The organism is Kordiimonas marina, from assembly GCF_023006325.1.
In the GTDB taxonomy this organism is placed as follows: Bacteria; Pseudomonadota; Alphaproteobacteria; order Sphingomonadales; family Kordiimonadaceae; genus Kordiimonas; species Kordiimonas marina.
Genome location: NZ_JAINDF010000007.1, coordinates 114,528 through 172,198, shown reverse-complemented (window position 1 = coordinate 172,198; position 57,671 = coordinate 114,528). Strand labels below are relative to the sequence as shown.

Here is a 57,671-nt window from a genome sequence, read left to right as displayed (position 1 = left end):
ATGTTGGCGTTCGGTGTCCTCATCGACATCCTGATAATTGATCCAGCGGTAGCCGTGGGAGCAGATTTCATGCCCCGCTTCCATGATCGCCTTGGCCACCTTGGGGTTGCGCTCCAGCGCCATGGCGACCGCGAATACGGTGACCGGCACCTGCTGCTTTTCAAACAGCTTCAGAAGCCGCCACACGCCCGCGCGGGAGCCATATTCGTAAATCTGCTCCATGCTCATGTGGCGCGCGCCCGGAACCGGGGCAGCATTTATGATTTCTGACAGGAAAGTCTCCGCGCCATCATCGCCATGGAGGATGCAGTTTTCACCGCCTTCCTCATAATTCATCACCACCTGGACGGCGATGCGCGCGCCGCCGGGCCATGCTGGTTGCGGTGGGTTGCCGCCATAGCCGACAAGATCGCGGGGATAACTGAAAATCATGATCGTCCTCTCTGGTACGGGGTCAGCCGGCTGAGGCTGCGAAAATCTGGTGCAGGTCCTGGGTGTCGTCGCGCGGGACGAAATCGAGCCCGGCTTCGATGCTGTTGAGGTGGTCGGTCAAAAGCCGGATGGCGTCCTCGGGGCGGCCCTGTTCAAGCGCGGTTACCAGCCGTTCATGGTCATCGCCGCGGCAATTGCTGGGCGCGCCCGCCTTGCCGTAAAGCGCGATGATCAGCGAGGTCTGGAACACCAGCTGTTCGAGGAAGGCCAGCATCGGCGCGTTGCCGCCCAGCCGGGCGAGGAGGATATGGAACTCCCCGGTCAGCCTGATCCAGCGGGCGATGTCGGCCTCAGCCAGCGCGGCCTTCTCGGTCTTGAGGTGGGTGCGTAAGCCTTCGAAATCCGCCGGTGTCGCGCGGGTTGCCGCCTGGGTGATCAGCGCACTTTCGACCACGCGTCGGGCCTCGAACACTTCGTCGGCCTCTTCGGGGGTCGGGGTTGCGACCACGGCGCCCTTGTTCTTTTCCAGATGGACGATCTTGTCCCGGCTGAGGAGCAGGAAGGCGCGGCGCACCACCGTGCGGTTGACGCCGAAGACGGTGCAGAGCTTGTCTTCCGTCAGCCGCGTGCCGGGCGCCAGGCGCTGTTCGAGCACGCTGTCGCGCACGCGGCGGCAGACATCTTCCTCCGTGAGAACGGCAGGCTGGAACACGGGTTTGGCGGCCTCTCGGCTCATGCTGATACTCTTCCGAAGGGTGGACCTTATGGCCTGAATTCTCGCGGGGCGCACAAGATTGTCAACAATTTAATATCAAAAATGTTTACGATCGACTTTACAGAAGCTGACGGATCGGTCAGTGTTCACCCTGACGGCCTGCATGTCGGGCAGACTTTATGAGGAAATCTATGGGACGGCTGACCACCCATGTCCTGGATACGGCGTCCGGCCGGCCGGGGCAGATGATCGCGATCAAGCTTTACCGGCTGACGGAGACGGGCATGGACCTTGTCAGGACCGCGACCACCAATGCCGACGGCCGGGTGGACGGGGCGCTCCTTGAAGGTACCGATATGGTGCCGGGCCAGTATCAGCTGGAGTTCGCGGCCGGGGATTATTTCCGCGCCCGGGGTATCGCGCTCACCGAGCCCGCGTTCCTCGATGTGGTGCCGGTCCGGTTCGGCATTGCGGACGCGGGCGCGCACTATCATGTGCCGCTTCTGATCTCGCCCTACGGCTATAGCACCTACCGGGGTAGCTGACGTGACGGGAACGGTTAAATTCATCCTCGACGGCCGGGTTCATGAAGTCCAGAACCCGGACCCGACCGAGACGCTCCTTAATTACCTGCGCTACGGCCTTGGCCGCACCGGCACCAAGGAAGGCTGCGCCGAGGGCGACTGCGGCGCCTGCACCGTGGTGGTGGGCGAGCTTCAGGGGGACGGTGGCGTGCGCTACCGCGCGGTCAACGCCTGCATCCTGTTCCTGCCGACCTTGGACGGCAAGGAGCTGCTGACGGTCGAAAGCCTGAAGGGCCGGGACGGTGGCTTGCATCCGGTCCAGCAGGCGCTGGTTGAAACCCACGGTTCCCAGTGTGGTTTCTGCACGCCGGGCTTTGTTATGTCGCTTTACGCGCTTTATCTCGAAGGCCCGAACCCCAGTCGGGCACGGATTAAGGACGCGCTCGCCGGTAACCTGTGCCGCTGCACCGGCTATGGCCCGATCATCGAGGCGGCGGAGCGGATGCACACGATCGCGCCGGATGACCTGCCGGACGTTGCGGCCGCCGCGAAAGCGCTGAAGGCGATCCGGCGCATGGACACGCTGAGCCTCAGCGCCGTCAGCAAGCTCACCGGCGGGGAAAAGAAATATTTCGCACCCGTAACAATTGGGGCGCTGGCCGACCTCGCCGTCGCCTATCCGGACGCCACGTTCCTCGCGGGCGGCACCGATGTCGGCCTGTGGGTGACCAAACAGCACCGTGAGCTGGAGACGCTGATTTCTCTCGGCGATGTGCCGGAATTGAAGATGACTCGCGAGTCGTCCGAGTCGTTAGAGATTGGAGCCGGTGTTTCAGTGGCTGACGCCATGGAGCTTCTGGGCAACCACTATGGCGATATGGGTGAATTGTTCCGCCGTTTCGCCTCGGTGCAGATCCGCAACAGCGGTACGCTCGGCGGCAATATCGCCAACGGCTCACCGATCGGGGACAGCATGCCCGCGCTCATTGCCGCGGGGGCCAAGCTGGTGTTGCGCTGGGGCGCGGAGGAACGCACGATCCCGCTGGAGGATTATTTCATTACCTACGGCCAGCAGGACCGCGCGCTCGGCGAATTTGTCGTCCGCATCATCGTGCCTAAACCGGCTGAGGGGCTGAAATACCGCGCCTACAAGCTTTCCAAGCGCTTCGACCAGGATATCTCCGCCGTCTGCGGCGCCTTCGCGCTGACCCTTGAGGACGGTATGGTGACCAAGGCGCGCATTGCCTTCGGCGGCATGGCGGCGACACCCAAACGCGCGGAAAAGACCGAAGCGGCCATCACCGGCAAACCCTGGACGCGCGAGACGGTGGCCAGGGGCATGGTCGCGATGGCGGAGGATTATACACCACTGTCCGACATGCGCGCGTCAGCCGAATATCGGCTCCGCGCGGCCCGGAACCTCCTGATGAAAGCCTTCGTCGAGACGACCGGGACGGCGGATACCCGCCTTGTTGGCGACAAGGAGCTGGCCCATGCTTGAGAATACCAAAGGGCCACGTGTTTCCGACATCAAGGGCGCGGTGCACACCGAGCTGAGGCACGATAGCGCCCATAAGCATGTCGCGGGCACGGCGCACTATATCGACGACCTGCCGGAACCCAAAAACCTCCTCCATATCTATGTGGCGATGAGTGAGCGGCCGCACGCGCGCTTAGTCGAGATGGATCTTGCGCCGGTGCGCGCAGCCGACGGTGTCGCCTGTGTGCTGAGCGCCAAGGACATCCCCGGCCATAATGATGTCAGCCCGTTCGCGGGCGATGACCCGCTGTTCGCCACCGATTTCGTCGAGTATGTCGGCCAGCCGATCTTCGCGGTCGCGGCGGACAGCCGGGAGCAGGCGTTCGCGGCAGCGATGAAGGCGGTGGTGGCTTATGAAGAACTGCCCGCGCTCCTGAGCATTGATGCCGCGCTGGAGGCTGGTTCGATGATCGAACCGGCGCAGGTGATGGCGCAGGGCGATGCCGACGCGGGGCTCAAAGCCGCCAAGCATACGCTCAAGGGCAGCTTCCGCATCGGCGGACAGGATCACTTCTATCTTGAGGGCCAGATCGCGCTGGCGAGCCCCCTCGAAGACGGCGACGTCCATGTTTTCTCCTCGACCCAGCACCCGTCGGAAGTGCAGCATCTGGTCGCCCACGTGCTCGGGCGGCCGACCAACGCGGTGACGGTGGAGGTGCGGCGCATGGGCGGCGGCTTCGGCGGCAAGGAAACCCACCCGGCGATGTTCGCGGCCATGGCGGCGCTCGCAGCGGTGAAAACCGGACGCCCGGCCAAGCTGCGGCTCGACCGGGACGACGATATGGTCATCACCGGCAAGCGCCACGATTTCAAATATGATTATGAGGTCGGCTTCGACGATGACGGCCGTATCAGTGGCATGAAGGTGGGGCTTGCCTCGCGCTGTGGCCGCTCGACCGACCTGTCGCCCGCGATCAACGACCGCGCCATGTTCCATGTCGATAACTGCTATTACCTCGGCGACGTGCGCATCGAAAGCAAGCGCATGAAAACCCACACGGTGTCCAACACAGCCTTCCGCGGCTTCGGCGGCCCGCAGGGCATGCTGGGGATCGAGGCGGTGATGGGACGCATCGCCCATACGCTCGGGAAAGACCCGGTCGCGGTCCGCGAGGCCAACCTTTATGGCGGCAAAGGCCGGGACACCACGCCCTACGGCATGACGGTCGAGGACAATATCGCGCCCGAGCTGATCGCCGAGCTGAAGGCAAGCACGGGCTATGACATGCGCAAGGCGGCTGTGCGCGCCTTCAATGAAGGCAGCCCCTACCTCAAGAAGGGCCTCGCGCTCACGCCGGTCAAATTCGGCATCAGCTTCACCACCCAGCACCTCAACCAGGCGGGAGCGCTCGTCCATGTCTACGCCGACGGCAGCGTGCACCTCAACCACGGCGGCACCGAGATGGGGCAGGGCCTGTTCGTCAAGGTGGCACAGGTGGTGGCCGAGGAATTCCAGATCGATATCGACCATATCAAAATCACCGCCACCACCACCGCCAAGGTGCCGAACACCTCAGCGACCGCGGCGTCTTCAGGCTCGGACCTCAACGGCATGGCGGCGCTGGATGCCGCGCGCCGCATCAAGGCGCGGCTGATCGATTTCCTCGCGGAAAAATACGCGTGCCCGAAAGACCGGGTCACCTTCCGCGCGGGCCATGTCTATGTGGAAAACCGGGAACTGGCGTTCGCGGACATCGCGAAGGACGCCTACCTGAACCGGGTCTCTCTGTCCTCCACCGGCTTCTACAAGACGCCGAAAATCCATTATGACCGCAGCGTCCACAAGGGGCGGCCGTTCCTCTATTTCTGCTACGGTGCCGCGCTCAGCGAAGTCACCATCGACACGCTCACCGGCGAATATAAGGTCGACCGGGTGGACATCCTGCATGACACCGGGCGGTCCCTCAATCCGGCCATCGACCGCGGGCAGATCGAGGGCGGCTTCATCCAGGGCATGGGCTGGCTGACGACCGAGGAGCTGGTGTTCGATACCCGTGGCCGTCTGACGACCCACGCGCCATCAACCTACAAAATCCCCGCCTGCAGCGACCGGCCGGATGAGATGAATATCGCACTCTACAGTAAGGGGCGTAATGTCGAGGCGACGATCCACCGGTCGAAGGCCGTGGGCGAGCCGCCCTTCATGCTGGCCAACTCGGTTTTCCTCGCACTTGCGGATGCAATCTCCGCCGTAAGCGGCTATAAAAGCTGGCCGACCCTCAACGCCCCTGCCACGCCGGAGGAAGTGTTGAAGGCGGTCACGGCAATGCGCGAGGGATAATATGGCCAACCCCGGTGTGTGGGTGACAGTCGCTGAAACCAAGGGCTCGGCACCGCGTGAGGCGGGCGCCGCCATGTGGGTGGGAGCCGACCATATCCTCGGCACCATCGGTGGTGGCGCGTTGGAGTATCAGGCTATTCTGGAAGCCCGCACCCTGCTGGCGGATGGGGCCCAGGAAGGCTTCAGCGAAAGCTATGCGCTCGGCCCAGCGCTCGACCAATGCTGCGGCGGCCGGGTGGAGCTGAATTTCGAAAAGCTGGATGAAGCGGCGGCTGAGGCGCGGCTGGCGAGCCGGGGCCGTCACCGGCTTTATATGTTCGGCGCCGGCCATGTCGGCCGCGCGGTGGCGCGCGCGCTGGCGCCGCTCGACTATAACGTCGTCTGGGTCGATGCGCGGGCGGACGAATTCCCGGCTGAGACCGCGCCGCATATCCGTGCTGAAGTGACGGACGATCCTGTCGCGATCGTGCAGGGCGCGGAACCGGGCAGCCATTTCCTGATCTTCACCCACAGCCATCCGCTCGATTATGACCTCACCGCGGCCGTGCTCGCCCGGGGGGATGCTGCTTACTGCGGGCTTATCGGCTCCCGCACCAAACGCGCCCGGTTTGAAAACCGGATGCTCCGCGAACGGGTGATCACTGAAGACGACCTGCCGAACCTTACCTGCCCGATCGGCCTTCCGGACATCAAGGGCAAGGAACCGTCGGTTATCGCGGCCTCCGTCGTGGCCCAGCTTCTGATGCTTAGACCCTAAATATTGTAGCTGCCCTTTTCTTTTCGTCACCCGCCGACTTGATCGGCGGGTCCAGGAACACGGTATTTACCGGCTTATGTCGGTGTTCCTGGGTTCGCCGGTCAAGCCGGCGAATGACGAGGGTTGTGAAGATTTAAGCGAAGGCGTTTGCGGGGGGCGCGGTGTCGCCGAAGCGCGGGTCGGCCTTCACTTCCGCGGCGAGGAAATCGATGAAGGCGCGCACGCGCGGCGGGGTGTAGCGGTCATAGGGGTATAGCGCGCTCAGGTATGAATCCGTCGGCATATGACCCGCGAGCACGATCTTGAGCTTGCCTCTCGCCACTTCATCGGCGACCTCGAAATAATCCTTCATGATGAGCCCGGCGCCCATCAGCGCCCAGTCCTTGAGGACCGCGCCGCTGGTGCTGTCGAGCGTACCGCTGAGCGCCAGCTCATACCCGCCGTCGGGCCCTTCAAATCGCCAGCGGAACTGGCGTGAACCCGGAAAGCGCAGCAGCAGGCACTTGTGGTTTACAAGGTCATGCGGTGTCTGCGGCACGCCGTGGCGGGCGAGATAATCGGGCGCGGCGAAAATATAACGCGGGCTAGGCGCCAGCACGCGGGCCTTCAGGCTGGTGTCGACCAGGGGGCCGGTGCGCAGGCCGACATCCATGCCGTCTTCGAGGAGGTCGATAAGCCGGTCGGTCATCTGATACTGCAGTTGAATATCCGGGTACTTTTCGCTGAAGGCGGGCAGCGTGCGGGTCATGAATGTGTTCGCGAAGCCGGTGCCACAGGTCAGCCTGAGCACCCCCTTGGGCGCGCCGTCGTCTTCCATCAACCGGGCTTCGGCTTCCGCGACCCGGCGGCGGATATCCAGGCAGTCCTCATAATAGCGGCGCCCGGCATCGGTCACGCCTACCTTGCGCGTGGTACGGTTAAACAGACGCACGCCCAGATGCCGCTCCAGCCGGGCGATGCGGCTGGAAACCAGCGCGGGCGACATGCGCAGCTCCCGCCCCGCCGCGGAAAAGCTGCCCTTTTCCACCACCCGAATGAAGACCGCCATGTCGTCCAAAACGTCCATGAGGTTTTATTATCAAAAATATTTTGAAAAACCTAAGAGATTATCATGATTATCGTCCCTGTATTGTAGATGTAGGGTGGCCGCTGCTTCGAAGGAAATTGGCGTTTCCTTCCCTAAGGGCCTTTGAGGCTTCAGAAGCAAACCAGAGGCAACGAAGGGGCGGGGCGAAACCCATGATTACCAAACCGGTTGAGGCTGACGGCCTCGTCGTTACCGGCCATGACGTTCCCCGCATGGCTGAAATTCTGACCGACGAGGCTTTGGCGTTTGTCGCCGAGGTTGAACACCGGTTCGGGTCGCGCCGACGTAAGCTAGTCGCGGCCCGCACACAGGTTCAGGCACGGTTCGACGGCGGAGACTTCCCTCAATTTCTCCCCGAAACCGCTGAGATCCGTGCTGCAGACTGGAAAGTCCGCCCAGCCCCTTCCGCGCTTCTGGACCGCCGGGTTGAAATCACCGGCCCCGTCGACCGCAAGATGGTGATCAACGCGCTTAACAGTGGCGCCAACTGTTTCATGGCCGACTTTGAGGATAGCTCCACCCCGACATGGGCCAACATGATTGCGGGGCAGGTGAACCTGCGGGATGCCGTCATGGGGACGATCGCTTACGAAAACCCGGAAAGCGGCAAGCAGTATAAGCTCGCTGACAAGACCGCCGTTCTTCTGGTACGGCCGCGCGGGCTGCATATGGAAGAAAAGCATGTCTATCTGGACGGCGTTCCCGTCTCCGCTGGTTTCTTCGATTTCGCGCTGTTCCTGTTCCATAACGCCAAGGCACAACTTGAAAAGGGTGTTGGGCCCTACTTCTACCTGCCGAAGATGGAGCATTATCTCGAAGCCCGCCTCTGGGAAGAGGTGATCGCTTTCGCCGAAGACAGGCTCGCCCTCCCGCGCGGCAGCGTGCGCGTGACGGTGCTGATTGAGACCATCACCGCCGCGTTCCAGATGGATGAAATCCTCTATGAGCTCCGGGATCATATCGTCGGGCTCAATTGCGGGCGCTGGGACTATATTTTCAATGTCATCAAACGCTTTGCCCGCCGCGCCGATTTCGTGCTGCCGGACCGGGCCCAGGTCACCATGGACCAGCCGTTCCTGAAGGCCTATTCCGAGCTCCTCATCAAAACCTGCCACCGCCGGGGCGCGCACGCCATGGGCGGCATGGCGGCGCAGATCCCGATCAAGGGCGACGCGGCGGCGAATGCGGCAGCGACCGGTAAGGTCCGCGCCGACAAGGAGCGTGAGGCGGCGGCAGGCCATGACGGCACCTGGGTCGCGCATCCGGGGCTGATCCCGACCGCGCGCGATGTGTTCGACCGTGTGATGCCGGGGCCGAACCAGCTTGAGGTTTCGCGCGAAGATGTTGCGGTCAGCGCCGCCGACCTGCTGGCGGTCCCTGAGGGGGAGATCACCGAAGCCGGGCTCCGCGCCAACATCAATGTCGGGCTCCTGTACCTCGCGGCCTGGCTTGACGGCATGGGCTGTGTGCCGATCCATAATCTGATGGAGGATGCCGCCACCGCCGAGATCAGCCGCACCCAGGTATGGCAGTGGCGCACGCACGGCGCCTGGCTGTCGGATGGCCGGGTGATTGATGCCGCGCTCATTGAAGCCATTCAGGCGGAGGAAGTCGTGGCACTTGAAGGGGCGCGCTTCACCGGCAAGGCCAAGCTTACCGATGCGGCGGCGCTGTTCCGCTGCCTCGTCATGGATGACGTGCTCGAGGAGTTTTTGACGCGCCCCGCTTACGAACTGATACTGGATTACGAGCAGGCTGAGATCTGCTGAGACCGTCAGGAAGGAAGACCCCGTGGACCTAGACATCATGCCCTGGCTCAACCTGGCGATCCGCTGGCTGCATATCATCACCGGTATCGCCTGGATCGGCTCCTCCTTCTATTTCATCTGGCTCGACAATAACCTCGAAAAGCCGAAGGACCCGAAGCCCGGCATGTCGGGGGAGCTATGGTCGGTCCATGGCGGCGGCTTCTATCACCAGCAGAAATATGCCGTGGCGCCGGAAGCGATGCCCGAGAAGCTGCACTGGTTCAAATGGGAAGCTTATTTCACCTGGATGAGCGGCTTCGCGCTTCTGGCCGTAATCTATTATTACGGCGCCAACCTCTTTCTGATCGACAAGGCCAAGATGGCGCTGACGCAAAGTGAGGCCATCGGCATCAGCCTCGCCTTCATCATCGGCGGCTGGTTCGTCTATGACGGCCTGTGCCGGTCACCGCTCGGGCGCAACAACAAGGCCTTCGGTATCGTCTGGTTTGGCGTGATGCTGGCGGCGGCTTATGCGCTCACCCATATCTTCAGTGACCGTGCAGCCTTCATCCAGGTCGGTGCCATGGTCGGCACGGCGATGGCCGCCAACGTCTTCATGGTGATCATTCCCAACCAGAAGAAGGTGGTGGCGGCGCTCACGGCCGGTGAGGCGCCGGACCCACGCCTCGGCCAGATGGGTAAGCAGCGCTCGCTCCACAATAATTACATGACCCTGCCGGTCTTGCTGATCATGGTCAGCAACCATTATCCGATGGTCTTCTCGAACCCGAACAACTGGCTGGTGTTGGCGGGGCTGTCGCTCGCGGGTATTACCATCCGGCACTATTTCAACCTCAAGCACAAGGGTAAGGCGCACCCGGGCGTGGTGGTGCTGGCCGCTGTCTTCTTCATCGGCACGATGATCTTCGCCGCGGTTTCGGCCGGGAAAAGCAAGGTGGCGACGGGTGACGTGCAGTTTTCCCAGGTTCAGGCGATTATCACCAAACACTGCGTCATGTGCCATTCGGCGCACCCGACCCATGAGGGGTTCGAGGAAGCGCCCATGGGCGTGCGCTTTGACGACCCGGCGCTGATCCAGCAATATGCGCCCAGGATCAAGATGCAGGCGGTCGATGCCGACATCATGCCGCTCGGCAATGAAACCGGGATGACCGATGAAGAACGCGCGCTTCTCGGTAAATGGATCGCCGACGGCGCGAAACGATGAGGAGACGGTGGTGCGGACGGTAAAAGCAGAGCCCCTGACGGCGGAAGCCTTCCGCCCCTTCGGGGATGTGATCGAGGTGAATGATGCTGCGCGCCATTTCCCGATCAATTACGGCCAGACCGAACGCTACCATGATCTTGCCGCCATCGACTGCGGGGCGGATGGCGGGCGTGTTGGCGTCAGCCTGTTCCGTTCGACACCGGTTGACGGCCCCATCACCATCCGCGTGATGGAATATCACCCGCTATCGAGCCAGGCCTTCATGCCGCTTGGGGCGTACCCCTACCTTGTGGTGGTCGCACCCAAGGGGGCGTTCGATGCGGCGAAGATGCGGGTGTTCAAGGCAATGCCGGGGCAGGGGGTGAATTATCACCCCGGTACGTGGCATCATTTCAGCCTTGCCTTGGAGGCGGTCAGTGACTTTCTGGTCATCGACCGTATCGGTGAGGGCGATAACTGTGTGGAGCATGAGTTGACGGCGGACGAACAGGTCACCGTCAGCCTTTAAGGCTTCCGCGGGAGCTTATTCCGCCGGGTGGCACTCATAATCCCAGGTGATCTCGGCAAGTGCGCCGAGCTGGGCGGAGGCCGAGCAGTATTTTTCCATCGAAAGCTTCACCGCGCGCTCCACATGGGCGGGATCGAGGTCATGCCCGGTGAGCACGAAATGCGCGTGGATTTTCTTGAACACCTTCGGGTGCTCGTCCGCGCGTTCGCTGTCGATATCCACGTAGCAGTCGACCAGTTTCTGGCGCGCCTTCTTCAGGATCATCACCACGTCGATCGAGGAGCAGCCGCCCATGCCGAGGATCAGCATTTCCATCGGACGGATGGCATGGTCCCGGCCGCCGTTGGCTGCACCACCATCCATGACCACCGCGTGGCCGGACGGAGATTCGCCGACAAAGGTCAGGTCACCCGCCCATTTTACCCGTGCTGCCTTGCTCATCCTCAAATACTCCTTCAAATCGTATGGGTTTTAGCATTTCTAGCCGTTTCCGTGGGTCTCATCAACGCCCAAAGCCTGATAAACCAAGGTTTAGGGGCGCGGTCCGGCGAAATAGGGTTAATCTTCGGTTAATCGCAAGGGGGACACCTTTGGTCGCACCGGTTGTCGGAGGAGCGCGCAAGCGCTGGTACAGTCGGTGTTAGAAAAGATGGCGAAACATGCCCGGTCACGACATGGTTTCAAGCGTATAGGAGATGTGGCGCGCTCTGCTTCGGCAAAGTGCAGCCCCTCCTAGGCCGGTCAGGTCCCACCCAGCAACCAGACTTTCCCTTATTCCTGCCCTTCGATCCGCACGTCATCCCGTGCGTCATCAGTGTCGGCATTGCGCGTGGCGCCGATATGGGCCTCGCCGCGGGCTTGGGCGAGATCGACCTGATGCTGGCGTTCGCGGTAGCGGGCCTTCTGTTCATCCGTGGTTTCGTGCACGCAGTGCGGGCAGCTGACGCCGCGTTCGAAGTCAGGCGAGGCTTTGTCCGTCTCGTCAATCGGACGGCGGCAGGCGCGGCACATGTCATACGGCCCCGGCACCAGGCCATGACCGACGGACACGCGCTCGTCGAACACGAAACATTCGCCCTGCCACAGGCTTTCGTCTGCCGGGACTTCCTCAAGATATTTCAGGATGCCGCCTTCGAGGTGATAGACATCCTCGAAGCCCTGCTCCTTCATATAGGCGGTCGATTTTTCACAGCGGATGCCGCCGGTGCAGAACATGGCCACCTTGGGCTTGTTGTGCAGGGTCTTCTGCGCTTCGACCCAGGCGGGGAACTCGCGGAAGCTTTTGGTCTTCGGGTCCACCGCGCCCTTGAAGGTGCCGATCGCGACTTCATAGTCGTTGCGGGTGTCGATAAGCACGACCTCGGGGTCGGAAATCAGGTCGTTCCAATCCTTCGGCTTCACATAGGTGCCGACGATCTTGTTGGGGTCGATGCCGCCCACGCCCATGGTGACGATTTCTTTCTTCAGCCGCACCTTCATGCGGTAGAAGGGCTCGTCTTCGGACCAGCTTTCCTTATGGACGAGGTCCGCGAAGTCCGGCATGGCGCGCAGGGACGCCAGCACATGACGGAGGCCAGCCTCAGGCCCGGCGATGGTGCCGTTGATGCCTTCTTTGGCCAGGAGGAGCGTACCCTTGACACCAGCGTCCGTGCACAGCTTGAGGATCGGCTCCCGGAGCGTTTCAAAATGCGGCAGGCTGACGAACTTATAAAGCGCAGCAATCAGATATTGGGCCATGGGTCTTCCTGATAATCGGCAGAAGGTCACAAATTCTGGCGCGGCTTATAACGCTAAAGTGACCACAAGTAAAATAAGGAGGTGAAGGCTGCTCTGCGGCACATGGTCGCCGGTTTGCCTGCATTCGTGTCAAAAGACCGACATGATTCAGAGATTGTTGACTTCTGATATGGCATGATAGCAGGGAAAAACAGAGCTGCTGGCCCATGAGCCGGCCCATCAGGTGCCTATGACAGATACGACCTCAAACGCCATTCCAGCGCCCCATGCCCGGCATGACCTTAAGGCGGAATCCCTCTCGCTTCTGCGGGAGAGGGAGGTGCTGAAAGGGTTGTGGGGTGCCTGGGAGGCGCAGTTCCAGGCGGCAAGCGGGCAGGTTCCGCCCAAGGCCAGCCTGAGGATGCAGGCCCTCAAGACTGTTCTGCCATGCCTGATTATTTCGGAACTGATTGACGCGGATACAGTCCATATCCGCCTTGCCGGCAGCCGGGTGGACGAAATGTTCGGCGGTGGGCTGACGGGCGCCAACACCGTTTCGCTGTCTCCGCCGGCCCAGCAGGAGGCGATTGCCCGTGTGTACCGCAATATTGCGGCGACACCGGCGGGATTTTACATCAGCGAAAGCCTTCTCATGCGGGACGGCAAGGTCAACCGGAATGACGCCTTGATCTTGCCGCTTGCGGACAACAAGGACGGAAGTATCCGTTATTTTGTCGGGGCTTATCATCTCGGCCGCGACAGCTTTGCCCATGCCGCTTCATCCGAGGCGGCCATTATTCACCGGAATATTGACGCCTTTGGCTATCTTGACCTAGGTTTTGGCTTGCCGGACTAAGGGTTTAAGGGATATGGTGCGCCGCATTTCTGCCACCAAGTTGCGGCAGGGTGCCAAAACTGCTGGCCATCAGAATGGGTTTTCACTTTATGTGAATCTTGAAATCCTGTAGCCAGAGGCGGACATAAGGCATGTCCATGTATGTTTATGTATGGCTTGAAGTGTGCGGGGGGCTGATCGTGAAGGAAGACGGTCAGGGCTGTATAGCTTGGGGTCAACAGGGCGCTTGGCGCCCCTAAACTATGGGATAGACAATGCCCTTTGACAGTCATTCGTCTCGGCCGCGTCGTGTCGCGCTTTTTTCGGGCAACTATAATTATGTGATGGACGGCCCTGTCCGTGCCCTCAACAAGCTTGTGGCTTTCCTGGAAAGCCAGGGCATTGAAGTGCTCGTGTTCGCGCCGACCGCCAAGGAAGCTGCCTTCCCCCATAATGGTACGCTGATTTCCGTTCCCTCCGTGGCCCTGCCGGGCCGCAGCGAATACCGGATTGCGCTTGGGATGCCGGCGAGCGTCCGCCGCCGCCTCACCGCTTTCCGCCCGGACCTCATTCATGTGTCGGCGCCGGATCTTCTCGGCCATGCCGCGCTTCGTTGGGCGCGCCGCAATTTCGTGCCGTCCGTGGCCTCGTTCCACACGCGCTTCGATACTTACCCGCGCTATTATCACATGGGCTGGGCGGAGAAATATATCACCGCCCTGATGCGCCGCTTCTACAAAAGCTGTGAGCATGTCTATGTGCCTAGTGAAAGCATGGTCGAAATCCTGAAGGAACAGGCCATGGCCAAGGACCTCCGGATCTGGAGCCGCGGTGTCGAAGGTGGGCTCTTTAACAAGAACCAGCGCGATATGGACTGGCGCCGGTCGCTCGGCATCCAGGATGACGAGAAGGTCATCACCTTCGTCGGCCGCCTGGTGCTTGAAAAGGGTCTTGGCGTTTTCGCCGATACGCTTGATGCGCTCAAGGCGAAGGGCGTGCCCTTCCGCGCGCTGATCGTCGGCGAAGGGCCGGAGCGCGAGCGGTTCGAGAAGCGTCTGCCCGAAGCGGTGTTCACCGGCTATTTGCAGGGCGATGCGCTTGCCCGCGCCTATGCCTCGTCGGACGTTTTCTTCAACGCCAGCATTACCGAAACTTTCGGCAATGTGACCCTGGAAGCGATGGCCTCCGGTATTCCGGCGGTTTGCGCCGATGCCACCGGCAGCCGGACGCTTGTGGATGACAATGTTTCAGGTTTCCTGGTTGAGCCGGGCAACATCGAAGCCTTCGCCGAAAAGCTGACCGCGCTCATTGAAGACGAAGCGCTTTATGCCCGCATGTCGGATGCGAGCCTTGAAGGCAGTGCTCCCTATACCTGGGAAGCCGTGCTCGGCGCGCTTCTGGATCAGTATCAGGAAGCGGTCGCGACCTACCGGCTCAGGAATGCCGGGCTGCAGACCCCGTCCGAACCAGAATTTGCCGCCGCCGAATAACGGCGGCAACAGCCCTTTTGCCGGGGCTTATAAACCATAAGAACAAGGCAGACACGTGCAGCGTATTAAATCACTTTTTACCGCTGAAGGGCTCAAGGCGCTTCAGGAAAGCCGCTCTTTTATGCGGGCGCTCAAGCTGTTGCAGGGCGTCTTCATGCTGGCGGTCATCGGTTTCCTTGGCTACCGGCTTAGCGAAATCGGCTGGCATGAAGTGTGGGCGGCCTTGCCCACCACGCCGTGGTTCTATGTCATTCTCCTGGTGATGTATTTCATCTTTCCGGCGTTCGAAATCCTGGTTTATCAATCCATGTGGGATGCGCCGCTCTGGCGGCATTTCAGCATTTTCGTGCGCAAGCGCGTCTATAATTTTGCGGTGCTCAGTTATACCGGAGAGGCCTATCTCGCCTTCTGGGCGCGGAAACGCTTGCCCCTCTCCACCAAACGGATTTTCGCCACCGTCAAGGACAGCAACATCCTGTCGGCGCTGGCGTCGAACAGTTTCACGGTCATTCTGCTTGCGGTCTTTTTCCTGACAGGTGAGCTGAGCGTCATCACCAAGGCTTCGCCGGACTATAAAATGTATCTGGTTCTGGCCGTGCTTGTGGGCGCGATCCTGGTGCCGGTGGTGGTGAAGTTCCGCGAGCATATCATTTCGCTGGAGCCTCAGGTGGCGCGGCGGGTGTTCCTCATTCACCTTGTCCGGCTCGTTGTTATGCTGCTGTTGCAGACGGCGCAGTGGGCGGTAGTGCTGCCGTCGGTGCCTTTCAGCGCCTGGCTGATGTTCCTGACGGCGCAGCTTGTGCTGACGCGTGTACCGTTCCTGCCGAATACCGACCTGCTGCTTGCCGGGCTTGGCCTCACGCTTATGGGCTATCTGGATGCCCCTGAGGCGGTGGTGGCGGGGATGTTCCTGGCCGGTGGGGCTTTGTCGCAACTGCTCAATGCTATCGCTTTTGTCGGCACGTCCATGCATGATCTGAAGCGTGTGCCATTGGACACGGCTGAGGACCAGCCGGACGATGACATGGCGACCGAAACAGCGTAAATTGCGCCGCACGAACCGTCACGGAAAGGGGGCATGAGAGGCCGGATGGGAAGCCTGGACCGCTATATCCTGAAAACAGCCTTTGTGCCGATGGCGATGAGCCTTCTGGTCGCGGCGCTGTTGCTGCTTCTTGAACAAATGCTCCGGCTTCTCGATTTCGTCCTCAATGAAAACGGCCCGGTCGACGTGGTGTGGCGGATGCTGGCGTTCCTGCTGCCGCAGTATCTGAGCCTCGCGCTGCCGCTCAGCCTGTTCCTCGGTGCTGTTCTCGCCTACCGCAAGCTGTCGCTCTCCAGCGAGATGGACACGATGCAGGCCACCGGCATGTCGCACTGGCGGCTTCTCCGGCCAGTTTACGGCCTCGGCGTCGTCATGATGTTGATCAATTTCGCCATCCTCGCCTATATCCAGCCCTATGCCCAATATGGCTATCAGGAACTGCGGTACGAACTTCAGGCTGGTCTTCTGGGCGCGCGGGTGCCAGCAGGAAAATTCGTCAGTGTCTCGAAGAATGTGAAGCTCAGGATCGGCACCACCGCCGACGGCGGGGCCGAGCTCGGGGATTTGTTCGTCGCCTACCGGGACAAGCAGGGAAACCGCTCTACCTTCACTGCCGAGAAGGGCAAGTTCATGCGCGGGCCTGACCCGGACAGCATGGTCCTGAGGCTCGAACACGGCCGCCAGATGGTGGTGCGCGCAGGCGTCGACCATCCCGGCGTCTTGAACTTCGAGTTGCAGGACATCGTCATTCCGCTGCCGAAGGCGACGGCCTTCCGGGCCCGCGGTGCTGAGAAACATGAAGCGACCTTTGGGGAGCTGATCTCCATCCTCAAAAATGCCCAGGACAAGACCAGCCACAGCTACCGGGAATACCGGGCCAACTTCCATTACCGGCTTATCCATACGCTGACGTTTCTGGCGCTGCCGTTCCTCGCGGTTGCCTTTGGGGTGACCAACCGGCGCCAGCCTTCGGGCGCGGGCCCGGCGCTCGGCATTTTCGTGATTGTGCTCTATCACAAGCTGCTGGAGATTTGGGCCGTAGGGGCCGTGAGTTCGGGGGAGCTGTCGCCCTGGGCCAGCATGTATCCGCTGTTCGGTGTTTTCTCAGTCTTCGCGCTCGCGCTCTTTTATGGCGTGGCCGAGAAACCGGGCTTCAACGCCGTGGCCTATGCCGAAATCGTTTGGGCTGGCACTATCGGCCGGGTGACCAAACTTTTCCGGCGCAAGCCTGAAGGGCAGTCGGCATGATGCGGCTCCGGCACATGCGGCGGGTGATGCTGCCGTCGAAAGAGCTCGCGGCCTATGTGGTGCGGCTGTTCCTCACCCGCTATCTCGCCATGCTGTTTCTGCTGGTGGTGCTGTTGCAGGCGATCGACCTGATGAACAAGACGGATGAGCTTTTGGCTGCCAAGGGCGCGACCGCAGCCTCGCTTATCCAGTATGTCCAGTGGCGGGCGCCTGAGCTGATCAGCCAGTTCATGCCGTTTGCGGCCTTGATGGCGACGCTGTTCACGCTGGCCGGGCTCAACCAGCATAGCGAGGTGATTGTCATGCGCGCCGCGGGTCTTGCCCCGGGCCAGATCATGGCACCGATGTACCTGGCCGCTGGCTTTATCGTCATCGTCCATATCCTGTTTCATGATTTTGTCGTCGTGGACGTTTCGGCCAAGCTCGCCTACTGGCAATCCAACGATTATAGCGTCTCGGCGATGACGCCGCCTGAAGGCCGCCAGGATGTCTGGATCGAAGACAAGGGGCTTGTGCTGGAGGCACGCTCGGCCACGCGCGCGGGCAACCATGCGCTTCTCGATACCGTCTCACTCTACCGGCGCGATGCCCGGGGGCTGTTGACCCAAAGCATTTCCGCCGACTTCGCGGTCAATGAAACCGGCGGGCCGGACTGGACCTTTTATGGCGTCCGCCATTTCGACCTGACCGACGGCCAGATGACTGCGGCGGCGCAGGAAGTGCACCGGCTCAATGTGCCGCTCGAACGCATCTATTCCCATATCGACAAGCCGGACCAGGAACGCATCGGCCCGCTCTACCGGGCGATCCGGGCGCTCAAGGCCGTGGGGGTGAAAACCTTCGAGCTCGACACCGCGCTCCTCCACCGCTTCACCCGCGCGCTTGCAACCCTGATCATGCCGCTCCTCGGCGCGTTCGTGGCGTTCGGGCCGCCCAGGATGGGCTCGGGCATCGCCCGTGTCGTGCTCGGCATGGCCATTGGTTTCAGCTATTTCGTCGTGGAAAACTATATGGTTGCGATGGGCAGCATGGGCATCGTGCCGCCGCTTCTGGCCACGCTTTCCACCCCGCTTCTCTATTTCATGGCCGGGCTCAGTATCATTTTGCGGTTTGAATAGGGAACAGAATTTCCACTAGTGGTAGCGCATCCGTATGCTATAACAGAGGGGAAGCGCCAGGCGGGGATGGACCTGCGCGTGGGGTAATGAGGGGTGTACGTGTTCAGTCTTGACGACAAGGTCCTGGACCATGACGAAACGGTTTTCGGCGACTTCGCTGTCTATACCGGGGACGATATAGCCGGTAAAAATGCCGTCGCCGATTTTTTCCATGATTATTGGCATGCCCTGCAGAAGGACGGCCGCCTGCCGGCCCGCGCGGACATCAACCCGCCGGACCTGGCGCGCTTCATCGACCATACGGTGCTGATGGATGTGGTGCCGACGGAGGACGCTTTCCAGCTGATCGTCCGGCTGATCGGCACTTTCGTGGTCGAGCATTATGGCGAGATTTCCGGCAAGGATATCGCTGATATGCGGAACCCGAAGGCCATTCAGCGCATCTATCATATGGCCGGGCTGGTGCTGGAAACCAACGAACCGCAGCTGACCCTGACGCCTGCGTTCGCGCCCAACCGCAAGCATATGGAAGGCGTCGCGCTTTACCTGCCGCTTTATGATGATGCGGGGACGATCAACAAGATCATGGTCGCGGTCGATGTCCGCTCGCTGAGCAACAGAACCCAGGGTTGACCCGACCTGTTGCACGGCCTGCCTGAAACTGTTGCATCCCCCCTCAAAAACTGTTGCAGCCGCAACAGTTGGTCCACATGCTGACCAAATGGTCAGGATTAAAGTCTTCGCGAGAATTTCCCTGCCCTTCCGCCCCGAAAATCTGATACGGTTTCATGCAATCGCGTGACCGGTTTCGGTGCGGCTTTTGCGAATGTTCCGAGGGGGACCGGAAGGCCCCCGGAGAGTCAAACCGAAGGATTGAATGTGTCGGTCAAAGCTTACCGCGGTGCGCTGTTTCATCTTACCGAGGACCCGGCCCTTGTGGGCGCGGAGGCGAGCCATCAGTATGAGGTCGACGGTCTCCTGATCGTCGAGGACGGTCATGTGCAAAAGGCGGGCGCCTATGCCGACCTCGCGCCCACGCTGCCTGCGGATGCCGAGGTGACGGACCACACCGGCGGGCTGATCGTGCCGGGGTTTGTCGATACCCACATCCATTACCCGCAGCTCGATATGATCGCGTCCTACGGCGAGAAGCTTCTGGACTGGCTCAACCGCTATACCTTCCCCGAGGAAGCCAAGTTCGCGGACCCGGCGCACGCGGCCGAGTGCGCGGAATTTTTCCTTGATGAGCTGATGCGGAACGGCACCACCACCGCGCTCGTCTACGGCACGGTGCACAAGGGCGCGACCGACGCTTTGTTCGCCGCCGCCCACAAGCGCGACATGCGCATCGCCGCCGGGAAAGCGCTGATGGATAGGAACGTGCCGGACGCCGTGCGCGACACCGCCGAAAGTGGCGACGCCGACAGCCGCGCGCTCATTGAAGCGTGGCACGGTAAGGGGCGGCTGACCTATGCCGTCACCCCGCGTTTCGCCCCGGCGTGTTCGGATGACCAACTGACCCGCGCCGGGAAAATCCTTGAGGAGTATCCGGACGTCTTGATGCACACGCATCTTTCCGAAAATGCCGATGAGATCGCCTGGGTGAAGGAGCTGTACCCGGACGCGGACGGCTATCTGGACGTTTACGCCCGCTTTGGCCTCCTGACCGACCGTTCGGTGTTCGCCCACTGCATCCATCTGGATGGCCCCGAATATCAACGCATGGCGGAGGCCGACGCGGCCATCGCCTTCTGCCCGACCTCCAACCTGTTCCTCGGCAGCGGCCTGTTCAGCCTGAAGGAGGCCGAGAAATACGGCGTGAAGGTCGGCCTCGGCACCGATGTCGGCGCGGGCACCAGCTTCTCGATCTTGGAGACCATGGACGAAGCCTATAAGGTCTGCCACCTCAAGGGCCACAAGCTGGATGCCTTCAAGGCCTTCTATCTCGCCACCCTCGGCGGCGCCCGCGCGCTCAACATGGGCGAGCATGTAGGCAATTTCGAGCCCGGCAAGGAAGCCGATTTCCTGGTGCTGGACCTCGCGCCGACGCCCCTGCTCGCCCGGCGACTGAAGACCTGCAAGAACATCGAGGAAACCCTGTTCGTCCTCGCCATGCTCGGCGACGACCGCACCATCGCCCACACCTACATCATGGGCGAGCAGGCCTACAGCAAGGGGTGAGGGCAGGAGCTCACATGAAAATGGCAGATGAATTTCAGTTGGAGGATGTTGAGCGCAAGTTGGCGAAGGCCTTGGTTGCGCGTGCCCTGAGCATGATGTTGGGCATGTCTGGGTTGGTGATCGCTCTGAACTATGAAAAGGGCATGCCTTATGCCGCGTTGGTGATTGGTGCTCTTACGGTGGTCGTTATGTATCGGACCATATATAACCATAACATTGCCGCTCACTATCGACTTAGCAGGTACGTACCGGAACTGTATTTGGGCCTGTTGCGGAAAGAGCTGGAAATGCGCACGCTTCAAAAACTTGCGTTCGATAATTGGTTCGTCAAACAAGAAGAACAACTACGGCACAAGTTCAAGGAATTCAGGTGACGAACCTTTTCCGTCCTCGCCGTCACCCTGAACTTGTTTGGCCAAGGCCAGCTTCGCAAACAGGGTCTAGGGAACATGGCGACAGGCGAAGCGGGTGCAAGCATTGCATGGATGCTGAAACAAGTTCAGCATGACAGGGAGGCGGGGTGTTCCTGGACCCGCCGGTCAGGTGGTGTAAACGCCTGCTTCGCAAACGTCGGGTGACGAAAAAAAGGGCGCAGGGATCATCCCCCCGCGCCCTCTTTTCATGTCTGGAAAAGCTCCGCTTGCGCCGCCCATGACGGGCTGTAAACCATCGATGCGCTTGACCGGGTGCCCCAGCCCGATACGCTTTCAATATTTTCATGAGTAGCCATTTGACGCCCGGCCCGGCTTGCCGCGACCCTTTTTCAGGGAAGGCAAGCCTCAGGCGGCGCGTTGACAATTATACAAAGCCCCCCGGCAGGGCCGGGCGGCACAAAAATAAAAGGGTCCGACATGACATATCTGTCAGCGGCGCCATTGGCGCTTGAAGGCACAGACCAGAACGACACGCTCGAGGGTACCAGCAACAACGATACGATTTCAGGCGGTGCGGGCGATGACACGCTCACCGGCCTGGGCGGCAATGATCTTCTCTATGGTGACGCCGGGAATGACAGCCTTGAAGGCGGCAACGGCGACGATGTGCTCGCCGGGAATGACGGCAATGCCGGCAGCGCCGACGGCAATGACGTCCTCCTCGGTGAAAATGGCAATGACCATCTATCGGGCGGCAAAGGCGATGACACGCTCGATGGCGGCAATGGCGACGACGTGCTGATCGGGGCAGAGGGTAAAGATAGCCTTCTGGGCGGCGACGGCAACGATGAGCTGACGGATTATTATGGCAACAATGACCTTGACGGCGGCGCGGGCGACGACACCCTTCAGGGCGGCACGGGCGATGATCATCTGATTGGCGGCGACGGCAGCGACACCTTCGTTTTCGACACCTTCTGGGGCAGCGATACCATCGGCGATTTCGAGGTCGGCAGCGACAAGATCGACATGAGCCTGCTGGCCATCAGCTTCGGTGATCTCGTGCTAACCCAGGTCGGCACCGACACGGTGATCACGCTGGCGGAAGGCGCTGGCCAGCAGTCCGCGGACGCGAGCGATACCACGCTGGTCCTGAGCGGGGCCACCGCCGCGGACCTGAGCGCGGGTGACTTTGTCTTCAACCCGACCCAAGCCCTTTATATCGATGACCGGGACGCCGCCTACAAAATGCTGAGCGGGGGTGCCGCCGCCGATTCCCTCAGCGGCATGGGGGACCTGCTCTATGGGCGCAGCGGCAATGACACGCTGATGAGCGGCGGCAATAGCACGCTCCATGGCGGGGATGGCGACGATACGGTTTTAGGGGCCACCGACTATGACAGCCACTATGGGAACTACAGCGGCGGAGAGGGCGGCAATATCCTCGATGGTGGCGCCGGAAATGACTATATCGCGGAAGCAGGGATCGGCGCGTCGCACCTGATGGGGGGCACCGGGAACGACACCGTTATGGGCGGCGCTTCCACAGACACGCTCGATGGCGGCGCGGGCCGCGATATCCTGCGGGGCGGCATGGGGCGTGACATGATCATCGGCGGCGCGGAGACGGGGGCAACCCCCGGCGCCGATACATTGGGTGGCGGTGACGGTAACGATACGCTGGTGGGCGGAAGCTGGAACGATGACAATGAGGACGGGCTGATCTCGCTTTCGGAAACCGGCAACCAGGCGGAGGACGGTGCCAATGCCGCTTGGGCGGGCAATGGCGCCGATGTCGTCTATGGCGGCGGCGGCGCGGATACGCTCGGCGGCGGTTTGGGCAACGATCTGGTGATGGGCCAGGGCGGCAACGACACGCTTTATGGCGGTGGAGGTGACGCAAGCCAATCCAACGATACGCTGGACGGCGGCGCGGGCGATGACAGCCTCTATGGCGGGCTCGGCGATGACAGCCTTTCAGGCGGTGACGGCGCGGACCGGTTGTTCGGCGGCGCCGGGGCCGATACGCTCGATGGCGGCCTGGGCGATGATAGCTTACGGGGCGGCAGCGGTGCTGACAGCTTCGTCTTCAGCACCGACTGGGGCCATGACCGGGTCGCCGACTTTGAAGACGGCACCGATATGCTCGACCTTTCGGCCACCGGCCTTACGTTTGCCGACCTCACCATCAGCCAGTCCGGCAGTGACGTGCTGATCGCGGTGGCGGGCGGCGACACTATCCTTCTGGAAGGCGTCGCCCTCGCCGACATCGGGGCCAGCGATTTCGTTTTCTGACGATTTTGAATTTCGGGTGATTAGAAGAAAAGGGCGCAGGGATCATTTCCCCGCGCCCTTTTTTCATATCTGAGAAGTTTGGCTTAGGCCGCGCGGGTGAGCGGGGCGGTGGCGGCTTCGAGCCACGGCTTGGTGATATCGTCGACCAGCGGGCCGACCTTGGCGAGCACCTCGGCATGGTAGGCGTTCAGCCAGTCAAGCTCGGCGTCGGTCATCAGATCGACATCGATCAGGTTGCGGTCGATCGGCGCCCAGGTGAGGTTTTCGAACTCGAACATCTCGCGCTCATGTTCGCCCGGCACTTTCTTGACCAGCACCAGGTTCTCGATACGGATGCCGTACGCGCCTGCCTTATAGTAGCCCGGCTCGTTCGACAGGATCATGCCTTCCTGAAGCGGCACGTCGGACGCGCCCTTGGCGATGCGCTGCGGGCCTTCGTGGACGGCGAGGTAGGCGCCGACGCCGTGGCCGGTGCCGTGGTCGTAATCGAGCCCGGCCTGCCAGAGCGGCGCACGCGCGATGGTGTCGAGCGCCATGCCCGGCGTGCCCTTGGGGAAGCGCGTGGTTGAAAGGCCGATATGGCCCTTGAGGACGCGGGTGAAGCGGTCCTTCATTTCAGCCGACGGCGTGCCGACGATGATGGTGCGGGTGATGTCCGTGGTGCCGTCCAGATACTGGCCGCCGCTGTCGACGAGATAGATTTCATCCATCTTCAGCGGCCGGTTGCTTTCTTCCGTAACGCGGTAGTGCGGCAGCGCGGCGTGCGGCCCGGCGCCCGAGATGGTGTCGAAGCTGGTGTCCTTCAGCATGGCGCGCTTCTGGCGGAACTGCCACAGTGTGTCGACGGCCTTGAGCTCATCGACCGTGCCCTTGGGCGCTTCCGAAGAAAGCCAGCACAGGAATTCGCTGATGGCGGCGCCGTCGCGGATGTGGGCGTCGCGGCTGCCCTGTTGCTCGGTGGTGTTCTTGACAGCCTTACGGATGATGCAGGGGTCCGCCCCTTCCACCAGCTTGGCACCGGCATCCCGAAGGGTCTTGAACACTTTGGCGTTGTTGGTGGCGCGGTCGACGAGGACGGTTTTGCCCTCCGCGCCCAGGCCTGCCAGCGTGTCATAGAAAGCCTCACGCGGCTCAACGCGGACATGGTTCCCGAGGTGGGTGCGCACTTCGTCCGTCACCTTGGCGCTATTGATGAACAGGGTCGCCTGCTCGTCCGCGCCCAGCAGCGCGAAGGCATGGGTGACCGGCGTGTTGTCAACGTCGGTGCCGCGGATGTTGAAGGCCCAGGCGACGCTGTCGAGCATGGTGACAACGGCGGCGTCCGCGCCTTTTTCCTTGAGCTCGGCGGCGATGGCGGCGCGCTTTTCCTGCACCGACTGCCCGGCATACTCATCCGTCTGCACGGCCGCGGGCGCGAGGGGCTCCTCCGGCTGCTCGGTCCAGACCGCGTCGATCGGGTTACCCTCAACCGCGACAAGGCCGATGCCTGCGGCGTCGAACGCGGCGCGGGCGGTTTCTTCCCAGGCGACGGTGGCGAGCTCGGGGTCATAGCCGACCTTGCTGCCCTTCGGCGCATGGTCGGTGATCCATTTGAGGAGCGGATATTCCATGAAGTGGTGACGCTCAAACAGCGCGTCGTCCACCTGCTCGGCCACCTGCACGGTATAGCGGCCATCGACAAACACGGCGGCCTTGTCCAGAAGCACCACGCCATTGCCGGCCGACCCGGTGAAATTGGTCACCCACGCCAGGCGCTGGGCATAGGCGCCGACATATTCGCTCATATGCTCGTCAGTGAGCGGAATGATGAAGCCGGCAAGGTCACGGGACTTGAGTTCGGCGCGTAAAGCTTTCAAGCGGTCAGCATGTGGGGCCACGGTTTTGTCTCCCTTTGGTACTATTATGATTTGCGTCCTATGTCGCACCCGCGCGGGCCTTTTGCAAGGGAAGTCACGGTGATTTGTAGGCTTTACATTGGGGAGTGCCACGCCTACCTGTAGGGCAACCAAACATCGTTTTCAGGATTCCGAATATGCTCAAGGCCCCCGCCACCCCGCAGCCGCCCGTCGCCACCAAGAAGCCCCATGAGGTATCGCATCATGGCGAGACGGTCAGCGACCCCTACTTCTGGCTGAAGGACCCGGGCTACCCGGAGGTGACGGACGAGGAAATCCTCGGTTACCTCAGGCAAGAAAACGCTTATTTCGAATCCGTAATGAACTCAAAAAAGCCGGTGATTGACACGATTTTCGAGGAGATCAAAGGCCGGGTGAAGGAAGACGATGAAAGCGTGCCGTGGCAGGACGGGGCTTATGAATACCGCTGGGCGTTCCAGAAGGGCGCGCAGTACCGCACCTGGTACCGGCGTTCGCGCGGCCGCAACCCGTTCCGCGAAGGCGGCTGGGACGTGCTGCTCGATGAAAACAAGGAAGCCGAAGGACTGGAGTTTTTCAAGCTCGGCGCCCTGGAGGTCAGCCCCGACGGCAAGCTGATGGCCTTTTCGGCGGACGTGAACGGCTCGGAGCGCTTTACCGTCAAGGTACGCAACCTGGAAACCGGTGAGCTCTTGGCCGACACGGTCGAGGAAGCCTCGGGTGAGGTGGTGTGGACCGCGGACTCAGGCGGTTTCTTCTATGTCCATGTCTCCAAGGAATGGCGGCCTTATCTGGTGCGCTACCATGCGCTGGGCGCGAAGGCCGACCATGATGTTTATGAGGAGGCGGACACCAGCTTCTTCGTCCATATCGGCGAGACCAGCCGCAAGCGCCATCTGGTCATCCGCTCGGCCGACCATGTGACGGCGGAAAACTGGATTCTCGAGCTGGACGCGCCCAATGAGGAGCCCTACCTCCTCGCGCCACGCCGCACCGGCCATGACTATACGGTCGATGAGGGCGAGCACAGCTTTTATGTCCGCTCCAACCGCGCGCGGCAGAATTTCAGCATCTATATGGTGCCGTTCGAAAGCGAAGGCGAGGAAGAATGGGCCGCCATCCTGCACGGTGACGACCGTCACTATCTGCACGGGATGCAGGCGTTCGACGGCTTCCTCGCGGTCGAGGAACGCGTGGATGGGCTCGATCAGGTCAAGCTCCTGCGGCTTGACGGCCCGGACCGTTATATCGAGTTCCCGGAGCCTGTCTATGAGGTCGGGCTCGGCACCAATACGGAGTTCAGCCAAGATCACCTGCGGCTCGGCTATTCGAGCCTCGTCACGCCGCCGACCGTTTTCGATTATGACCTGAAGGGCCAGAAGCTGGTGGTCCGCAAGGAGCTGGAAATCCCGTCCGGCTATGACAAGAGCCAGTATGCGTCCGAGCGGCTGATGGTGACCGCGCGCGACGGCGTGCAGGTGCCGGTGAGCCTCGTCTATAAGAAGGACTGGCAGAAGGACACTGGCGCGCCCTTGCACCTGTATGGGTACGGCGCTTACGGCCTGGGCATGAGCCCGTCTTTCTCGGTCTCGCGGCTGAGCCTGATGGACCGGGGCTTCGCCTACGCCATCGCCCATATCCGCGGTGGCGACGAGCTGGGCTACGGCTGGTATGAGGCTGGCAAGCTCGAGCACCGCACCAACACCTTCAACGATTTCGTCGATGTCGCACGCTATCTGGAAGCGGAAGGCTATGCCGCTGAGGGCGGGATCAGCATCTCCGGTGGCAGCGCGGGCGGTGAGCTGATGGGCGCGGTCGTCAACCAGGCGCCGGAATTATTCAAGGGCGCGGTGCTGCATGTGCCGTTTGTCGATGTACTCAACACCATGCTCGATGCCGACCTGCCGCTGACGCCGATCGAATGGCCGGAATGGGGCAACCCGCTCGAAAGCGCGGACGCGTTCGCGACCATCAAAAGCTATTGCCCCTACAGCAATATCGAAGCCAAGGCCTACCCGCCGATGATGGTGACAGGCGGGCTCAATGACCCGCGTGTGACCTATTGGGAACCGGCGAAATGGACCGCGAAACTGCGCGCGGTTAAGGCCGACGACAATATGCTGGTGATGAAGATCAACATGGGCGCGGGCCACGGCGGCAAGTCTGGCCGCTATGAGCGCTTCCATGAGGTGGCGGAGGAATATGCCTTCGTTCTCATGTGCTTCGGCTTTGCATAAGGCTGGGCGTAGCGTGCGGCACCATTAATAACCGAACGATCGGTAGATAATAAAACGGCGCTGCCCGATGTGGGCGCGCCGTTTGCGTTCTGAAGGCTTTGGCGGGCCTTATTTCCCCCCAATTATTTCCCTAGGGAGCGGACCTGTTCCAGCGTTTGCATCATATGGCCGAGGTCATAGCCCGCGTCCTTGGCGGTCTTGAGGATGTCGTCGGTGTGCATCTCGTCCTTGAGTGCATTGGCGAGCGCCCACAGCGTGCAGGAACGGGTGCCCGACCGGCAGTAGGCCAGCACCGGGCCTTCGGCGTGCTCAAGCGCGTGCGCCATGGCTTCGACCGCATCCATGGTCACCTGGCCACCGGCGATCGGGATCGATTCCCACTTGATGCCATGCTCGGCGGCATAGGCCTGCAGGTCTTCGACCTTGGGCTGGATCATCTCTTCGCCTTCGGGGCGGTTCTTGATGATCAGCTTGATGCCGGCTTTCGCGGCGGCGTCGATGTCGGACTTGTCGATCTGCGGGGAGACCCACAGCTTGTCGGAAAGTTTCTTATATTGACTCATCACAGTCTCCTTTGATGGGATCTCTCACTTAATCTCATAGTGGCGCATTGGAATAATAATGCCAAGACAGCAGCGCAACCGAACTGCGGTACGGCCGCCAGCGCTCACCCAGCGCTTCCGCTTCCTTTTCGCCCGGCCGGTCCTCGAGCCCGACGATGCGGCCGATGCCGACCCGGACCGCCAGGTCGCCTACGGGCCAGATATCAGGTCTGCCGAGCGAAAACATCATAAACATGTGCGCGCTCCAGACACCGAGACCTTTTACCGCAGTGATGGCCTTTATGACCTCAGCGTCGTCCATGCCCGGCAGCGCGGCGATATCGAGCGTGCCATCCCCCACCGTGTCGCACAGCGAGCGCACGTAGGAGATTTTCTGGCGGCTGAGGCCGGCGGCGCGTAAAGACTCGTCATCAATCCGCATCACCGCGTCCGGCGTCGGATTGCCGTCCATCAGCGCTTCGACCCGCCCGGAAATGGTCGCCGCGGCCTTGACCGAAAGCTGCTGGCCGACGATCACGCGCAAAAACGTGGCGAAATCGCACCCGCGTTCGCGCGCGGCCGGGTAGCCGACCAGCTCAAGCGCCGCCGCCATATGGGCGTCTTGTTCCGCCAGCGTATCCAGATGCTGGCGGATCGTCTCGGTGGTCAGGCTATAGTCGCTCATCGGCGCAGGTCCCTGATTGTCAGGCGATATAATGCTCAAGCCGGGCTTCATGGATGAAGGGCTCGTGCTTGAGCCCCAATTGGATAGCACGGGCCTCGGCCTCCGCCAATCGGTTGACGATCACGGTCACGAGAAGCGTGCCGTCGGCGTGGCTATGGGTGCGGACCGCCTCAGGCGTTACCGCCCGGTCGGTGAAAGGGGCGAGGATACGTTCAACCGCATCGTCGAGATGGTCGGTGAGAATGTCGAATCTGTTCGACAGGTCAAATTGCTGTGCCATGGTGCGCAGCTCCTTCAAGCGTCAGGGTGTGGGAATGAACGGCATGAGCCCGGCGTTCCGTAGAAGCCGGGTCAATCATTCGAACCCACATTCGCTTATGCGCACCAAAACATGTCATGGCCGCGACCCTAATGAGGTGAAATTAAGAAATCAAGAGGGTGTTCCGATGGATAACGCCGAGCCTCAAGGCCCTGTGAAAGTGCCCGCCAGTCCCCAGGCGGTCAGGATGAATAAAAGCCAGATGGCGGAGACGCTGAGCGCCAGGAGATGCGGCCCGGCGAGGATGGCGCCGAGCCCGCGTTCCGGGAACAGCCCGCGCCGCCTGAAGCTGGCGGCATAAAGCGGCATGGTCATCACGAACATCAAGCCGATATTGAGCCCGGTGCGCCAGAGTGTGACCCGCCAGACGGCGTCACTGCCGTAAACATACTGCGGCCACAGCGTCCATTCCCCGTAAAGCCCGTAGGCGATAAGCCCGCTACCGATGAAGCCGAGCGCGGCCATGAAGCGCCAGGCACGGTCAGTGCGGTTGAACAGATGCAGGATGCTGGTGGCGAGGGTGATGAGGAGCCACGGCAGTGGCGTGACCAGATAGCGCGGGTCGCCGAGCTTGCCGACATGGCGGTAAAGCCGACCGCCGGTGAGCATATAGCCGCCTTGCTTGTAGGGGCTGAAGATGAGCGGGGCGCCGGTCTCGGACTGATAATAATAGGGCCCGACGGTTTTGAAGGCTTCCGTCGTTCGGCCGGGGCGGGCGAGCGCGAGGCCGTCCTCGGTTTTGCCGAGATAGGCCACGTCCGCGGCGAGCGTGCCGATGCGGTCACGGGTCCAGGCGCTGATGCGGTCGGCGCCGACATAGCGGCCGGTCGGGGTGGCCGGGTGGCGGTACTTGGCCATGGCGGCTTCGCGGTCTGAACTATCGACCGGCGGGAAGCTCTTCTGCGCGGCTTCAAGCACCGCTTTCTGGAAGGCCGCGTGCGGGCAGGCGTCGGCGGACGGGAAATGCACGAAGGCGGCGTGGGCCGATGGGAAGGCCATGATATAGGGCGCCTTCACGCAGGTACCGCCAACCGCAAGCCACGCCTGTTTACCGGCATAAAGCTTGACGGTGCCGAGCATATGTTCGGGCGCGAGCGGATGCAGGCGGAAGAAGGGCTGGGCGGTGAGGGCACGGTAGCTGGCGGCCTTCAGGTAAGGCGCGCCTGCGTGGTCTTCATTGACGATGAGAAGCCGCGCCATCCTTGCGATTAGCCCTACGCGGGCATATTGGCCGTAAATGGTGCCGAAATAGCCGGTCGCGCCCGCGCCCGTGTCGACCGCGGGGATTTTGAGCGCGTCGGCGGGCAGGCCGAGTGGGGCCAGTACTTCATCCTGCACCAGCGCACCGATCTTCTTGCCGCTGACCGTTTCCATCAGGTGGACGAGGAGCGCCCAGGCGACCGGGTCGTCGCTCGCGGCCTGGCCGGGCGTGCGTTCGGGGATCAGGAAGTTCTTGAGCGGCGCGCTTTTCACGCCTGCGTGCAGGTAAGGCCCAGGCGGCACCGCGAAGCCAGACGTATCGCTGAGGATATGGCGCAGCGTCACCGCGACCGTGAACGGGTCATCGGGCAACAGGTCCGGCAGATATTTGGCGATCGGCCTTTTCGGGTCGATAAGTCCCTTATCCACCAGGCGGAGCGCCGTCAGTGTCAGCGTCAACCGCCCGGCGTAGCCGAGCCGGTGCATCTCCGTTCCGAGCGCTTCCGGCATGACCGGCGCCTGTGCCGCATTGACATAGATCGTTTCATTTGAAACCTTATGAGCTGCAAGGATGGCCGGAATATCCACATCCGCTGCGCGCGCGCTTAAATGCGGGAGCGTGAAGGTCATGAGCAGGATGAGGATGGCGCGGTACATGGAGGACCTTGGTTTATGGTGTCAGGCAGGGTGCATGTTCTTGTAGGACATGGGCCCGGCTTTCAGCCTATAAAACATGCTTTGGCGGCTTTTGACCAGATGCTTGCGCCTTAGGCAGGGCCTGCCAATGGGGGACGAAAAGGGAGAGGGTGATGACCATCGCACAGTTTAAACCGCTGGACGGGTTTGTTCATAGAAGCGCGGATGAGATGATCGAACGGTCGGCCGCTTTTTTTGAGGACATGAAAAAACGCCGCACGATCCGCGACTTTTCCGACGCACCGGTTCCGCGGGACGTGATCGAAAATGCGATCCTGACCGCAGGGCGTGCGCCGTCGGGCGCCAACAAACAGCCCTGGCATTTCGCCGTGATCACCGACCCTGCTGTAAAGTCTCGCCTGCGCGTCGCCGCAGAAGCCGAGGAGCGGGAGTTCTACGCCGGGCGTGCGTCCGACCAGTGGCTCAAGGACCTGGAGCCCTTCGGCACCGATGCCCACAAGCCGTTCCTGGAGAAGGCCCCCTACCTGATCGCCGTGTTCCGCCAGTCCTACGGCATCGATGAAGAGACGGGCGAGCACAAGCACAATTATTATGTCCATGAAAGCGTCGGCATCGCCTGCGGTTTCCTTCTGACCGCCCTGCACCAGGCCGGGCTTGCCACGCTGACGCACACGCCGTCGCCCATGGGCTTCCTGAATGAGATTTGTGAGCGGCCGAAGAATGAGCGTCCGATCATGCTGATCGTCACCGGCTATCCGGCGGCGGGCGTGCAGGTGCCGGTGATCGACAAGAAGCCGCTCGAAGAAATCAGCAGCTGGATCTGAGGTTTGTCAGAACTGCCAGACGACAGCACCGCCGACGGTGGTGATGGTGTTTGAGCCAAATCCGCCTTCGCCGCCGGTCAAAGGGCTGTTCCCGGCGTCACCCACCAGCTTGCCCACCGAAACGAGCCCGAACAGGCGGGTATAGTCATTGACCCGGTAGACACCCAAGAGGTTGCCAGACACTTCTGAGAAGCCCGCACGCGGATGGAAGATGCTGAGGCCGACCTCGGAATTGGCGGCCTGTTCGGCGGTGACTCCGAAATTGGTCTGCATCGCCTGTTTGGAATACCATTTGGCCTTGATGCCGAAGCCCGCGGCGAAATCACCGATCTTCATGATGCCGTGGCCGACGGTGGCATTCACCGTGAAGCCCTGTCCGGCACCGAGCGACTGGCGTATGTCCAGAAAGGCCAGCATGGAGGACGTGCTGTAGCGGGCGAAGGCGCCCACCTGCAGGGTCGGTGGAATGTCTCCCATGCCGTGGAGGACCCTGTCTTTGGACTGCTTGCGCCCGAAATGCAGGTTGAGGAGCGGGCCGATTTCCCAGTGGTTTTTCTTATAGACATTATAGGTGAAGGTGGTGCCGTTCAGGCGCCAGATATCCTTGTAGCGGATATCGACGATGGGGAGCGCGCGGAACTGAAGGTCGCTTGATCCGACATATTCCGGCAGCCAACCAAGGCCGACCCCAAGGCGCGCCTGGACACCGCGCTTTTTGAGTTCGTCCGGCCACAGCACATCAAGGCCTTCCTGAACCACTTCCAGCGTGCTGGAAAAACGGTCGGTCAGGCTTTGGGCATGGGCGGTGCCGCCAAGGCTGGCGCTGAAGGGAAGGGTTGCCGGTAACAGGACCAGCACAGCGAAACGTCTGCCAAAATTTCCAACTCTGCCCAAGGTCAGTCCCCCATCACTTGGTCAACGTGGGCCGCCCGGTCCGGCGGCGTAACGATTGCTCACACGCATCAAACATAGAATAAAAGGTAAAACTAAGGCATGAATAATATCTTACCGCCACAATTAGCTAAACGCATTTATCCTGCCGCCGGTTCAGGCCATCCGGTGCGCCAGATGGCGGAAACGCGCCACCTGCAGAACCCATGACACGATCACGCCGATGGTCATGCCTTCCATCAGCCCCCTGAGGCCGTGGCCCATGGGGAAGGCCAGCCAGTAACAGGCGGGCAGCATGACAAAGGTGAAGGCGATCGCCTGCAAGGCGGTCGGCCACCAGGTTTCCTTGAGGCCCCGAAGCGCCATGGAGACCACCATCTGCGAGGCATCGAACACCATGCCGATGGTGTAGACGATGGCGAACGGCAGCAGCAGGTCGACCACGCGCAGGTCCTTGGTGAAGATGCCCAGAAGCGGTGCGGTATAGAGGTAAATCAGCACGGCGAAGGCGCCGGTGATCATGAAATTGAGGAAGATGCCCGAAAGCCCGGCCAGCGCGGTGTCCGCCTTGTCTTCGCGGGAGAAGGCGATGCCGACGCGCACGCTGGTCGCGACCCCGATACCGATCGAGATCATCAAGGGTACGCCCAGCACCTGATAGACCACGCCGTGGGCGGCAAGCGGTATGGTGCCAAGCCAGCCCGCGAAAATCGCCAGCGCGGAGAAAGCCAGCACTTCGGCGGCGAGCGATACGGCGGAGGCATAGCCCATCTGGCGCTGGTCCGCCCATTCCCGCCAATGCTGGCCGTGGGGTTCGCGCACGCCGTACGGCTTCATGCTCGGCGCCCACCAGACATAGGCGAGGGCCGCGAACGCCATGAACCAGCGCACGCCGGTCGACGCCCAGGCCGAGCCCGCGGCGCCCATTTCCGGGAACGGGCCGACGCCGAAGATCAGCACATAGTCGAGCACGATATTGACGAGGTTGGCCACCAGCATCAGGTAGAAGCCGACGTCGGCGCGCTTGATGCCTTCAAGGAACATGGTGCAGCAGACGAACAGCATATGGCCGGGCAGGCCGAGCGCGAGGATGCGGATCAGCCGCCCGCTCGCCGCCGCCTTTTCAGGCGTCTGCCCCAGAAGCGTCAGCCAGTAATCCGCGGGCCAGGCGATCGCGAGCAGGAACAGCCCGACCACCAGCGTGAAGGGCAGCGTGCGGCGCCAGACCTTACCGGCCGCGCGCATGTCATCGGCGCCCATCGCGGCGGCGACATAAACGGTGATACCGCCCAGAAGCCCGAGCCCGACCACCAGCGCGAACATGATGACCGACTGGTTGGCGAGGTTGAGCCACGCCAGATGCTTGGTGGCATAGTGGCCGACCAGCGCCGTGTCCGTCATGCTGAGGCCGAGAATGCCGATACGCATCATCACCGCCGGCAGTGCAAGACGCGCCAGTTCGCTGAAGTGACGCTTCAGCCGTTCCCGGAGCCACGTCGGGCTGATGGTGGTGTTCTTCTCGGTCATTGGGGCGCTGCCTAATGGTTTTCTATACGTCGCACTCACGGCGATATTGTGCTACTGCTAGGCCAGTTCCCGGGCGCTGGCAAGCAAATGCTTCAGGGGTAGCGCCCCAGGGTGTGACACTGGCTGTGACACTGGCTTTGACGCTGGGGTTTCGTCACGCAAAAAAGATACTGTTGAAGACTATTTTCTGGGGGAGAAGAAAGTGTCCGAACAAACGGCAACTCAAGCCGAAAGCCTCGGGGGGCCGCTCACGCGCGGCGCCTATCCTGAACTGACCTGGTATGCGCTGATCGTCGGCTGGATCCTCGGTATCCTGATCGCCATTTCCATCGGTTTCGCGGCTTTGAAACTCGGTTTCTCGATCGAGGGGTCGGAGCTCGCCGCCATCCTCGGTTTCGGCATCCTGCGCGGTATCCTCAGGCGAAGGTCCATCGTTGAAAACAACGTGGTGCAGACGGTGGCGAGCGCGGTCAACGGCGCGTCCTCGGGCATGATGTTCTCCGTCCCCGCCATTTTCATCCTCGGCTACAGCCACGCCTTCAACCCGGTGGTGCTGACCTTCGGCGCCATCGCGGGCGCGGTGCTCGGCATCGCCTTCATCATTCCTTTGAGGAAGCAGATGATCGATTTCGAGCGCCTCACCTACCCGGGCGGGGTTGCTGTGGCGACGATCCTCAAGTCCCCCGGCGCGGGCATTGAAAAAGCCAAGCTTCTGCTGATTGCCATGCTCATCTCCGGCCTTGTGCATATGCTCAGCCTGTCGTCGGGCACGGAATATTACGACCTGTTCTCAAGGCTCGGGCTGCCCCCCTACCTCAACGGTATCTGGTATCTGTCCCTGATGACCATCGGGGTCGGCTATATCGCCGGGCGCGGCGGTGTCGCCTTCATCATCGGCGGTTATGTCTGCTACTGGTTCCTCGCGCCCATGCTGTCAGCCACCGACCTGTTCCCGGTGGTGGGCGGCCATATGGTCAGCGACCCCGGCGCGCTCAGGCTGATGCTGTTCCGGCCCGTGGGTATCGGGATGCTGATCGGCGGGGCGGTGGTCGGCGTGCTGTTCGCGCTGCCGCTCATCCGTTCGGCCATCGGCTCGATGCAGCAGTCGGCCAAGGTGCAAAGCACCGGGCTCAGCGACGAAATGCCGATCAAGCTGCTCTATATCGCCATCGCGGGCGCGGCTGTGCTGCTCACTGTCATGGCGATCACTTCGGCCAGCGAGGTCGGGCTGGTGCGCGGGCTGATGATGGCTGTCCTCGGCACGCTGTGGATCTGGATGGCGGGGATCATCCTCTCGGAAGCCATCGGCCGCACCAACTGGTCGCCGCTTTCGGGCATGACGCTGATCGCTGTCACGCTCCTGATCATCATCACCCAAAGCTTCGGCGGCATGGACAAGGCTCCGGCCATTGTCGCCGCCATCACCGTGGGTGCGGCTACCTGTGTGGCGATGAGCCAGGCGACCGACCTGATGCTCGACCTCAAGACCGGCTATCTGGTCGGTGCGACGCCGAGGCGGCAGCAGCTCGGCCAGTTCATGGGCGCGTGGCTCGGCCCGATCGTGGTGATCATCCTCGTCTTCGTGCTCGATAAGGCTTACGGCCTTGGCTCCGACCAGCTGCCCGCGCCGCAGGGCCAGGCGCTGGCCTCGATGGTCAGCGGCATCATGGGCGGCGATGTGCCGACGCAGAAATATGTCGCAGGCGCACTTCTGGGCGCGCTCCTGTCCGCGCTTCAGGGCGGGCTCGGCATCACTGTCGGGCTCGGCTTCTACCTGCCGTTCAATGTGGTGCTGACCTATTCGCTCGGCACGCTCGCGCGCGAAATCACGGACCGCAAGATGGGCCGGGGCTGGTCGGAAAACAAAGGCATTCCGATTGCGGCGGGGCTGATCGTCGGTGAGGCACTGGTGGGTGTCGGCTTCGCGGTCCATGCCATCTGGTCGTCACTTTAAAGGGAGGGAAGAATCATGATGAACAAGCTTGCCAAATTCCTGGTGGTCGCCGCGTTTCTCGCCGGTGCTTTCCTCGCGTCGCTCGACCCCCTCAAGATCGACTGGTTTACCTTCGTGCCGGTGGTGCTGGCCGGGGTCGTCGGCATCATTCTGGTCAAATACCAGGAAAGCCTCCATGCACGCTCGGACGAACGGCTCGCCGGGCACCGCAAGGACCTGGAGGAAAGCCTCGGCAATATCCTGCATAACCTGGAGGAGCTTGAAGGCCGCAAGGACAAGGTGCCGACCTATGAGATGCGCTTCGAGATCGACCGGCTGCTCAGGGATGACCTGGACCGGTTCGCCGACGCCCGCGACAGCATGAAGCATCTGTTCGACCTCAAAACCTTTGCCGACATCATGTCGAGCTTCGCGGCGGGGGAGCGCTACATCAACCGGGTCTGGTCGGCCTCGACCGACGGCTATGTCGACGAGGTGCTGACCTATGTCGAAAAGGCGCTCGGCCAGTTCCGGCAGGCACGGATCGATTTTGAAAAGGCGATGGCCGCGCGCGGCTGAGGCGCATCCCCATCAAGACACAGCGGGCGGTCCTTCGGGGCCGCCTTTTTTATGGGCGGCGCGTCCGTCGCGCTTTTGGCACGGCCCGCCGCAGCGCGGTTGTAGGCTTTCCTGCGCCCCGGCAGGCTTGGGGCCATAAGTCCTAACGGGAGAAACTCATGAAAAAGATTCTGACCGGCCTTATGGCAGCGACCCTCATCTCCACCTCAGCCCTGGCCGAAAGCGCCCGGGACCGCGCCCAGACCGTGGTGCCCAAAGCATGGAAGGACAGCTACAAGGAATGGCATTATGCCCCTGCGGTGAAGGTGGACGGGCGCATCTATGTCTCCGGCGTCGCGGTCGTGCCCGAGCACGGCGACTATGCCGCCGCCTACCGTAACGCCTGGCACAAGATCGGGGAAATCCTCCGGGCTTCCGGCGCCAGCCTCGATGATGTGGTCGAGATCGTCAGCTATCACACAAATTTGAAGGCGCAACTGCCGGAGTTCGGCCGGGTGAAGGATGAATTCATCCGCGCGCCTTATCCGGCCTGGACCGCCGTGGGCGTCAGCGAACTGGCGATGCCGGGTGAGGTGGCCGAAATCCGCGTTGTCGCGCACGCAGGCGGCATCCACGACCTGACGGGTTAAGCTGGTCCGGATGGACAGAAGGGGCCTTTCGCCCTACCTTCTCGCTTCTGGAGAAAGTTTACAGGAGCGGGGAGCCCCATGCGTTTCATTTCAAAACTGGCTGCGACAGCGGCCGCCATCACGGCCCTGACCGCCACGGCATTCGCGGGCGACATTTACATCACCGCCGACGCCATGATCGACACGGTCGCCGGCAAGCGGATCGAGAAGCCCGCGATCATCGTGCGCGACCACCGTATCGTCGCGGTCGGCAAACAGGGGCGGCTTGAAGCCCCCCAGGATGCCGAGGTCGTCAACCTGAAGGGCATGACCATCATGCCCGGCTTCATGGACATGCATGTGCACCTGACCGCCAATGCTGAAGGGTCCTATGTGGATGAGCTGAGCGAGTCCATCCCGCGCGCGACCGTGATCGGGGTCCGGAACGCCAAGCGTGAGCTGATGGCTGGCTTCACCACGGTGCGGGATGTCGGCGATACCGATTATGCTTCCGTCGCGATCCGTGACGGCATTAATGCGGGCGACGTGATCGGCCCGCGCGTCTTCGCCTCCGGCCCGGCCATGGGCATCACCGGCGGCCACTGCGATAACAATGTCTATCCGCCCGAAATGCACTATCGCGGTGAAGGCGTGGCCGACGGCCCGTGGGCGGCGCGCCGTCTGGTGCGTGAGCATTTTAAATATGGCGCCGACCTCATCAAGGTCTGCGCGACCGGTGGCGTTTTCTCGAAGGGCGACGCCGTGGGCGAGCAGCAATATACGCTTGAGGAAATGAAGGCGATCGTCGATGAAGCGCACCGCCGCGGCTATACGGTTGCTGCCCACGCGCACGGCGCGGACGGCATCAAAGCCGCCATTGTCGCCGGCATCGATTCGATCGAACACGCCAGCCTCGCCGACGATGAAGCTGACGCGCTCGCCAAGAAATACGGCGCCGTCTTCTCGATGGATATCTATAACACCGACTATACCCAGGCCACCGGCAAGGAACGCGGCATTCCGGAAGAAAACCTCGCCAAGGACCGTTCCATCGCCCAGGACCAGCGCGACAATTTCCGCCGCGCGGTCAAGGCCGGGGTGACCATGGTGTTCGGCTCGGACGCCGGTGTCTACCCGCACGGGATGAACGCCAAGCAGTTCAAGATCATGGTCGAATACGGCATGACCCCGATGCAGGCCCTGCAGGCGGCCACGGTCAATTCCGCCAAGCTTCTGAAGCATGAGAATGAGCTGGGCGCGATCCGTGAAGGTTATTATGCCGACATGGTGGCGGTGAAGGGTGACCCGCTTAAAGACATCACCCGCACCGAGCATGTCGCCTTCATCATGAAGGACGGCACCATCTATAAAGGTCCCGGTAAGGAGGTGCAGGAATGAGCGTCAGCAAACGCGATTTCCTGAAGCTTGCAGGGGCGACTGCGGCAGGGGCTGCCTTCATGGCTGCCCCCAGCCGCGGCGCCAGCGCATCAGAGCCTGCGCTGAAGCCCATCACCGGGGACGCCAAGCCGATCAGCCGGGAAGAACGGCTGGCCCGCGTCGCCAAGGCACAGAGGCTGATGGCGGAGAAGGGCATCGACGCCATCCTCCTCGAGCCCGGCTCGGCCATGCTCTATTTCACCGGCATCAGCTGGTGGCGGAGCGAACGGCTGACGGCGGTGGTCATCCCGCGCGTGGGCGAGATCGGCGTGGTCACACCCTTCTTCGAGGAACCGAGTGTCCGCGAAAGCATGACGTTCGGCGACGATGTCCGCACCTGGAACGAACATGAAAACCCGTTCGACCGTGTCGCCGGTATCCTGAAGGACCGGGGGCTCAAGGGCGGCAAGATCGGCCTTGAGCATACGGTGCGCTATTTCGTCGTCGACGGGCTCAAGAAGGTGGCGCCGAATTTCGAGATCGTCTCCGCCGACCCGGTCACGCTCGGCTGCCGCATGTTCAAATCAGCGGCTGAGCTGGATCTCATGCGTACGGCGAGCGATGTGACGCTGACGGCCTATGCCCATGTCTGGGGTAAGCTGGAAGCGGGCATGACCAACCATGATATCGCGGCCCTGATGCGGGATGCTCAGGGTGCCTTGGGCGGCCAGGATATCTGGACGCTGATCCTGCTTGGGGAAGCCAGTGCTTACCCGCACGGCAGCCACAAGCCGCAGGTGCTGAAGGAAGGCGACATCGTGCTGATGGATTGCGGCTGCGCGGTTCATGGTTACCAGTCCGACATTTCACGCACCTTCGTCTTTGGTGCGCCCACCAAGCACCAGTGCGATGTCTGGAACACGGTTCACCGCGGCCAGCAGGTTGCGTTTGAGACCGCGCAACTGGGCACGGAAGCGGGCAAGGTGGATGACGCGGTCCGGGCGTATTATGAAAGCCTCGGCTACGGCCCCGGCTACAAGACGCCGGGCCTCAGCCACCGCACCGGCCACGGCATCGGCATGGATGGGCATGAAAGCGTCAATTTCGTCCACGGTGAAAAAACCAAGCTTCAGCCCGGCATGTGCTTCTCGGACGAACCGGGGATTTATATCTTCGGAGACTTCGGCGTGCGGCTGGAGGACTGTATCCACCTGACCGAAGCTGGGCCGCACTGGTTCACCGAACCACCCAAAAGCCTTGAAGACCCGATCGGCAAGCTGGGGCCCATAATCGGAACCTGACCCATTTACCTAAATTTTTTCTAGGTAGGCAGGGAACGGACCCCGTGGCACTCTGATGCCAGTCGACTGGTGATCGGCAAATTTGGGGCGTGTCTTCGATGGGGGAGACATGTCCCTCTTTTTCTGCCCCGGATGGCTCCCGGGCACCTACGGGGGACACTCTCAGATACCCTGTGAATGGAAACGGCGCCGGATACCAAGCCCCGGCGCCGTTTTCTATTGTCTAAAGCCTTATTCCGCAGGCTGAGTGAGCGGTGCCGCCTTTTTGTATGGTCAGCGCCTCCCGGGGCCGGGTCAATGAAAAATCCGTCGAGGCGGTCAATCGGCGCGATAAACCGCATAGTTGAAATGATTGCTCACGGTCGCTTCCGGGCGACAGGGGGCTGATCTGGTGGTATAGTTAAGGGCCATGGAAAGGATGGCCCGCTTATGACCCTGTCGCCTTTCAATCGCCTGAGCGCCGAACCCGGCCGGGCGGGTCTGGATTTGCCAGACTTCAGCATTTTCGATGCGGAAGACCTGCGCCGGGACGACCGGGAAATTGATACCCTTCTCAGCTATTTCGAGGCCCGCACCGAAGGCAAACGTTTGCCGAAGCGCGCCGATGTCGACCCGGCCAAGCTGAAGGCTTTCCTGCCGGATATCTGTATTCACCGCGCCCTATATGGTGAAGACGGGACCCTCAAGGACATTGTTGTCCAGCTCATTGGCACCGAAGTCGCCAGCTTCTACGGCGAGATGACCGGCAAGAGCGTGCGGGAACATCCGGCGCCCGAAGTGGCGCAGCGGATTTTCATCTCCGGCCAGACCTGCATCGACCGCAGGCGGCCGATCGTGGCGATTGCGAAGGCGCTTTCGAGCAAGAAGAACCATTTGCAGGTCAATATCCTCTATATCCCGCTGTCTGAAGACGGTGAGCAGATCGACCGGTTGTTCCTGCTTGTCAGGGTGCGGGGGCGGGGGCTTTGATGGTAACCGAGGAGGGGATGCGGCAGGTTGATTTTCAGCCAGTGAGCGGCGATCATGTTGTGCAATGGCGTGGGAGAAATGTGTGACGGATGACATTGGGGCAGAGCGGCTTCAAACGATCCCGCAGTTCCGGGATATCATCGCCTTCTGGCAACAGAAGCGGAATGAGCTCGGTGGCGCGCTGCCGTCCCGGGCCGAGCTGAAGCCTGCTGAACTGGTGTCCTTCCTGCGCTGGACCTTCCTGGCGGAAAGCCGGGGTCCGGAAGACCTGACGGTGGTTCTGTCCGCCACCATTATTGATGAAAAGCTGGGCCATAACCTTGGCGGCACCAATATGTACGGCTTTTACGAACAGGCGGCCAAGCCGATGTATCAGCAGTTTTTCGCGCCCATCCTCGCCGGGGAAAAAGGCGGCTTCAGCGACCGGATCATCCAGGGCAACCGCAACGAGATGGCACAATATGAAGTGCTGTATCTGCCGCTCAGGACCCGTGCGGGCGACCCCGGCGCCGTCATTGGCACCGTGCATTGGACGCCCCGTGATGAACTTGGCCATGCGGAGGATCTGGCGGCTAAGCGCTTCTCCCGCATCAATGACCTCAGCTATGTCGACCTTGAAAGGTTCGATCTGACGCCGTTTCCAGTTTAGGCCTGGCCTGGGGAATGAAAAGGGCGCCGGTTGGGGCGCCCTTCGTGTGTCTATGGCCGGCTTTCTTAAAGCTTCTCAGGATAGACCGGCTGGATATCGACCGGGATTTTGCCGGTGCGCGCAATCGCGGCGCGCTCGGACGCATCCAGGTGGGCATATTTGGCGAGGAAGGCTTTCACGCCGTCATAATCACCATTGCCCTGCAGGATAACAATGTCATGCACCAGGTCGGTAATGGCTTTTTCCATCTTGTCGAAATTGACCTTATAGAGGCCGGTTTTCGGGTCGACCGAATAGGCGCCATGCTCCTTGAAGTAGCTGAGCTGGAACGCCGCCCCCTGGCCGTGCGCTTCATCGATGCCGAAGCGGATGGAGCGGAACAGGCCGGTGAAATAGGTGGCGAGCAGATTGTCGCGCTCGGCCATCGGCAGCTCGCCCTTTTTCATCAGGAACAGGATGTTATAGGCGCCCATGACGTCGGCTTTGCCTTCTTCAAGGCCGCTCGCCAGTTCCTTCAGTTCGGCGTTGACCGTGGTCTTGACGCCGTTCTTCATGATGGTGCCCGGGCCCAGGCTGTGGCTCAGCTCGTGGAACAGGGTCTCGAGGCCCATATATTTGGCCTTCAGATATTTCATCTGCGCGGGCACCAGGATGTGCGAGGCCATCGGCGACAGGATCAGCTTGAACTTGGCGTCGAGCACGTTGTTCAGAAGCACCTTCTTGGCACCCTTGGCTTCGCGCACGCGTTCGTCGTTCGGCAGGTTGAAGGCGATGGTCTGCACGCCCGGCACGTTATCGCCGCCACCATGGACCTGGTAGGTCACGGCGATGGGGCTTGCGAACCCGCGCTTGAAGTTCTTGTAAGTATCCGGCACCGGCAGGTTGCCTTCCATGTCGCGCAGATACTTTTTGTAGCGGGCGACGGCGGCGCTTTCTTCCGGGTTCTTGATGGTGACGAAGGATTCGAACGCGGCCTTATAGCCATAGAGGCCGTCGGTATAGACCTCATACGGGCCGATGGCGACTTCGATCGGCGTGTCCTTCAGGTCCATCCAGGCCAGTTCCGACTTGAAATAATCGTCGGTCAGGAAGGCATCGGCGCGCTCGGACAGGAACGTCTTCAGGCTCGGGTTCTTGGTGATGGCGGCGGCTTCCTTCAGAAGCTTGGCCGCGGGCTCCAGCCACTGGCGGTAATAGATGTGATAGGGGATGGCGACCAGCTTGTCGCCGTCGCGGCGGATCACGGTATAGAGGCTGGTGAAAGCCTCCTTGTCTTCAGGGTGCGCCTTGATCCAGTGTTCAAACTCGGCTTTGGTCATGTCCTCGGGGTAGAAGCCCGCGCCGACCGGCTCACGCTTGGTGCCGAAGAAGGGGTGACCGCCGTCGATGGTGTCCCACGGGCCGAAATGCAGGTCGAACATGTCGAGCAGGATTTTCTTGTCCGGCCGATTGGAATTGGCGATCTCTTCCCGGATTTTCGGGTTTTCCGCGCTGCGCTGGCGCAGGTAGATCTCCGACATCAGGTTCGACGCCTGGATAAGCTTGTTAACGACGGCTTTTTGTTCGGCGCTCAGGAAGCTGGTGTCGACCGGCATGTCGATGCGGGCGATCTTGGCGCGCTGCGCCTTGATGTCGTAGCTTTCCTTGTGCGCGGCGGCGGCATGGTCTGCAGCCTGTGCTGCGGGCGCCAGAGGCTGGCCCGTCATGGCCATCAGGGCGGCTGCCGCGATGCCAAGCGTGAATTTAGACATGATTGTTCCCCATTATATTGCCGGTTTCCGGCTCTTTATTGGTGGATCTTATGTAACGGAGGCCAGGGCCTTAAGGCAAGGTCGCTGTGTCCGTGGCATACTGGAGACGGGGTTTCGGGGTGGTTTGCGGACGGCCAGGAAATGTCCCAGCCAAAAATATAGGGGCGGAAAACCGCCCCTACTGCGTCTGAAAGGCCAGGGTTACTACCCGGCGCGCAGCAGCTTAGCGCAGCGCGATGTTACCAGCCGACATGCGGCCACGGCGGTCTTCTACGAGTTCGTAGGTAACTTCCTGGTTATCAGCCAGGGTTTCGAGACCAGCGCGCTGAAGAGCCGAGATGTGCACGAAGATGTCATCGCCGCCTTCTTCCGGCTTGATGAAACCATAGCCTTTGGTGGTGTTGAACCATTTTACGGTACCGTTTGCCATTGTAGGGCTCCCTTAAGTAGCGAAGTCATGAATGGTCACGGGTGTTGTTACCAGTTCAAACCAAGTCAGAGCAGTCGCAGTCCGCAAGTCCAGTGAGCGGCAACCCCTGCCACCACCCTTGCAAAATTAACAATAAATCAGCTTTGGCCGGAGTCCAGTGGAATCGAGGGATTCTGTACGATTTCCGCCAACTGTTGCACTGCCGCACAGGTGTGGTGAATGTTTGTAAACTTTTGTTTCGTAGACTGGAGCCAGAGGAAGTCCCTGGGGAGGATGGCATGCAGAGACGGTCCCTGGTCCTGGCTTTACTGTCGCTTGTTTTGGCGGCAGGGGGTGCTGCACGGGCCGAGGTCAAGTTTCTGACCCATTCCCTGAACAACTCCACCTACATCAGTTCGGGCGGCATGCTGCGCGGAAAACCGCATACCGGCCGCCGGGCTTTCTATGTCGAGGTGGTGATGGCGATGATGCAGGCGCGCGGTGCCGTCAGCCGGATCGAGGAGGTGCCCTTAAGCCGGGGGCTGTTCCTGGTCGGGCGTGAGAAAAACTTCGCGCTTTTCAACATCATCAAGAACCGTGACAGGATCGGCCGCTTCAAATGGGTCGGCCCGATCAGCGTGTTCCCGACCTATTTTTATGAGCATATCGACGCGCCGACCGGCGTGCGCTCGATCGAGGACGCCAAGAAGGTGCCGTCGATCTGCGTTCTCCGCGGCAACAACCTGGAACAGAACCTGCGGGACAAGGGCTTCACCAATATCTTCCTCGCCAACAGCAACGATTCGTGCGTGCACCTTCTGGGCTATCGCCGGGTTTCCCTGATCCCGGAAAGCCGCTACCCCTGGTTCATGAATGATCCGGTCCTGTCCCGGATTCTGGTGCGCACGCCCGTGGTGCTGTCGATCGACGAAGGTTATGTCGCCTTCTCCCCCAATGTGGCGGATACGGAAATCGCCGCCTGGCAAAAGGCGCTCGATACCATCAAGAAAAACGGCCGCTATGAGTCGATCGTCAACACCTTCCTGATTTCGTCGAAGGATGCGAAAGCGGAAACCTTCAAGGTCCCCGCCGAAAAGAAGCCGCGCCTCGGCCATGACGCCTGGGCACCGGAACAGCCCTATTCTTCCGACTGAGCCACCCCGGCCTCCGCAAGCGCCGCAAGATCATCCGGGGTGTTGATATTGATGAAATCATCCGCCCGCCCGGGCGGCACCGGGACCGTTTTCACCTGAAGGGCGGAGAGAAGGTCCCTGACCCGGACGACGGAGCCCAGGGGCTTGTCCGCGGCGAAGGCGGTGAAGGGCAGGGGGAAGCCCGCATAGACCGCGGCCCCCTCGGCAATCAGTGGGGTAAGGGTCTCAGCTCTAAGCCCCGGCATGTCGACCGGGATAACCACCACCTGCCCGGCGTCGGGATGTGTTTGCAGCCAGTCTGCCACCGCGGCGGCCGGTCCGGCGAAGGGGGTGCTGTCCACGGCCCCTGACGGGTGGTCCGGGCGGCCCAGGATGACGACCCGTTCGGCACCCACTGCCTTCAAAAGCCGTTCGGCGCGGGCGAGCAGTGTTTCGCCTTCAAAGCTCAGGAGCGCCTTGTCATGGCCCATGCGGCTGCTTCTGCCGCCGGCGAGGATCAGGCCGGTCAGCGGGCGGTGTTTCAGGGGGGGCCTTCTCATAGCGCTTTCAGGGTCATTGACAGTGTCCGGTATGGTGGCTGACGTTTATCCATAGCAGCATACGTCAGCGGGGCGGGGGAAGGCAAAAGAAGCGCGGTCCCTGAATGAGTCGTGCCCAGGGTCGGCGCCAGGGGTTGGCCAGGGGGGTGGCCAGGGGTTTGGCCGGTGGGGGCGAGTCTCTGATCTTAATCCGAAGGTTTATAACTTAATGCTTAGAATCCGGGTTCATGGATGATGGTTTAAAGCATAGGATGTGGAAAAAACAAAGTTTAGGAAGAAATGTTGCTTATTTGCAACTGGGTGAAAGGATAGAAAAATAAAGCAATTATCTTGCTTATTTTGCAAAATCTTTTTCTTTATGTAAGGATTATTTGGGCTTTTCAGACAAAAAAGCAGCCGGAGTAAGTAAAAACCCGCTCCGCTGCCAAGGTAAAAACATGAGAGAAACCACAAAGTGTGTTTCCGACCTTAAGACAATCCTGCCCGCACGGTCCCTCATGTTTTTTTTGTTGCTGTGTTCGCCCGTGCGGACATATCACCAAAGGGTAGGGCCCTTTATCTGCAATCCGTGCAGGTGAGGGATGGGTAAGGATAACGGATAGGGATCTGTTTGTTTCGACAAGCACCACATATCAGGCTGATTGCGGGCAAGGCTGACGGCCTGACGCATGAGAGCCACGAAGATGGTGATGTCAGCCTGCTGCCGGAGCCGGAATACCGGGCCAATGTGCGGCAGGTCGAAAAGGCGATCAAGTCTCACCACAGTCTCCTGCTCAACTGGCTGGCCAAAAGGCTTGGCAACAGCTCCGACGCTGCCGATGTGGCGCAGGATGTTTACATCCGCATCTACCGGTATGCGCGCACCGAATGGGTGGAGAACCCGCAGGCGCTGCTGTTCAAGACAGCGGCCAACCTGGCGATCAATGAGCTGAAACGCCAGAGCCGGGTGTTGCAGCGCCAGGTGACGACGGCGGACGACGCGGTGGCCGATGTGGTGTCGGAAATCGTGGCGGACGGGCCGACACCAGAAGAGGCGATGCGCCAGAAACAGGACGCTCACGCGCTCGTGGATGCGATCCGGCAGCTGCCGGAAAAGCCACGGGCCGCCTTTATCAAGAACCGCTTCGAGGGAAAGACCTACGGGGACATAGCGGTTGAAATGTCGGTGTCTGAGAGCACCGTCGAAAAATATATGATGGACGCACTGCGGCGACTGAGGGGGCGCCTTGTACGGACATCAGCATCAACAGTTCTACCGATGCCGCGGCGGGGCCGCCGGGGCAAAGGGTGAGAGAAGTAAGGCTTGGAACCATGATGGCGATGAATGGACATCAGGATAAGGATACGCACTCGACCCGATGGGTCGCGCGGATGCTGTCCGGCACCATGACCGTTGAGGAGACGGCAGCGTATGACCGCTGGCGTGACGAGGATGAGGCGAACGCAAGCTCGGCCGACAGCCTGTGGGATATGGTCGACAGCCTCGATGCCGTTGGCGAACAGGCGCTTGAGGAAGAAATGGTCCGTGACCTTGAAGCCGCGACCGACGCCCACAAAAGGCGTCGCCGTTTCATGGGCATTTCCGCCATCGCAGCCGGGTTCGCGGCTGTCGCGGTTATCGGTGCCACGCTTTGGATGCAGGTGCCCAAACCGGCGCAGTATGAAACCCAGAAAGGTCAGCGCACCACGGTCTATCTCGCCGATGGCAGCGTCATGCAGCTCAATACCGATACCAAGGTTTCGGTGATGGTGAATGACAGCCGCCGGGAGATAACCCTCGAGCGCGGGGAAGCTTTCTTCTCGGTCAAGCATGACGAAAAGCATCCCTTCCTGGTTTATGCGGGCGATACCAAGGTGCAGGACCTTGGCACCAAATTCAGCGTGCGCATGGGGGCCTCCTCCAACCTGATCAGCGTGCTGTCGGGGCTGGTGTCCGTCAGCCAGCGGCAGGAAAACAACAACAACACACGGCCGCAGGAGCTGGCGCTTCTGCGCCCGGGTGAGCAGGCCGTCTATACCGCCGCCACCCATTCTGCCACTGTCGCGACGTTCGACCCCGACCGGGCTTTCGCCTGGCGCAAGGGCAAGGCCCGCTACAAGCAGACGCCGCTGGCCGATGTGGTGGAGGACCTGAACCGTTATTTCAAAGCGCCGCTTGAGATTGCCGATTCCGACCTGCGGACCCTGCCTGTGACCGGAACCTTCTCCGTGAACGATCAAGGTGCCGTGGTTGATGCGCTCGAATCCGCCTTCTCGCTGATGGCCGTTCGCCGGTCCGATGGTGTGATCTTGCTTTACGCACAGCAAAATCGCTAAAACGGATCAGACGCAGCCTTCGGGAGAGAAGAAAGGCGGACAGGTGAGGCGTAGCATCAGACGGATGTTAGCGGCAGCAGTGTTAGGAACGGCCCTCAGCGCATCGGCGCAGGCGGCTGTCTCTCGCTATGCCACCGCGCGCCAGCAGTTTGACCTGCCGCCCTGCCCACTTTCCGATGCCTTGTTGCGCTATTCCGAGCTGACCGGCCTCGGCCTCGTGTTTGACAGCCGCCTCGTGGCGGGCCGTACGGCGCCCGAAATCAAGGGCGTCTATCCGGTCCATGAAGTGCTGGAACGGCTTCTGGCTGGCACCGGCCTCAGGATCAGGGACGTCGGCGGCAACATCCTGACCATCGTGCCCGCACCCAAAACCGATACGGTTGAAACCGCTGATGCCGATGCGGCGCCGGGGACGGATGCCCCGCCCGCCTATACCGCCGATGTCGGCGCGCCGATCGACGAGCTTCTGATCGTGGCGACCCGGACAGCCAACCCGCCTTATTCCAAATTCATCCCCAGCACGTCGCTCGACGGCCAGAAGCTGCATTTCAGCGGCACGGTCAATGTGGCTGATGAACTGTTTCAGATGCCGTCTGTGCTGTCGGATATCACGGCGTCCAACACCGCCTTTTATGGTACGCCTGCGGGCTTCAACCTTGCGGACCTGCGCGGTCTCGGTACCCAGCGGACGCTGGTGCTGGTGAATGGCCGCCGCTACACGCCGTCCTTCGGTGGCAGCCTGTCGCTTTATGGCGTCGACCTCAACACCGTGTCGGCGTCGCTTATCGACCGGGTCGAAGTGCTGACGGGCGGGGCGGCCACCTCCTACGGCGGCGATGCGCTCGCCGGTGTCATCAATTTCGTCATGCGCGACAAGTATGACGGCACCAGCATCTCGATGCAGGGCGGGCTGACGGATCGGGGTGACCATAACGAATTTCTGGGCACGCTGACCTATGGCACCGAATTCGCCGGCGGCCGCGGCAACGTGATGGCGAGCATGTCGATCGACCGTCAGGGCGGGCTGTTCCTCAGCGACCGGCAGGTCACCTCCGACCCCAGCGGCTATGCCCTCAATGGTGTGCCGCAGCCTTACGGCCAGGGCGTCTTCACCCGCGGTTTCGCCCGCAGCAACGTGGTGCCGCGGGGTGGGTTTGACGCTTTTGTCCGGGCCGACGGCTCGCTCATCGATGCCGGAAATTTTTTCTATTTCACCAAGGACGGCCACGGCCTGGAGCCCTATACGGGGCACAAGCAACAACGCTACCAATATGCCAAGGATTCGACGCTGGTCACGCCGATCGACCGGATCTTCGGCACCCTCAGCGTCAAATATGAGATAACGCCGGACCGGCGGCTCATCCTGGAAACATCCTTCGCCGATACCGAGATTGTTTCGCAGCTTGCGCCGCTGCCGTTCACGATCGGGACCGGGCTGGTGAACCAAAGCGGCTTCGTGTCCGTCCCGCTCGATAACCCCTTCGTGCCCGATGTCATCCGGCAGTATCTGGCCGATAACAACATCACCGATGCTTCGGGGGTTCTTGTCGAACGCCGGGCGGTTGAACTTGGCCCCAGGCGCACGCATATCCAGCGGCGCAGCTACCGGGTGATGATGGGGCTTCAGGGCTCCTTCTCCGGCAACTGGAGCTATGACGCTTACTATCAATATGGCCGGAATTCTGTCCATGAAGTGCGGGACGGCCTGATGGATCTGGCGAATTACAAGATCGCGCTGGACCCGGCGCTCTGTGCCAGTTTTCCGCTGTGCAGTCTGATCAATCCGTTCGGGGAGAACAAGATCACGCCGCAACAGGCGGCCTTTTACCGGGCGCAGGATGCCGAGCGGTCGATCCATACCGATGAGCATATATTGTCCGCAGTGGCATCGGGGCCTTTCACGCTTGGCCCCTTGGGGGATTCCACGGTGTCTGTCGGGCTGGAATATCGCAGCGAAAGCCTGGCGGATACGCCTGACCCTGGGCTGATAAAACGGCCGGTGGCCGGGACATTCACCTTCCCAGGCTCGAACGGCAAGTTCCACGTTGTGGAGGCCTTCACCGATATCACGCTGCCGATCCTGAAGGATGTGCGCTTCGCGAAGGAACTGACCGTATCCTCAGGCGTGCGGCTGTCGGACTATTCCTCGGTGGGGGCCACCTCCATCTGGCATGTCAGCAGCTATTGGGAACCGACGCCCGGTGTCATGTTCCGGGCCTCCTACCAGAAGGGCAAGCGCGCCCCGGATATCGCCGAGCTCTATGCCGGCGGGCCGAACTCCTATTATCCGGTTACCGACCCTTGCACCAACCCGGCGTCCGATGTGGTGGCGGCAAATTGCGCGAGCGACGGCCCGCTCGGCGTCCCGGACGGGGTTGTTGAAAGGGCGGTTGGTGTTGGGGTCCAGCGCTATGGCAACCCGGATTTGAAAGCGGAAGACGCTTCCAACCTGACGGTCGGCTTCACGGTCGATACCGGCCAGTTCTGGCGGAACTTCCCGGGGGCCTTGCGGTTCTCGGTCGATGCCTTCCGCATCCGGGTGAAGAATTTCATCGTCAACCTGGGCGAAAGCACGATCCTGAACAGCTGTTATGGCAGCGCCGGTCTTTCGGACCCCTACTGCGGCAACAACCCGGCGACGGGGGAGCCCTATATCCAGCGGGATTCGGGGACGGGGGAACTGACGACGGTGTCCAGCAGCCTGATCAACTCCGGGCGTTTCGCCATTGAGGGGGTCGATGTCGACCTGCAATATTCGCTCGATTTCCGCAGCATCGCCCGCCATTTCCCCCTCGATTATTTCACCCTGACCGGCCGCTATACGCGCAACGCCCAGGTGGATTTCCAGTATAGCGCGGATGGGGCCGTCTATGACGCGCTCGGCGAAGCCAAATATCCGCGCAACAGGTTCCAGGTCAGCAGCAGTTTCACGCGCGGGGATGTGACGCTGGATTGGGATATCCGCTACCGCGGGGCGTCGGTCAGCAGCAACCAGTTCAAGGACCTGAAGGACGCTCAAATCCCGGCCATCTGGTACCATGATGTGTCGGCGCGCTGGGAGATCCGGGACGGGGCGACGCTTTATGCCGGGGTCCGCAACCTGTTCGACCGCAAGGCGCCGCGCATTTTCTACGGCTCGGTCGCCGATACCATGCCGGAATATTTCGATGTGCTGGGCCGCCGCTTCTACGCCGGCCTGATTTTCGATTTCTGAGGAAAGCCCGCTAAAGGCGCTGGGTTAATCCAGGCTCCAGGCCAGCGGCAGGATAAAGGTCATCTCGGCCTTGCCGCCCGGCAGTTTCGGCAGCGGGTTGATGCGGCCGATCAGTTTCGGGATCGCATGATCGAGCGGCCCCTTACCCGTGGGTTCGATAATCTCATAATTGCTGATGGTACCGTCGGCGGCGACGGTCAGCCGTACCTTGGCCCGGCCTTCAAGCTGGCGGGCGATGGCCGCGCGCGGATAGCCCTGCTTGGCGGCAACAAGTTTGGAAACCGCCTTGGTCCAGTCCGACATGGCATCGGCATGGGCGACAGAAAGGCTGACAACGCCAACGGCGAGGGGGGCAAACAACAAGGGGAGCAGAAATTTTCTCATGAAGGTCACCATACCATGCGCATCAGGACAGCATTTTATAAAGCGTGTGCGCGATTATCGGCAAATAACAAGCCTGCGAGTATGGTGAAAAAGCCTTAAGAATCCTTAAATGGGCGCTTGCCTTGACAAAGGGGGGCGCCTGTCGGAAAAGCCGGTATTCAGTATGACGGAAGGGGGCCTCATGGCTCATCAGCTCAGTGTGACGGTTCTCAAGGATGGCGAACGCTTTCTCCATGGCACGTTCGACGTGCCGGAGGCGGACTATCCGGTTGTGGCCGCCATCCTCGCCGAAGTGAAAATGACCCACGCCCAGGCGGCGTCGCTCCTCAGCGGCTATATGCACGCCCGCGATGTCGGCAACATCACCGAAGACATGGGCAAGCTGGCGATGATCGCCACCGTCTATATGCTGGAAGCCGGTGAAACCGAGATCGAAATCCCGCTCGAGAGCGGTGAGGATCAAGCGCCCTCCAACTGACCGGGGCCTTATGCCTCAAGAACTGTTTCCATGGGGCCGCAGGGTTTGGCCGCCTACCTTCTTTGTGTCCTTACGCACAACACCCTTGTCCCCTGTTCGGGGCGTGATAGGCTCCCCGCACACCCTGATTTGAGTAATGGACGAGGCACAAGATGACCATTGGCGTAGGCGGCTCCACGCCGGAGCATGAACTGGCGGCACTCAAGGATATGACCGGCGATATCGCGCCGATCGGCCGCGTGGAGTTTGAGGCCCGGATCAGAAAGGCGCAGGCCCTGATGCGCGCCGAGGGCCTGTCGGCTATCTATGTCAATGCCGGCACCAACCTCTATTATTTCACCGGTACCCGCTGGCACGCCAGTGAGCGCATGGTCGGCGCGGTCATCCCCGCGGAAGGTGCCGTCCATTATATCGCCCCGGCGTTCGAGATCAGCACGCTCAAGGATTATTGGCTGATCGAAGGCGAGGTTCACGGCTGGCAGGAACATGAAAACCCCTATGCCCTGTTCGGCGACATGATGAAGGCCATGGGCATCACGGACGGCCGTGTCGGGCTTGATGAAGCCTCGCCCTATTTCCTGACAGGCGGCCTCGCCACCGCGAACCCCGGCGTTCGCTTTTCAAGCGCGACGCCGGTCACCGCAGGCTGCCGCATGGTCAAGTCAGCCGCTGAACTGGCGCTGATGCAGCGCGCCAAGGATATGACGCTTGAGGTCCATAAAGCGGCGGCGCGTATCCTCCGGATCGGTATCAGCACCACCGAAGTCACAGCCTTCATTCATGAAGCCCACAAGGCTGTCGGGGCGCCCGGCGGCTCCTATTTCTGTATCGTGCTGTTCGGCGAGGCCACGGCCTATCCGCACGGGGTGAAGAATCCCCAGCTCCTGCAGGACGGCGACATGGTGCTCATCGACACCGGGTGCCAGCTTCAGGGCTATAACTCCGATATCACCCGCACCTATGTTTACGGCACGCCGTCCGCCCGGCAGCGCGCTGTGTGGAACCATGAGAAAGCGGCGCAGGCGGCCGCGTTTGAGGCCGCGGCCGTGGGCAGACGCTGTGGCGATGTCGATATCGCCGCGCGCAGCTATCTGGAAAGCGAAGGCTACGGCCCCGGCTATGCCGTTCCGGGCCTGCCGCACCGCACCGGGCACGGCATCGGCCTCGATATCCATGAATGGCCCTATCTGGTGAAAAGCGTCGACACGCCGCTTGCGGCCGGCATGTGTTTCTCGAACGAGCCGATGATCTGCATCTATGGTGAATTCGGCGTGCGGCTGGAGGATCATTTCTACATGACCGACAAGGGCCCCAAATGGTTCACAGAGCCGAGCCACAGCATCGACGACCCGTTCGGCTATGAGGCCTGAAGTCATCTGAGGGAGACATGAAAAAGGGGCCATCGGGCCCCTTTTCTGTATCCTGTATTTACCGGCAGGGTGTGCTGTCGATAATGCCGTCGGCCGCGATGCGCCAGGCCATGATATCATCCTCCAACCCGTCAGGCGGGTCGCGCAATTCTTCCTGCGCCTTGCAGGAAGCCAGCGCCGGGCGGGCGGCTTTCACCGCCATGAGGAACTTCTCGGTCAGCTTGGTAATCTTGGGCCTGAGGTCGGCCTTCAGGTCGCGTTCGTTCTCAAGCGTGCCTGCCTGGTTGAAGCGCCAGCCGTCGATCAGCCGGTCCTGGATCGCCTTACCGGCTTCGATCTGCGCGCTGATCATGGTGATGGCATAATCATGATCGAAACCGTTTTTCTCGGCGGTGGCGATCATCTTGTCGAGGAGGTCGGATTCCCGGGTCATGTCCTCCACCGGTAGGTGATGGTTCCACTTATAAGCGGCGACGGCAGGCATCAGGGCCAGCCGTGAGGCCATCACAGCCCGCAGCGCGGCGACCGGGTCGTTGGTTGCTGCCGGGGTGGCCGCGTGGGCAATCGAGGCAAAAAGGATAAGTGCCAGACTGTGGCTCAGGAAGCGGGTCAGGCGGGCAAACATCGATGTCATAGGTTTGTTCCAAACAAAATACTAAATCAGCGGCAATGGCCGTCCATCCAGGTCACCACAGCGCGGGCAAGGGCGATGCGGCGCCAGGAAAAACCATGGTCGGCATCCATGATAAGCCGTTTGAAAGGCTTGGCGCCTGCGGCTTTTGCCGCATCCACCGAGGCTTTCTGAACGCTGAGGGGTACCACAGTGTCCTTGTCGCCGGAAATGATCATCAGCGGCCGCCCTTTGAAGCCGGTCATTTTGGGGACAAGCGCGAAAAAGTCGGTGTCGGACCGGGCTTCGCGGATCAGGTCACCGAAGGAATAGCCGTCGAGCCCGGGCACCGGTTCGTTGGTATTCGTTGCCACCACATCCTTGCTTTTAACGGTGGCGACCAGGGGCACGATATCCCCCGGGGCAATGGCGACCGTGCAGGTGATGGCTTTGTCGGTCGCGCCGGTCATCAGCGCGGCATAACCGCCGAGGCTGTGGCCGACGACGCTGATCCTGGTGGGGTCGATCCGGTCGAGCCCGGCCTTGCCTTTTTCCCGGACATAGGCGACGGCCGTGTTCGCGTCCTCAAGCACATGGCGCAGGCTGTATTTACCGCCGCTGCCCCAGGCGCCGCGATAATGGAAATAGAGCGTGTTGAACCCGGCGCGCCTGAGGGCCTGGGCGAGATCGAGGTTTTTCTCATTGCCGGGAAAGCCGTGCAGCATCACCACGGTCGGGTGTGGGCCAGGGCCGTTCGCGGTATAGAGATGGCCGTTCATCTGGGCGCCGTGGGACGGCACAGTCAGTTCGATCATGCCGGGCGGGTTGGCGCGGTCGATGGTTGCCGGGTCTTCGGTTACAGGGTCGGCTTGAACACTCATGGCCATGCCGGCACTGAGACCTGCACTGACCAAGCTGCCATATATCCATCGCGTCACGGATTTCACATCGGGTCTCCCTCGGCTGCTTGTTGCCGGGATCACTGTTAAACCTCTTGTGCGTGGCGTCAATGGCGGTTTTATGGCGTAGGCGCGTTGTTGTGCTGGCTCTGCAACCATTTGAGAATGCCGCGCGCGGCTTGCCGCCCTTCAGCGAGACAGGCGGTCAGGAGATAGCCGCCGGTCGGTGCTTCCCAGTCGACCATCTCCCCGGCGGCAAAGGTGCCGGGCATGGCTTGCAGCATCAGATGATCGTCGAGCGCATCGAAGCGGATGCCGCCCGCGATGCTGATCGCCTCCTCAACCGGGCGCGGCGCGGTCAGCGTGACCGGCACAGCCTTGAGGGCGGCGGCCAGGCGGATCGGGTCCGTCATCACATCCTTCGGCAGGCATTCGCGCAACAGCCCGGCCTTCACGCCGCTGATATGCACGGCCTTCTTGAGGTGCGTGGCGAGCGAGCGTTTGCCGCGCGGCTTCAACAGCTGCGTGGTCAGCATTTCGGCTGAGCGGTCGGGCAGGAGGTCAAGCGTGAGGACCGCCTGGCCGTCGGCTTCGATCCGGTCGCGCAGGGGGGCGGAAAGCGCATAAACCGCGCTGCCTTCAATGCCGTTCCGGGTGATGACAAAGTCGCCCTTCAGGCTGTGTTCCCCGGCGTGGAGCACCGCGCCCTTAACCGGTTCGCCTTCGAAATGATCCTTGAAATATGCGGACCAGGCGACATCAAAGCCGCAATTGGCGGGCCGGAAGGGGGCGATGTCGACGCCTTTTGCCGCCAGCGCTTCGGTCCAGCTGCCGTCGGCGCCGAGGCGCGGCCAGCTGGCACCGCCGAGCGCGAGCAGCGTGGCGTCGGCCTTCACGGTCTTCCGGCCTTCCGGGGTCTCGAACACAAGCGCGCCGTCCGTGTCCCAGCCGGTGAAGCGGTGGCGGGTCATCAGCGTCACGCCGAGCGTGTCCAGCCGCTTAAGCCAGGCGCGCAGAAGCGGGGACGCCTTGAAGACGGTTGGGAACACCCGGCCCGAGCTGCCGACGAAGGTTTCGGTGCCCAGCCCTGCGGCCCAGTCGCGGATGGCTTTGGGGGTGAAGGCGAGGACGGCGGGCGCGATTTTTTCTTCCGCGTCACCATAGCGGCTGAGGAACGGCTCCAGTGCTTCCCTGTGGGTGATATTGAGCCCGGACTTGCCCGCCATCAGGAATTTGCGGGCGGGTGTCGGCATGGCGTCATAGAGGACCGGCGTGTATCCCGCTTCGGCGAGCGCTTCTGCCGCCATCAGGCCTGCGGGACCGGCGCCGATAATGGCAATGAAGGGGGATTTGGCGTCGGTCATGGAACTATCCTTGAAGGAATGAAGCGAATGCGCGCGCACCCTATCACACTTTACCCTGGGCGCAATCGGCGCAGGACATTTGACATTGGCGCGCCGAACGCCGATATGTGCGCAGCATCTGTCTTATAAGGAAAGCGACGCGCCGCCGATGACCGAGCTTGTCTATAATCCGCCCAAGGAGCCGTTCCTGGATATCGTCTATAAGGACGATGACCTGATCGTGCTCAATAAGCCGAGCGGCCTGTTGTCCGTGCCGGGGCGGGGGCGCGCGAAACGGGACAGCCTGGCCTGGCGTACGCAGAAGGACCACCGCACCGCGACGGTCGTTCACCGGCTGGATATGGAGACCTCCGGCATCATGGTGATGGCGCTTAATATGGAGGCGCACCGCCATATCAGCCGCCAGTTCGAGGAACGCCAGACCGAGAAGACCTATATCGCTGTGGTCGGCGGTGACCTCGAGACGGACGAGGGTGAGATCGACCTGCCGCTGATTGTCGACTGGCCCAACCGGCCCAAGCATATTGTCGACCATGAGACCGGCAAGAAGGCGGTGACACGCTACCGGGTGCTGGACCGCCTGGGTGACCGCACCCGTGTGTCGCTCCATCCCATCACCGGGCGGTCGCACCAGCTGAGGGTCCATATGCAAAGCCTAGGACACCCCATTCTTGGCGATACGCTTTATGCCACGCCCGAGCAGGTGGCGATGGCGCCCCGGCTGCAGCTTCATGCCACCGAGCTTGTTCTCACCCACCCGGTGACAGGGGCCCGCCTCACCTTTGAGGTTGCACCGGATTTCTGAGCCCTAGAAGGCTCTCAGATCAGGGCGCCGGGTGTTTCTGCTTCTGTGCTGACTGTGCGCGGGATGGTCAGGGTGATGGTCGTGCCCTGACCTTTTTCGGAAAAGATTTCCATCCGGCCTTCCAGAAGCGTGGTGAAGCGTTCAACCAGCGGCAGACCAAGCCCGGTGCCTTCATGGGCGCGCGCGAGCGAATTGTCGATCTGGACGAAGGGTTCCATCGCGCGGCGGATTTCCTCCGCTGTCATGCCGATGCCGCTGTCGGTGACTTTGATGACGACATTTTTGTCCGTGCCCGTGGCGGTGAGACCGACATGTCCGCCGTTCGGTGTGAATTTGACCGCGTTCGAGAGCAGGTTGAGGAGAATCTGTTTGAGAAGCCTGCGGTCCGAGACCATCCCGTCGACATCACAGTCAAGCCCGATGCCGAGCCCCTTTTCCAGGATTCTCGGTTCCGTGTAGGAAACGCACTCCTGCATCAGTTGGCACAATTGGAACGGTGCGGCATTGATGGCGATCTTGCCAGCTTCCAGCCGGGACAGGTCCAGAATGTCATTGATGATATTCAGAAGGTGTCGGCCGCTGTCCGCGACAATGCCGAGGAACTCATTTCGCTTTTCGGGCTCGGTATACATGTCCGCCTGCAGCATTTCGGTAAAGCCGATGACGGCATTGAGCGGCGTCCGCAGTTCGTGGCTCATGGTGGCGAGAAATTCGCTTTTCGACCGGTTCGCTTCCTCGGCCTGGCGGGCGAGCAGGTTGACTTCTTCAAGCAGGGTGCGCAACTCGGCTTCGGCGGTTTTGCGACGCTCGATCTCATGGCTCACCTGATGGACGGCGGGCAGCCATTTATAGATACCGTACGCGGTCAGCATGACGCCGGGGGCATAAAGGTAGGGAAGGACAATGCCGTCGAACTTGCTGCCGATCAGTTGAAAAGCCAGGGCATGACCGACCGGTATTTCTTCGAAATAATCGAGAAAAGCGGCCACGGCGATGATGGCATTGCCGAGGATAATGGCGTTATAGCCCTGGTCGATCCGCCGCAGGCTGTGACGTTTGCTGAAAAGCGCAACCGGCAGAAACA

Annotated in this window: 52 protein-coding genes (2 of these 52 cut by a window edge); 32 read left to right on the top strand and 20 right to left on the bottom strand. The window is 61.4% G+C overall.

Annotated elements, in window-relative coordinates:
- Both puuE and K6118_RS16000 read right to left on the bottom strand, forming a co-directional pair.
- Positions 1 to 432 carry the 5' end (the start) of an allantoinase PuuE gene (gene puuE, locus K6118_RS16005; RefSeq protein WP_247121492.1) on the bottom strand. It extends 489 nt beyond the left edge of the window, so the window shows 432 of its 921 coding nt (coding positions 1-432); its start codon is at positions 430 to 432; its stop codon lies beyond the left edge, outside the window.
- 22 nt (positions 433 to 454) lie between these two features.
- Entirely contained in the window at positions 455 to 1,168 is a 714-nt protein-coding gene (locus tag K6118_RS16000) for a GntR family transcriptional regulator (protein ID WP_247121491.1), read from the bottom strand.
- A 170-nt stretch (positions 1,169 to 1,338) separates the two neighbouring features.
- On the opposite strand from K6118_RS16000, the gene uraH reads away from it, so the two are divergent.
- Genes uraH through xdhC form a run of 4 tightly spaced genes read left to right on the top strand, consistent with a single transcriptional unit; the run spans position 1,339 to position 6,249 of the window.
- Positions 1,339 to 1,692 carry a hydroxyisourate hydrolase gene (gene uraH / locus K6118_RS15995; protein ID WP_247121490.1) on the top strand — a complete coding sequence of 118 codons (354 nt, stop codon included), beginning with the start codon at positions 1,339 to 1,341 and terminating at the stop codon, positions 1,690 to 1,692.
- A gap of 1 nt (position 1,693) precedes the next feature.
- On the top strand, positions 1,694 to 3,172 hold the full coding sequence (xdhA, locus tag K6118_RS15990; protein WP_247121489.1) for a xanthine dehydrogenase small subunit: 1,479 nt from the start codon (positions 1,694 to 1,696) through the stop codon (positions 3,170 to 3,172).
- Positions 3,165 to 5,492 (top strand): xanthine dehydrogenase molybdopterin binding subunit, encoded by a 2,328-nt coding sequence (gene xdhB, locus K6118_RS15985; protein ID WP_247121488.1) that lies wholly within the window; start codon positions 3,165 to 3,167, stop codon positions 5,490 to 5,492. Before xdhA ends, xdhB begins: the two co-directional genes overlap by 8 nt.
- A 1-nt stretch (position 5,493) precedes the next feature.
- Positions 5,494 to 6,249 (top strand): xanthine dehydrogenase accessory protein XdhC, encoded by a 756-nt coding sequence (xdhC, locus tag K6118_RS15980; protein ID WP_247121487.1) that lies wholly within the window; start codon positions 5,494 to 5,496, stop codon positions 6,247 to 6,249.
- Positions 6,250 to 6,382: 133 nt separating this feature from the next.
- Here xdhC and K6118_RS15975 read toward each other — a convergent pair whose 3' ends face one another.
- A complete protein-coding gene (locus K6118_RS15975) occupies positions 6,383 to 7,315 on the bottom strand; it encodes a LysR family transcriptional regulator (protein ID WP_247121486.1) in 933 nt (310 codons plus the stop codon).
- A gap of 173 nt (positions 7,316 to 7,488) precedes the next feature.
- On the opposite strand from K6118_RS15975, the gene aceB reads away from it, so the two are divergent.
- From aceB to K6118_RS15960, 3 genes are read left to right on the top strand one after another with little or no spacing between them, the layout of a single operon-like run.
- Entirely contained in the window at positions 7,489 to 9,105 is a 1,617-nt protein-coding gene (gene aceB / locus K6118_RS15970; protein ID WP_247121485.1) for a malate synthase A, read from the top strand.
- 22 nt (positions 9,106 to 9,127) lie between these two features.
- Complete coding sequence (locus K6118_RS15965) at positions 9,128 to 10,312, top strand: urate hydroxylase PuuD (protein ID WP_247121484.1); 1,185 nt, start codon at positions 9,128 to 9,130, stop codon at positions 10,310 to 10,312.
- A gap of 10 nt (positions 10,313 to 10,322) precedes the next feature.
- Positions 10,323 to 10,820: an ureidoglycolate lyase gene (locus K6118_RS15960; protein WP_247121483.1), complete on the top strand. Its 498-nt coding sequence runs from the start codon at positions 10,323 to 10,325 to the stop codon at positions 10,818 to 10,820.
- Between the two features lie 15 nt (positions 10,821 to 10,835).
- Here the strand turns inward: K6118_RS15960 and K6118_RS15955 are convergent, their stop codons facing one another.
- Entirely contained in the window at positions 10,836 to 11,261 is a 426-nt protein-coding gene (locus K6118_RS15955; protein ID WP_247121482.1) for an OsmC family protein, read from the bottom strand.
- Positions 11,262 to 11,591: 330 nt separating this feature from the next.
- A complete protein-coding gene (trhO, locus tag K6118_RS15950; RefSeq protein WP_247121481.1) occupies positions 11,592 to 12,557 on the bottom strand; it encodes an oxygen-dependent tRNA uridine(34) hydroxylase TrhO in 966 nt (321 codons plus the stop codon).
- A gap of 229 nt (positions 12,558 to 12,786) precedes the next feature.
- Between trhO and K6118_RS15945 the strand changes: the two genes are divergently transcribed.
- The 9 genes from K6118_RS15945 to K6118_RS17415 all read left to right on the top strand — a co-directional run bounded on the left by K6118_RS15945 (position 12,787) and on the right by K6118_RS17415 (position 23,122).
- On the top strand, positions 12,787 to 13,392 hold the full coding sequence (locus K6118_RS15945) for a PAS domain-containing protein (protein ID WP_247121480.1): 606 nt from the start codon (positions 12,787 to 12,789) through the stop codon (positions 13,390 to 13,392).
- A gap of 254 nt (positions 13,393 to 13,646) precedes the next feature.
- Positions 13,647 to 14,861, top strand: coding sequence for a glycosyltransferase family 4 protein (locus tag K6118_RS15940; RefSeq protein ID WP_247121479.1), 1,215 nt, complete (start codon positions 13,647 to 13,649; stop codon positions 14,859 to 14,861).
- Between the two features lie 55 nt (positions 14,862 to 14,916).
- Positions 14,917 to 15,906 carry a hypothetical protein gene (locus K6118_RS15935; protein WP_247121478.1) on the top strand — a complete coding sequence of 330 codons (990 nt, stop codon included), beginning with the start codon at positions 14,917 to 14,919 and terminating at the stop codon, positions 15,904 to 15,906.
- A 45-nt stretch (positions 15,907 to 15,951) separates the two neighbouring features.
- Positions 15,952 to 17,154 carry an LptF/LptG family permease gene (locus K6118_RS15930; RefSeq protein ID WP_247121477.1) on the top strand — a complete coding sequence of 401 codons (1,203 nt, stop codon included), beginning with the start codon at positions 15,952 to 15,954 and terminating at the stop codon, positions 17,152 to 17,154.
- Positions 17,151 to 18,272 carry an LptF/LptG family permease gene (locus K6118_RS15925; RefSeq protein WP_247121476.1) on the top strand — a complete coding sequence of 374 codons (1,122 nt, stop codon included), beginning with the start codon at positions 17,151 to 17,153 and terminating at the stop codon, positions 18,270 to 18,272. Before K6118_RS15930 ends, K6118_RS15925 begins: the two co-directional genes overlap by 4 nt.
- Positions 18,273 to 18,371: 99 nt before the next feature.
- Positions 18,372 to 18,905: a PAS domain-containing protein gene (locus tag K6118_RS15920; protein WP_247121475.1), complete on the top strand. Its 534-nt coding sequence runs from the start codon at positions 18,372 to 18,374 to the stop codon at positions 18,903 to 18,905.
- Between the two features lie 246 nt (positions 18,906 to 19,151).
- Positions 19,152 to 20,453 carry a guanine deaminase gene (gene guaD, locus K6118_RS15915; RefSeq protein ID WP_247121474.1) on the top strand — a complete coding sequence of 434 codons (1,302 nt, stop codon included), beginning with the start codon at positions 19,152 to 19,154 and terminating at the stop codon, positions 20,451 to 20,453.
- A gap of 14 nt (positions 20,454 to 20,467) precedes the next feature.
- On the top strand, positions 20,468 to 20,827 hold the full coding sequence (locus K6118_RS15910) for a hypothetical protein (RefSeq protein WP_247121473.1): 360 nt from the start codon (positions 20,468 to 20,470) through the stop codon (positions 20,825 to 20,827).
- 477 nt (positions 20,828 to 21,304) lie between these two features.
- A complete protein-coding gene (locus K6118_RS17415; protein WP_281500853.1) occupies positions 21,305 to 23,122 on the top strand; it encodes a calcium-binding protein in 1,818 nt (605 codons plus the stop codon).
- Between the two features lie 83 nt (positions 23,123 to 23,205).
- On the opposite strand, the gene K6118_RS15890 is transcribed toward K6118_RS17415, so the two are convergent.
- On the bottom strand, positions 23,206 to 24,999 hold the full coding sequence (locus tag K6118_RS15890; protein WP_247121472.1) for an aminopeptidase P family protein: 1,794 nt from the start codon (positions 24,997 to 24,999) through the stop codon (positions 23,206 to 23,208).
- Between the two features lie 155 nt (positions 25,000 to 25,154).
- On the opposite strand from K6118_RS15890, the gene K6118_RS15885 reads away from it, so the two are divergent.
- Positions 25,155 to 27,233 carry a S9 family peptidase gene (locus K6118_RS15885; protein WP_247121471.1) on the top strand — a complete coding sequence of 693 codons (2,079 nt, stop codon included), beginning with the start codon at positions 25,155 to 25,157 and terminating at the stop codon, positions 27,231 to 27,233.
- A 122-nt stretch (positions 27,234 to 27,355) separates the two neighbouring features.
- Here the strand turns inward: K6118_RS15885 and K6118_RS15880 are convergent, their stop codons facing one another.
- From K6118_RS15880 to K6118_RS15865, 4 genes are all read right to left on the bottom strand, one after another.
- Positions 27,356 to 27,796 (bottom strand): protein tyrosine phosphatase family protein, encoded by a 441-nt coding sequence (locus K6118_RS15880; protein WP_247121470.1) that lies wholly within the window; start codon positions 27,794 to 27,796, stop codon positions 27,356 to 27,358.
- Positions 27,797 to 27,830: 34 nt separating this feature from the next.
- Positions 27,831 to 28,460 carry a DNA-3-methyladenine glycosylase family protein gene (locus K6118_RS15875; RefSeq protein WP_247121469.1) on the bottom strand — a complete coding sequence of 210 codons (630 nt, stop codon included), beginning with the start codon at positions 28,458 to 28,460 and terminating at the stop codon, positions 27,831 to 27,833.
- A 19-nt stretch (positions 28,461 to 28,479) separates the two neighbouring features.
- Positions 28,480 to 28,740: a hypothetical protein gene (locus tag K6118_RS15870; RefSeq protein WP_247121468.1), complete on the bottom strand. Its 261-nt coding sequence runs from the start codon at positions 28,738 to 28,740 to the stop codon at positions 28,480 to 28,482.
- 183 nt (positions 28,741 to 28,923) lie between these two features.
- Entirely contained in the window at positions 28,924 to 30,636 is a 1,713-nt protein-coding gene (locus tag K6118_RS15865; protein ID WP_247121467.1) for a serine hydrolase, read from the bottom strand.
- A gap of 152 nt (positions 30,637 to 30,788) precedes the next feature.
- Between K6118_RS15865 and K6118_RS15860 the strand changes: the two genes are divergently transcribed.
- Positions 30,789 to 31,460, top strand: coding sequence for a nitroreductase family protein (locus K6118_RS15860; RefSeq protein ID WP_247121466.1), 672 nt, complete (start codon positions 30,789 to 30,791; stop codon positions 31,458 to 31,460).
- Positions 31,461 to 31,466: 6 nt separating this feature from the next.
- On the opposite strand, the gene K6118_RS15855 is transcribed toward K6118_RS15860, so the two are convergent.
- Together K6118_RS15855 and K6118_RS15850 are read right to left on the bottom strand one after the other, a co-directional pair.
- A complete protein-coding gene (locus K6118_RS15855; protein WP_247121465.1) occupies positions 31,467 to 32,318 on the bottom strand; it encodes a MipA/OmpV family protein in 852 nt (283 codons plus the stop codon).
- A 189-nt stretch (positions 32,319 to 32,507) separates the two neighbouring features.
- Positions 32,508 to 33,878 (bottom strand): MATE family efflux transporter, encoded by a 1,371-nt coding sequence (locus tag K6118_RS15850; RefSeq protein WP_247121464.1) that lies wholly within the window; start codon positions 33,876 to 33,878, stop codon positions 32,508 to 32,510.
- A gap of 202 nt (positions 33,879 to 34,080) precedes the next feature.
- On the opposite strand from K6118_RS15850, the gene K6118_RS15845 reads away from it, so the two are divergent.
- From K6118_RS15845 to K6118_RS15815, 7 genes are all read left to right on the top strand, one after another.
- The gene (locus tag K6118_RS15845; RefSeq protein ID WP_247121463.1) at positions 34,081 to 35,832 is read left to right on the top strand and encodes an OPT family oligopeptide transporter; all 1,752 of its coding nucleotides are present in this window, start codon (positions 34,081 to 34,083) and stop codon (positions 35,830 to 35,832) included.
- A gap of 15 nt (positions 35,833 to 35,847) precedes the next feature.
- On the top strand, positions 35,848 to 36,390 hold the full coding sequence (locus K6118_RS15840; RefSeq protein WP_247121462.1) for a hypothetical protein: 543 nt from the start codon (positions 35,848 to 35,850) through the stop codon (positions 36,388 to 36,390).
- A gap of 158 nt (positions 36,391 to 36,548) precedes the next feature.
- Positions 36,549 to 37,019, top strand: coding sequence for a RidA family protein (locus K6118_RS15835; protein WP_247121461.1), 471 nt, complete (start codon positions 36,549 to 36,551; stop codon positions 37,017 to 37,019).
- A gap of 78 nt (positions 37,020 to 37,097) precedes the next feature.
- Positions 37,098 to 38,396, top strand: a complete 1,299-nt coding sequence (locus K6118_RS15830; protein ID WP_247121460.1) for a Xaa-Pro dipeptidase — start codon at positions 37,098 to 37,100, stop codon at positions 38,394 to 38,396.
- Positions 38,393 to 39,676, top strand: coding sequence for a M24 family metallopeptidase (locus tag K6118_RS15825; RefSeq protein WP_247121459.1), 1,284 nt, complete (start codon positions 38,393 to 38,395; stop codon positions 39,674 to 39,676). The genes K6118_RS15830 and K6118_RS15825 overlap by 4 nt, the downstream gene beginning before the upstream one ends.
- Before the next feature lie 429 nt (positions 39,677 to 40,105).
- The gene (locus K6118_RS15820) at positions 40,106 to 40,645 is read left to right on the top strand and encodes a PAS domain-containing protein (RefSeq protein WP_247121458.1); all 540 of its coding nucleotides are present in this window, start codon (positions 40,106 to 40,108) and stop codon (positions 40,643 to 40,645) included.
- Positions 40,646 to 40,727: 82 nt separating this feature from the next.
- Positions 40,728 to 41,294 (top strand): PAS domain-containing protein, encoded by a 567-nt coding sequence (locus K6118_RS15815; protein ID WP_247121457.1) that lies wholly within the window; start codon positions 40,728 to 40,730, stop codon positions 41,292 to 41,294.
- Positions 41,295 to 41,359: 65 nt separating this feature from the next.
- Here the strand turns inward: K6118_RS15815 and K6118_RS15810 are convergent, their stop codons facing one another.
- Together K6118_RS15810 and K6118_RS15805 are read right to left on the bottom strand one after the other, a co-directional pair.
- Positions 41,360 to 43,045, bottom strand: a complete 1,686-nt coding sequence (locus K6118_RS15810; protein ID WP_247121456.1) for a dipeptidyl-peptidase 3 family protein — start codon at positions 43,043 to 43,045, stop codon at positions 41,360 to 41,362.
- 223 nt (positions 43,046 to 43,268) lie between these two features.
- On the bottom strand, positions 43,269 to 43,475 hold the full coding sequence (locus K6118_RS15805) for a cold-shock protein (RefSeq protein WP_247121455.1): 207 nt from the start codon (positions 43,473 to 43,475) through the stop codon (positions 43,269 to 43,271).
- Between the two features lie 278 nt (positions 43,476 to 43,753).
- On the opposite strand from K6118_RS15805, the gene K6118_RS15800 reads away from it, so the two are divergent.
- Positions 43,754 to 44,608 (top strand): hypothetical protein, encoded by an 855-nt coding sequence (locus K6118_RS15800; RefSeq protein WP_247121454.1) that lies wholly within the window; start codon positions 43,754 to 43,756, stop codon positions 44,606 to 44,608.
- On the opposite strand, the gene mobA is transcribed toward K6118_RS15800, so the two are convergent.
- Positions 44,593 to 45,147, bottom strand: a complete 555-nt coding sequence (gene mobA / locus K6118_RS15795; protein ID WP_247121453.1) for a molybdenum cofactor guanylyltransferase — start codon at positions 45,145 to 45,147, stop codon at positions 44,593 to 44,595. The genes K6118_RS15800 and mobA overlap by 16 nt on opposite strands.
- A 610-nt stretch (positions 45,148 to 45,757) precedes the next feature.
- On the opposite strand from mobA, the gene K6118_RS15790 reads away from it, so the two are divergent.
- The 3 genes from K6118_RS15790 (at position 45,758) to K6118_RS15780 (ending at position 50,677) form a co-directional block, all read left to right on the top strand.
- The gene (locus tag K6118_RS15790) at positions 45,758 to 46,438 is read left to right on the top strand and encodes an RNA polymerase sigma factor (protein ID WP_247121452.1); all 681 of its coding nucleotides are present in this window, start codon (positions 45,758 to 45,760) and stop codon (positions 46,436 to 46,438) included.
- A 20-nt stretch (positions 46,439 to 46,458) separates the two neighbouring features.
- A complete protein-coding gene (locus K6118_RS15785) occupies positions 46,459 to 47,463 on the top strand; it encodes a FecR family protein (protein WP_247121451.1) in 1,005 nt (334 codons plus the stop codon).
- A 64-nt stretch (positions 47,464 to 47,527) separates the two neighbouring features.
- On the top strand, positions 47,528 to 50,677 hold the full coding sequence (locus tag K6118_RS15780) for a TonB-dependent receptor (RefSeq protein ID WP_247121450.1): 3,150 nt from the start codon (positions 47,528 to 47,530) through the stop codon (positions 50,675 to 50,677).
- A 24-nt stretch (positions 50,678 to 50,701) separates the two neighbouring features.
- On the opposite strand, the gene K6118_RS15775 is transcribed toward K6118_RS15780, so the two are convergent.
- Positions 50,702 to 51,061 carry an energy transducer TonB gene (locus K6118_RS15775; RefSeq protein ID WP_247121449.1) on the bottom strand — a complete coding sequence of 120 codons (360 nt, stop codon included), beginning with the start codon at positions 51,059 to 51,061 and terminating at the stop codon, positions 50,702 to 50,704.
- Positions 51,062 to 51,242: 181 nt separating this feature from the next.
- Between K6118_RS15775 and K6118_RS15770 the strand changes: the two genes are divergently transcribed.
- Positions 51,243 to 51,539, top strand: a complete 297-nt coding sequence (locus tag K6118_RS15770) for a hypothetical protein (RefSeq protein WP_247121448.1) — start codon at positions 51,243 to 51,245, stop codon at positions 51,537 to 51,539.
- Between the two features lie 152 nt (positions 51,540 to 51,691).
- Positions 51,692 to 52,909 (top strand): M24 family metallopeptidase, encoded by a 1,218-nt coding sequence (locus tag K6118_RS15765; protein ID WP_247121447.1) that lies wholly within the window; start codon positions 51,692 to 51,694, stop codon positions 52,907 to 52,909.
- A 58-nt stretch (positions 52,910 to 52,967) separates the two neighbouring features.
- Here K6118_RS15765 and aroQ read toward each other — a convergent pair whose 3' ends face one another.
- The 3 genes from aroQ to K6118_RS15750 all read right to left on the bottom strand — a co-directional run bounded on the left by aroQ (position 52,968) and on the right by K6118_RS15750 (position 55,782).
- Entirely contained in the window at positions 52,968 to 53,543 is a 576-nt protein-coding gene (aroQ, locus tag K6118_RS15760; protein WP_247121446.1) for a gamma subclass chorismate mutase AroQ, read from the bottom strand.
- A gap of 26 nt (positions 53,544 to 53,569) precedes the next feature.
- Complete coding sequence (locus K6118_RS15755) at positions 53,570 to 54,400, bottom strand: alpha/beta hydrolase family protein (RefSeq protein WP_247121445.1); 831 nt, start codon at positions 54,398 to 54,400, stop codon at positions 53,570 to 53,572.
- 137 nt (positions 54,401 to 54,537) lie between these two features.
- On the bottom strand, positions 54,538 to 55,782 hold the full coding sequence (locus K6118_RS15750) for a TIGR03862 family flavoprotein (protein WP_247121444.1): 1,245 nt from the start codon (positions 55,780 to 55,782) through the stop codon (positions 54,538 to 54,540).
- 148 nt (positions 55,783 to 55,930) lie between these two features.
- Between K6118_RS15750 and K6118_RS15745 the strand changes: the two genes are divergently transcribed.
- Complete coding sequence (locus K6118_RS15745) at positions 55,931 to 56,587, top strand: RluA family pseudouridine synthase (RefSeq protein ID WP_247121443.1); 657 nt, start codon at positions 55,931 to 55,933, stop codon at positions 56,585 to 56,587.
- Between the two features lie 14 nt (positions 56,588 to 56,601).
- Here K6118_RS15745 and K6118_RS15740 read toward each other — a convergent pair whose 3' ends face one another.
- On the bottom strand, positions 56,602 to 57,671 hold the 3' portion of the coding sequence (locus K6118_RS15740) for a sensor histidine kinase (RefSeq protein WP_247121442.1). The gene runs 55 nt beyond the window's last position; 1,070 of the gene's 1,125 nt are visible here — the last part of the coding sequence; its start codon lies off the right edge, out of view; it ends in the stop codon at positions 56,602 to 56,604.

Coding starts and splice junctions, on each gene's coding strand:
- K6118_RS15805 (WP_247121455.1), bottom strand. CDS start 43,475: ATGGCAAACGGTACCGTAAAATGGTTCAACACCACCAAAGGCTATGGT.
- K6118_RS15820 (WP_247121458.1), top strand. CDS start 40,106: ATGACCCTGTCGCCTTTCAATCGCCTGAGCGCCGAACCCGGCCGGGCG.
- xdhC (WP_247121487.1), top strand. CDS start 5,494: ATGGCCAACCCCGGTGTGTGGGTGACAGTCGCTGAAACCAAGGGCTCG.
- K6118_RS15840 (WP_247121462.1), top strand. CDS start 35,848: ATGATGAACAAGCTTGCCAAATTCCTGGTGGTCGCCGCGTTTCTCGCC.
- K6118_RS16000 (WP_247121491.1), bottom strand. CDS start 1,168: ATGAGCCGAGAGGCCGCCAAACCCGTGTTCCAGCCTGCCGTTCTCACG.
- K6118_RS15750 (WP_247121444.1), bottom strand. CDS start 55,782: ATGACCGACGCCAAATCCCCCTTCATTGCCATTATCGGCGCCGGTCCC.
- K6118_RS15745 (WP_247121443.1), top strand. CDS start 55,931: ATGACCGAGCTTGTCTATAATCCGCCCAAGGAGCCGTTCCTGGATATC.
- K6118_RS15865 (WP_247121467.1), bottom strand. CDS start 30,636: ATGTACCGCGCCATCCTCATCCTGCTCATGACCTTCACGCTCCCGCAT.
- K6118_RS15800 (WP_247121454.1), top strand. CDS start 43,754: ATGCAGAGACGGTCCCTGGTCCTGGCTTTACTGTCGCTTGTTTTGGCG.
- uraH (WP_247121490.1), top strand. CDS start 1,339: ATGGGACGGCTGACCACCCATGTCCTGGATACGGCGTCCGGCCGGCCG.
- K6118_RS15975 (WP_247121486.1), bottom strand. CDS start 7,315: ATGGACGTTTTGGACGACATGGCGGTCTTCATTCGGGTGGTGGAAAAG.
- xdhB (WP_247121488.1), top strand. CDS start 3,165: ATGCTTGAGAATACCAAAGGGCCACGTGTTTCCGACATCAAGGGCGCG.
- K6118_RS15835 (WP_247121461.1), top strand. CDS start 36,549: ATGAAAAAGATTCTGACCGGCCTTATGGCAGCGACCCTCATCTCCACC.
- K6118_RS15770 (WP_247121448.1), top strand. CDS start 51,243: ATGGCTCATCAGCTCAGTGTGACGGTTCTCAAGGATGGCGAACGCTTT.
- K6118_RS15885 (WP_247121471.1), top strand. CDS start 25,155: ATGCTCAAGGCCCCCGCCACCCCGCAGCCGCCCGTCGCCACCAAGAAG.
- K6118_RS15850 (WP_247121464.1), bottom strand. CDS start 33,878: ATGACCGAGAAGAACACCACCATCAGCCCGACGTGGCTCCGGGAACGG.
- K6118_RS15925 (WP_247121476.1), top strand. CDS start 17,151: ATGATGCGGCTCCGGCACATGCGGCGGGTGATGCTGCCGTCGAAAGAG.
- K6118_RS15940 (WP_247121479.1), top strand. CDS start 13,647: ATGCCCTTTGACAGTCATTCGTCTCGGCCGCGTCGTGTCGCGCTTTTT.
- aceB (WP_247121485.1), top strand. CDS start 7,489: ATGATTACCAAACCGGTTGAGGCTGACGGCCTCGTCGTTACCGGCCAT.
- K6118_RS15875 (WP_247121469.1), bottom strand. CDS start 28,460: ATGAGCGACTATAGCCTGACCACCGAGACGATCCGCCAGCATCTGGAT.
- K6118_RS15810 (WP_247121456.1), bottom strand. CDS start 43,045: ATGTCTAAATTCACGCTTGGCATCGCGGCAGCCGCCCTGATGGCCATG.
- K6118_RS15860 (WP_247121466.1), top strand. CDS start 30,789: ATGACCATCGCACAGTTTAAACCGCTGGACGGGTTTGTTCATAGAAGC.
- K6118_RS15775 (WP_247121449.1), bottom strand. CDS start 51,061: ATGAGAAAATTTCTGCTCCCCTTGTTGTTTGCCCCCCTCGCCGTTGGC.
- trhO (WP_247121481.1), bottom strand. CDS start 12,557: ATGGCCCAATATCTGATTGCTGCGCTTTATAAGTTCGTCAGCCTGCCG.
- K6118_RS15955 (WP_247121482.1), bottom strand. CDS start 11,261: ATGAGCAAGGCAGCACGGGTAAAATGGGCGGGTGACCTGACCTTTGTC.
- K6118_RS15910 (WP_247121473.1), top strand. CDS start 20,468: ATGAAAATGGCAGATGAATTTCAGTTGGAGGATGTTGAGCGCAAGTTG.
- aroQ (WP_247121446.1), bottom strand. CDS start 53,543: ATGACATCGATGTTTGCCCGCCTGACCCGCTTCCTGAGCCACAGTCTG.
- mobA (WP_247121453.1), bottom strand. CDS start 45,147: ATGAGAAGGCCCCCCCTGAAACACCGCCCGCTGACCGGCCTGATCCTC.
- K6118_RS15930 (WP_247121477.1), top strand. CDS start 15,952: ATGGGAAGCCTGGACCGCTATATCCTGAAAACAGCCTTTGTGCCGATG.
- K6118_RS15830 (WP_247121460.1), top strand. CDS start 37,098: ATGCGTTTCATTTCAAAACTGGCTGCGACAGCGGCCGCCATCACGGCC.
- K6118_RS15880 (WP_247121470.1), bottom strand. CDS start 27,796: ATGAGTCAATATAAGAAACTTTCCGACAAGCTGTGGGTCTCCCCGCAG.
- K6118_RS15785 (WP_247121451.1), top strand. CDS start 46,459: ATGATGGCGATGAATGGACATCAGGATAAGGATACGCACTCGACCCGA.
- K6118_RS15825 (WP_247121459.1), top strand. CDS start 38,393: ATGAGCGTCAGCAAACGCGATTTCCTGAAGCTTGCAGGGGCGACTGCG.
- K6118_RS15870 (WP_247121468.1), bottom strand. CDS start 28,740: ATGGCACAGCAATTTGACCTGTCGAACAGATTCGACATTCTCACCGAC.
- K6118_RS17415 (WP_281500853.1), top strand. CDS start 21,305: ATGACATATCTGTCAGCGGCGCCATTGGCGCTTGAAGGCACAGACCAG.
- K6118_RS15945 (WP_247121480.1), top strand. CDS start 12,787: ATGACAGATACGACCTCAAACGCCATTCCAGCGCCCCATGCCCGGCAT.
- K6118_RS15780 (WP_247121450.1), top strand. CDS start 47,528: ATGTTAGCGGCAGCAGTGTTAGGAACGGCCCTCAGCGCATCGGCGCAG.
- K6118_RS15765 (WP_247121447.1), top strand. CDS start 51,692: ATGACCATTGGCGTAGGCGGCTCCACGCCGGAGCATGAACTGGCGGCA.
- K6118_RS15755 (WP_247121445.1), bottom strand. CDS start 54,400: ATGAGTGTTCAAGCCGACCCTGTAACCGAAGACCCGGCAACCATCGAC.